Source organism: Clostridioides sp. GD02367, assembly GCF_045900275.1.
Lineage (GTDB): Bacteria > Bacillota > Clostridia > Peptostreptococcales > Peptostreptococcaceae > Clostridioides > Clostridioides difficile_A.
Genome location: NZ_JBJODK010000004.1, coordinates 57,672 through 115,342, shown reverse-complemented (window position 1 = coordinate 115,342; position 57,671 = coordinate 57,672). Strand labels below are relative to the sequence as shown.

Here is a 57,671-nt window from a genome sequence, read left to right as displayed (position 1 = left end):
AACTTGTGGTCTCTTTGAAAGCTTTTCATTGTACAGTCTAAGTTCGTCATTTATCTTGTCAAAGTCTTCAATAGCATCTCTACCCTCTAGTCCAGATATATCTACAATATGTATCAATACCTTGGTTCTCTCTACATGTCTTAAAAACTCATGACCTAATCCTATACCTTCAGAAGCACCTTCTATAATTCCAGGTATATCTGCAAGTACAAAACTATCTCCAAACTTAGTTTGGACAACACCTAAATTTGGTGTCAATGTTGTGAAATGATAGTTTGCAATTTTTGGTTTGGCCTTAGTTACTACAGATAGAAATGTTGATTTACCTACATTAGGAAATCCTAAAAGACCTACATCTGCTATCATTTTAAGTTCAAGAGTTACCCATCTTTCATCTCCATCTGTACCAGACTTTGCAAAAGCTGGAGCTTGTCTTACTGCATTGGCAAAGTGTTGATTTCCCTTACCACCTATACCACCTTTTGCAACTATAGCTGTATCTCCTTCTTTCTTTAAATCTGCTAATATAAGACCTGTAGCCTCATCTCTTATTACTGTACCTGCTGGTACTTTTAATACTAAATTTTCTCCATTTTTACCAGCTCTTTTACCTTTGCTTCCGTCCCCACCATTTTGAGCTTGATATTTTTTTTGATACTTAAAGTCCATTAGCGTTCTAAGACCCAAATCAACTTCAAATATGATGCTTGCTCCACGACCACCATCTCCGCCATCTGGTCCACCAGCTGGAACGTATTTTTCTCTTCTAAATGCTACCGAACCATTTCCACCATTTCCAGCCTTAACAAATATTCTTGCCTTATCTATAAACAAATTCTTCACCTACTTAATTAAAAACTTTTAATTAGCATTACCAAAAACACTATTATAAATTCATCAGTACTATAAGAAAAAGGAGTGCCTCAACACTCCTTTTATGTATATTACTCAGCTATTGCTACTGGATATATACTAACTTTTTTTCTCTTCTTGTCTTTTCTTTCGAATTTAACAGTACCATCAACTAATGCAAATAAAGTATCATCGCTACCTTTTCCAACATTAGTTCCTGGATGTATTTTAGTTCCTCTTTGTCTAACTATTATACTTCCAGCAGTTACTAATTGCCCATCGAATCTCTTAACACCTAATCTTTTAGATATAGAATCTCTACCATTTTTAGAAGAACCTACCCCTTTTTTAGATGCTAATAATTGTAAATTCATGTTTAACATATGGAGTCACCCCCTACTTTTTTAAAATTTTTATATTTTTTGGGTATTCCCGTTTAATTTCTTCAACCGCTAATTGAAAGTGATTTAGTAATAATTGTGCATCTTTTATATGTATATCTTTAACTATACATTCTATATGACCTTCTTCTCCTACTACTTTCTCAAATTCAATCTTTTGTAATTTGTCTAAAGAATTTATAACTGCAATAGCATTAGATGTAACTGCAGCACACACTATATCATAGCCTATTTCAGCAAAATCAGCATGTCCCTTTAAACAAAAACCTTGTATCAAGAAATCATCATTATAATAATATTTTACTTTTATCATAACTTAACCAACTACTAAGCGTTTATTTTTTCTACAACTATCTTAGTATATGATTGACGATGTCCTTGCTTTCTTCTGTAATCTTTTTTTGCTTTATACTTGAAAACTATAACTTTCTTAGCTTTACCTTGTTCAACAACTTTAGCTTGAACAGATGCTCCTTCTACTACTGGAGAACCTAATTTTAATTCTCCATCTTTAGAGCAAGCTAATACTTCGTTTAAAGTAACAACATCACCTGCGTTAGCTTCTAATTTTTCAACGAATAACACATCACCTTCAGAAACTTTATATTGTTTCCCACCAGTCTTTACTATAGCGTACATTAAATACACCTCCTCGGCCTCAAACTCGCCAGTACAAGGTACTTCATTTGAAGATTTAGACCTTTACTGTGCGGCATTACAATTATTAATTATAAAATATTTACATTTTATTGTCAACTATTTTATCGAAAATAACATTGGTTTTATTGTGTTTTAATGTACAATTTGCAGTTAAAGAAATTTTTATATTATATTTTTCACCAATTTTATCAATTATATCCATATAATATTCTTTTATTTGTCTAAAAATAAAATCATTAAACTCTATTATTATATTTTTATAAACTGTATGCTCGCTTATTCTCATAATTTCTTTTTCAATGCCATCTACCATATGATGTATAGATTTTATCGTTTGTGCACCATCACAACATGGGCAGGACATTAGATAATATTTATCAATAGACTCTTTTTCTCTACGTCTTGCAACTTCTACTAAACCAAGCTTCGTCATACCTAACACTTCAGCTTTTCTTTTATCTTTATTAAATTCTTCCTCTAAGAGGTGTAAAACCTCGTTTTGATGCTTCTTTTTGTGCATATCTATAAAATCAATTATTATTATTCCAGCTATATCTCTAATTCTAAGCTGCCTTACAATTTCCTTTGCAGCTTCAATATTAGTTTTATAAACAGTCTCATCAAGTTTGCCAGTTCCAACAAACTTACCTGTATTTACATCTATAACAGTAAGAGCTTCTGTCTTTTCAATTACTAGATAACCTCCACTCTTTAACCATACCTTTTTATTTAATAATTTCTCTATTTGAGATTCTATTCTATATAAATCAAATACATCTCTATTTTCTTCAAGACACAGTTTATCAACATAAGTATTGTCTATTCCCTTTAAAATAGACTTAAGTTCACAATATCTATCATAACTGTTAGTAATTATGGATTCGATATCATCATTCACATTATCCTTTACATATTTGGTTGCAAAGTCTAAAGATTTATATAATACTTTTGGTCCTATACCAAGTTTATATTCTTTTAAAATATTCTCATACTGTAATTTTAATTCTTCTATATCTTTTTTTATTTCATCATGAGTACAACCTTGAGCCTCAGTTCTTATTATTAATCCTAAATTTTCTTTATTCACTGCTTTAGTAATTTTTTTTAATCTAAATCTTTCTTTTTCATCAGTAATTTTATTTGATATTGTAGTTCTATCATTGGAAGGTATATAGACAATATACCTTCCAGAAATACTAATTTCAGTGTTTAATTTTGCACCTTTAGTACCTATCTCTTCTTTATTTACTTGAACTAGAATATCTTGACCAGATTTTATAGTGCTTCCTTTTTTCAATTGTAAATAAGCAAGCTTTTTAAAGCCAATATCTACAAAACAAGCTTCTATTCCTGGTATAACTTTTTTTACAATTCCACGATATATATTGGATACAGTCTTTTTATTTAAACTATCTTCAACAAAAAGTTCTGCTAATCTTTCATCTTCAAGTACTGCTGTTTTTTGAGACCCTACTAAGGACTCGATAACTATCTTTTTCACAACTTCACCTCTCGAGCTACATAGGAGTCACTAATTCCCCATCTTCTAATACATATAAGTCTCTTCTCAATATATCAACATCTAATGGGTCAACATTCAATTCAAACATCTCTAATATTTTTGGAATAAGTATATTAGTATTTAAATTAGTTTTTGAACCTGTAGCTATAGTAGCAGTAAGAGTAATATGTTCATCTTCTAAATTTAAAACATCAAAAGTTCTTATCATAGGTCTTATATCTACTTCGACCATTTTACCTTTTTTATTCTTCTTTGTTATAATTATCTCTTTATTATTCATAAAATCAATTACTTTTCTTTTTACAAACTCTTTAGTAAGAGGTCTTTTCAATTCTATATTAAACAGATATTCTCCATAATCTATAACAGAAGAAAGAGAAGGTGTTTGTCTATCAATTTCTTTTACTTTTATAAATTCTATCCCATCTGGAAGTTGAACTGATACTTTACTTAAAAACTCCTCTACTGATAAATCTTCTTCCTCTATCTCAATATCTACATACTCTCCTTGACTTTCCGTACCTAAAGCCAAAGCATTACCATAACTCATCTTAGGATGAGGATTAAATCCTTGAGAATGTGCTAAGTTTATTTCAGCCCTTCTAAATGCTCTTTGCAATAATCTCTGAAGGTCAAGATGTGATATATATATCATATCGCCTTCTTTTTTAAATTTTACTCTTATTATTTTACTCATATTAGCAAAGCCCCCTTCCTATATCATGTATATTTATTCCACAGCCATTACAATTATGTCTACAATCAGAAGTGATTTTTTCTTTTTTAGCATTCTCATCTTCTCTAATTAAGAATTTTTTATTGACACCTACATCTATATGGTCCCAAGGAAATACCTCTTCATAATTTCTATTTCTATGTGCATAGAAATCTATAGAAAGGTTATTCTTTTCCATAGCTTCCTTCCATATGTCTAAATTAAAGTGTTCTGCCCATCCATCAAACTTTGCACCTAGTTTGAATGCATCATATATAACTTTTCCTATTCTTCTATCTCCTCTAGCCACTACAGCTTCCATCAAGCTAGTTTTTGAATCATGGTAATTGTATTTTATATTGTTGTTTCTTAATTTATTTACTAAATGTCTTTGCTTCTCAACTACTGCTTCTGTAGTATCTTGACCATGCCATTGGAAAGGTGTAAATGGCTTTGGTACAAAAGTAGAAGTACTTACTGTAACACTAAAGCTTCTCTTTAATTTACCTCCATTTACTTTTCTGTAAATATCAATAACCTTATATGCTAATTTAGCTATTCCATCTAAATCATCATAAGTCTCAGTTGGTAAACCAATCATAAAATATAGTTTGACACTATTCCATCCCATTTCAAAAGCTCTTTCTGTTGCATTTTCTAAATCTTCTTCTGTAACACCTTTATTTATAACATCTCTAAGCCTTTGAGTTCCTGCCTCTGGAGCAAAAGTAAGTCCAGACTTTCTTACTTGTTGTATTTTATCAGCAATTTCCATTGAGAAGTTATCTAATCTAAGAGATGGAAGTGAAATCCCTATATTATTAGAAGCATACTCGTCCACCAAATAATCAGTAAGCTCAGATAGCTTACTATAATCACTCGTACTAAGTGATGATAATGATATTTCATCATATCCGGTATTTTTAACTAATTTATCTAATATCTCCTTAAGTCTTTCAACACTTTTTTCTCTTATTGGTCTATATATCATACCTGCTTGACAGAATCTACATCCTCTTGTACATCCTCTGAATAATTCCAACACTATTCTATCATGAACAGTATCTATATAAGGTACTATTAGTTTTTCTGGATAGTCTACAGTTTCAACATCTTTTATTATTCTCTTAGTAGGATTCTTTGGAATACCATCTCTATTAGGAGTTACACTTTGAACTGTACCATCTTCATTGTATTTAACATCGTAAAAACTTGGTATGTAGACTCCTTCTATACTTGATATTTTATATAAAAAATCTTCTCTAGTTGTTTTATTTTTCTTCCATTCTTTATACTCATTTACTACTTCTAAATTGACCTCTTCACCTTCACCTAATATTACTATATCCACAAAATCTGCTAAAGGTTCAGAATTATAGGCACAAGGGCCTCCAACCATTACAAATGGGTCTTCCAGTTTTCTTTCCTTTTTTAATATTGGTATATTTGCTAAATCTAATATATTTAAGATATTAGTATATGAAAGTTCATATTGAAGTGTAAAAGTAACAAAATCAAAGTTCGTTATAGGCTCTCTTGACTCTAATGCAAATAATGGTATGTTTTTTTCTCTCATTATATTTTCCATGTCAACAGCAGGAGAATATACCCTCTCACAAAATACGTCTTCATCTTTGTTTATTACATCGTATAATATATGACTTCCTAAGTGACTCATACCAACTTCATATAAATCTGGAAAGCAGTGTGCGTATCTTATCAATTCACTATTACTAGTATCTTTATGAATTGAATTTATTTCATTTCCAAGATATCTAGCAGGCTTTTCTACTTTTTTTAAGATTTTTTTCAAGTCTACTTTATTCATTTATCCAAATTCCTCCAAACAAGCTCTTTATTTTTATTCTTATTTATAAGTAATATTATACACGATAAAATATTTTCTATCAAAAATATAACTAAAATATTGAATTTAAAACCTATATTATTCACAAAATAGAATAACTAAAAATATTTGAGTATATTTTACATTAAATTTTTATTGAATTACAATTTTTTTACAAAATATGATATATTATAAACATAGAACTATTGTTTTAGATAACTTATAATGACATCTTTTGTTTCATTGACCCCAAAATGGGGTATGTTACTTGTATAATGATAAATTTTAGGAGGGTTAAAAATGAGTAAAGTTTTTGAAGTAAAAAAAGATATCTACTTTACTGGCGTAGTAGATGAAGGTTTAAAAGTATTCGACATAATAATGGAAACTGAGTTTGGGACAACTTACAATTCTTATTTAATCAAGGACGAAAAAACGGTTTTATTTGACACAGTAAAGGCAAATTTTAAAGATGAATTCTTAAGCAATCTATCAGAAGTTACTGATATAGCTAAAATTGACTATGTTGTAATTCATCATACAGAACCAGACCATGCAGGTAGTTTAAAGTACTTATTAGATTTAAATCCTAATATAGAAGTTTATTGTACTAAAGCTGCTAAACTATACTTAGATGGTCAAATAAATAGACCTTTTAATTGTCATGTAATAAAAGATGGTGAAGTTCTAAATATTGGTAAAAGAAATCTTAAATTTATAACTGCTCCATTCTTACATTGGGTTGATACAATGTTTACTTACATTGAAGAGGACAAGACTCTTTTAACTTGTGATGCATTTGGTTGTCACTTTGCAAGTGTTGATGCAGATATAGTAAACAGTGAAGATTATCTAAAATCAGCTAAACACTATTATGACTGCATAGTTAAACCATTTGCTAAGCATGTTTTAAGCGCTGTAGATAAGGTTGTAGGAATGAACATAGAATTTGATACTATATTAACTTCTCATGGTCCAATGCTTACTAAAGACCCAATGGCTGCCGTTAAAAGATATGTTGAATGGTCTACAGAAGCTATTAATACAACAAATCAAAATCAAGTTTCTATATTCTACTTATCAGCTTACAGCAATACTTTAGAGATGGCTAAAAAGATAAAAGAAGGTCTTGATGCAGAAGGTGCAAAAGCTGAATTATATGATTTGGAAGATATGACATTAACAGAAATGCATGATACACTAGTAGTATCAAAGGTAATACTATTAGGTTCTCCAACTATAAACAAAACTATGGTTAAACCTATGTGGGATTTATTCTCTGTTATAGACCCAATGGCTAACCAAGGTAAGATAGCAGGAGTGTTTGGTTCATTCGGTTGGAGTGGTGAAGGTATAACTATGGCTGAGACTTTACTTAAAGCTATGTCATTTAAAATGCCTGTAGAATCTCTTAAGAAAAAATTCTTCCCTAGTGAAGAAACATTAAAAGACTGTATGGCATTTGGTGCAGAATTTGCAAAATTAGTTAAATAGTCATTAATAACAAATAAAATTATTTAATTTAAATAAGGAGATGATTCAAAGTTTTATTTTGAAACATCTCCTTATTTCATATACAATTATACAATTTATTTTTTTAAACACGTTGACTTTTATTTTTTCTAACTTCTCTCCATGATAGTTCTCCTCTATCAAGAGCTTTTATAAATATTTCTGCAGAAGCTAGATTTGTAGCTATTGGAACATGATAAACATCACAAAGTCTTATCAATGCTTGTATATCCGTTTCATGAGCCTGAGATGTCAATGGGTCTCTTAAAAAAATAACTAAATCTATATCTTGTGTTACTATTAAAGAACCTATTTGTTGGTCTCCACCTAAAGGACCAGATGCTAACCTATTTATATTTAAGTCAGTTTCATCCATTATTCTTTTTCCTGTAGTTCCAGTTGCATACAGTCCATACTTTTTTAAAATTGATTCATAACCTATACAGAATCCGACCATAGTATTTTTCATTTGGTCATGCGCTACTAATGCTATATTCATATACTCAATCTCCTCAATTTATGTTTACAAGTATCAAATCTAGAAATTTATTTTCTTTCTTCTCATACACACATTTAGTACTAACCCTAAATTTGCTAAGGATGTTAATAAAGAACTACCTCCATAACTTACAAAAGGTAATGTTACTCCCGTTACTGGAATTAATGCGACGGTCATACCTATATTTTGGATTATCTGATAGCCAAACATCCCCATGACACCAACCACGATGAGGGTTCCATAAAAATCTTTGGCATCTCTTGCAATTACTAAAAGCCTCAATAAGAATATTGCAAATAAGATTATCAACACTGACATTCCTATTACACCAAGTTCTTCACCTACAACAGCGAATATGAAGTCACTATCTTGTACAGGTAAAAAATCCTCTTGGTTTTGACTTCCATTATATAGCCCCTTACCAGTTACACCACCAGAGCCTATCGCAATAAGAGATTGCATAACCTGATAATTTCCTTTCAGCGTTACATCTTCTGGATTTAAGAATGCTTCTATTCTTATCTTCTGATGGTCTGCCATCATTAAATACATCAGTGGCATAGATACCAACAGTATGATTATTCCTCTCTTTATCAATTTTGAACTAAGACCTGCTGTAAATAGCATTGCAAATATCATACAACAAAAGACAATTCCTGTTCCTAAATCTGGCTGTGCAAGTAATAATCCAATAAATGGAATAGCATAAACCACAACAGGTATAACTTCTTTCAATGTATTTAATTTGTCCTTCTTAGTTTCAAGTATCTTTGCATAACTAAGTACAAATGTTAATTTGACTATTTCAGATGTTTGCAAATCAAGTGGACCTAAATTAATCCACGACCTAGCGCCACCTTTTTCTGTCCCAATTCCAGGTAATAAAACGATGGCTAACAAAACAAGACTTATTATATAAAGCACTTTGTAATACCTACCTAGAAGATTATAATCAAAAAATAATATGACTATAATCATCCCTATACCAAGTACAAAAGCTAATCCTTGCTTAATTAATTGATTATATGAACCTGTCGAATTAGCATGTGTTGCACTACTAAGTATAACAAGTCCAAAAATAAAGATAGCTAATACTGTAACTATAAGTTTCCAGTCTAACTGTTTTATCAACTTAATTGTCGACTTATAATTAATATTGATTTTTTTCAAAGAATCACCGTCTTTCTATCTTTAAACACATAATTAAATAAAAGGGGCATATACCAATAAGGATATCCCCCTTTTAAGCACTAATTACATACATCTATCTTTTATATTCTTTAATGGTATATTAGCAACTAATGCAGATACAGGTTTGTCATCATGCTCACCTCTGCATTTAGACATTTTTATTTCAAGGCCATCATCTTCTATCTCTGCATAATTGGCTATTACTTTTAAAATGTCTGTTTTTATCATCTCTAAAAGTTGTGGTGAACAATCTACTCTATCATGAACTAAAACTAATTTTAACCTCTCTTTAGCAACAGATTTACTAGTTTTAGCATCGTTAGAAAAAACTCTAAATAAATCTAACACAGATGTATCCTCCTTTGCTACTTAGCCATGCTAAACATTTTTTTAAGTCTACCAAAGAATCCATCTTCAACTTCTAGTTCAAGTAGAGGAACTTCTTCATTTAGTATCCTTTTTGCGATATTCTTGTATGCTTGACCAGCAAGTGACTTTGAGTCAAGTATAGCTGGTTCACCTTTATTTGTTGATATAATTATACTTTCATCATCAGGGACAAGACCTAACAAATCAATTGCTAATATTTCTATTATATCTTGTTTGTCCATCATGTCTCCACGTTTAACCATATCATTTCTAATTCTATTTATAACTAATCTTATCTCTTTTATTTCATTTGCTTCTAATAGACCTATGATTCTATCAGCATCTCTTACTGCTGATATTTCTGGATTTGTAACTACAATAGCTCTATCTGCTCCAGCTATTGCATTTTTAAATCCTTGCTCAATACCTGCTGGGCAGTCTATTATTATATACTCGAAAGATTCTTTCAGTTTCTCACATAGGTCAACCATTTGTTCAACTGAGACAGCATTTTTATCTCTAGTCTGTGCTGCTGGTAATAAATATAGATTATCAAATCTTTTGTCTTTTATTAGAGCTTGCTTAAGCCTACAAGTTCCTTCAACTACATCTACTATGTCATAAACTATTCGATTTTCAAGACCCATTACTACATCTAAGTTTCTAAGTCCGATATCTGCATCTACAACTACTGTTTTTTTATTTTCTAGGCTTAGCGCAGTTCCTAAGTTTGCTGCGGTAGTAGTTTTTCCAACTCCACCTTTACCAGATGTTATAACTATAACTTCGCTCATAATACTACCCCCTATTTTTCTTTCTATTTGTCTAATTTTGACAAATAGCTTTCGATTACAATTCTTCCATTACTCACAAAGGCTATTTCTGGGCTAATTTCTGATTCAATTTCATAATTTCCTTCATCATCTGGAGCTTCTGCAATATTCTCTGCTATTTGTAATATTTTAGGATTAAGATTTCCAGCAACAACATATGCAAATTCATTACCTTCTGCACCTGCATGTACAAAGCCTTCTATTTTACCCATTACAAAAACATTACCACCTGCTACAACTTTAGCACCAGCATTTATATCTCCCATAACAACTGTATTTGATTTTGAAAGGACTTTTGAACCAGGTTTCATATCATTTAATATTACTACATCACCTTCAAATTCAATATTTTCTCCAGATCTTAGGGTATTGACATATTTTGTTGGAAAATTACTATTTTCTTCAATTTTGTGATCTTCAACAAATTCCACATCAAATCTAGAAGTAATTCCTTCTTTTAATTCTAAAATCTCCATGTCAGTTAAATAATCACTATTAATTTTACTAATTTTAGCCCCATTAAAAAAACCAACATACGCTTCCAATTTGTTTATTATTTTTTCCTGTATTTCCTCAAATGGAGCTTCTTTTTTTATATTTACTATTATCCCTCTTTTATTACCCTTGAACTCTACTAGTTCTTGACTACAAATTTCTCTTAAAGACATAACAACCTCCAGAGTGATATATCATTTATATTCTTCAAATACGCTTTAAATCCTTTTATTTTTTATATATAAAGCTAAAGTTTATACGTGGATTAAGCTATCTGTTAATTTGTGACTCGAAATTTATATTTTCGTCAGAAGAATTGTTAACATCATTCGTATTGTTGTCTTTTTTACTATTAGTTGGTTCTAACCCCATATATGTTCCAATAACTTCTCTAGTTGGTAAAAGTGAGAATACACTTGAATCACCTTGAGGAATTACACATACAACAGCTATTTCTGGGTCATCTGCTGGAGCAAAAGCAACAGTCCATGTAAAAGAACCATAATCTTGTTTAAATTTATCTATCTCGTCATCTGTTATTTTTGGATTTAATTCTTTTATAGCTTTTCTTAAATATGAAGAATTTACTTTATCAGTATCTTCTAATCTAACTTTTATTCCATCCTCTAATTCTTCTTCTAATTTCTTTCTTTCTTCGTCCTTTAAATCTTTATTTTCTAATTTCTTTTTTACTTCCTTTTCTTTAGCTAATGAAAGTTCTTTTTCTTTTTCTGCTTTCATCCTATCTGCTAGTTTAACTGCATCATCTAGATTAACATTATAAGATGACATATGACTTTTTAAATATTCATATTCGTTATCTGTAGGTATTTTCCCACTTTTCTCAGCTGTACCAGTCTTTGCCGCTACATCTATTGGGAAATCAGCAAAAGCACTCTTTGCTGTACCTTGTCTTGCAACCAATTTCATACCTTTTGTTAATTCTTTTAAGTTATCAGGATTTTTAAAAGGTATTTTTTCTACCTTCTTCTGGTCATTGATTTTCACTGATGAATAATCACTTGAAACAGCTCTATCAACTACAGATAATTCTACTAAGTTACCTCCATTTGCTATGGCAGCCACATATCTTGATATCTGAGCTGGTGTATAGGCATTCTCACCTTGTCCTATAGCTAAGTTGAATGTATCTGCAGTACTCCATTTTGCAAAGTTAAAATAACTAAATACTGCTAAATCTGCTACTTCTTCAATTCTATCTTCTTTAACATCCAATTTTTTTAGTCTATTCATTGTTTCTACTCTACCAGGAGTTTTCTTTTCTGCTGCCCAGCTTACAATCTCATTGATTCTTTTTTCATATTCTTTAGGATTTTTATCTCTAGTTATATCAACAAAATCATTTGCCATTTCTCTTTCTAAATTTGACTTTAACAGAGCTTGTGTTGATTTAAGCTTATCCTCTGTGCTAGGTACCTTACCTGCTCTTTCTTCTACTTCATCTTGAAGTCCAGTATTTTGGTCAAGTCCAAATAATTTTGCATATTCAAGAATTTTATTGGCATTCATGTCTATACCAATGCTTTTTCCATCTGGCCATGTTTTACCTGTACCAATAGTTGCCATATATATATTACAAGACTCTTGTATTGCTTTATACAAGTTTGTCATACCATGATTTCCTCTACCATGGTTCCATACATAGTCACCAAAAGATTTTTTACCTAGCATGATAACACCAGGGTCATTTATTGTAAAGTTTGGATTTAAGCCATTTTCTAAAGCTGCCATTGAGGTTACCATCTTAAATGAAGAACCTGGCTGGAATTCCCCTTGTGTAACCAAGTTTAAAAGTGGACTTCCTGCTAGTAAGTCATTTGGATTCTTTGGCTGAAGTGCTTTATAATCTTCTGTAGAAATACCTTTTGCAAATTTATTTGGGTCATAATTAGGATAGCTTGAAGAAGCTAGTACTTCTCCATTTTTTACATCAATAGCTATAAGGGCTGCTGATTGTGCTTTTCCTGCATATGCACTAATTGGTTTATCACCAAATTTACTTTTAAAAGTACCACCTTTAGAAGCAACTTCTATTATCTGTTTTAATGCATTATCTGAGACTTCTTGCAAATCTTTGTCCAAAGTAAGATATACAGTATCTCCTGATTTAGGCTTTTTAGATTCAATTTCTTTACTGATTCTTCCTAATGCATCAACCTTGACCATTTTATAACCATCAGTTCCTCTTAGCCTGCTTTCATTACTTTTCTCTACTCCTGCAAGACCTACCATATCTCCAGTTTTATAACCTTTTTGAAGATATGATTCTATTTGAGTTGATGGCATTTTTCCTACATATCCTAGCATATGTGAACCTAAAGTTCCATTAGGATAATATCTTACTGGTTCGACTGCTATTGAAACACCAACAAGGTCCATAGCACGCTCTTCAATTTGTGCAATTGTAGTTTCTCCTACATCTTTTGCAATGGTTACTGGATTATACTGAGAATATCCTTTTGATTTTATCAAATCTCTTACAACCATTATTTTTCTAGCATCTTCATCGCTTAGGCTTTTATCAATATCTAATGCCTCACTATTTCTTACTTTTTCAAACGCTTCTTTAGCATTTAGCTTGGTCTCTTTTATCTTATAACTAGCCAGCCAATCTCTCTTATCTCTTTCTGCTGTAAACATCCATTTACTAACTAAAATAGGTGGATAATATCCATTTTCATTCAGTTTTGCCTGTAATTTTGTTGCATCCAATCTTTTATCTTCTTGAGACAATATTCCAGCTGATATAAGTTTATCTACTAAGTAATAAAAACTTTCTTTAGCATTATAATCGTTTGGAATACCATTTTCTGATTTATACTCTCTAATATCTCTGTCATATGTATAATAGTATTTTCCATTCTCTACGTATATCGGAAACTCATCTACATATTCTTCACCATTTTTTTCAAGCAAATTTATAAGCTTTAATGATATTTCATTTGCTCTTGAACGCTTATTTGCATCTTTTTTATTAATATCGTTACCTGAAACCTGAACAGTAAATAAGTTTTTATTTCCTGCTAACAATCTTCCATATCTATCTTTTATTTCTCCTCTTGGAGCTTCTATTGCCAACTTCTTATATGTTTTATTTTCAGCTAACTCATTGTAATATTCATATTTGAATGTAGTCATGTAGATTATTTTTACTAAAATAGCTAAAAATACCACACTTATGACTATTTTAATTATTTTTAGTCTATCAACTTGTTTATTTTCTTCCATGAACTCACCAACTAATCTTCTTTAAGTTTTAAAACTGCTCTTTTAGATAAGCGATATATTACTAAACCAATTAAACTATTCACTATTGGTGCTACTAGTAGACCTTTTATAAAAAGTGTTGATATGCTATAGCTTTGATAGATTATACTAGATGTACCTATATTGACAATTGAATCAATTAAACTTCCTATAAAAATCAAAACGAAAGTAATAATATAGCTACCTTTATATAGCTGGTCTCTCATGTGTCCAATTGCATATGCAATAACAAACAAAACTAACGCATTTACACCAAAAATTCCACCAACGGTTATGTCTTTAATAAGCCCTATTATAGCCGCTATAATTCCACCCTCTAGTTCATCTAAATAAAGAGAGATTATAGTCACATATATAAGAACTAGATTAAAGCTTATGCCAAAAATATCTATATAATTTGTTATACTATTTTCTATAGTCATAAGCACAATCCCCAACAGACAAAGTAAAACTTTTTTCATTGTTTTTATCCCCTTTATCCTATATTTCTTGGTTCTATGACTACAACGTCATCTATATTCTTAAAATCAACATAAGGTTTTACAACTACATATTTTAGTGACTTATCTTTATCATCAACTACTTTTTCAACTTCACCGATTGGTATCCCCTCTGGGAAGAATCCAAGACCTGATGTTGTTATTATGTCTCCTTGAATCACATTGTATGATGAGTCAAACATATAACCTTGTAAATATCCTTTACTATTATAACTATCTTTATTATCTAAAGTAGTATTTTGAGTAATTGTTCCTTTGGCATTAGCATCCTTTGCTAGTTTAAAACTTACAGATGCCTTAGAATCCAATAGTGAAATTGCCTTGCTATAATTATTTGAAACTTCATAAACTACACCGACTAATCCACTACCATTCATAACTATACTTTCTTTTTTTACACCTGAATTTTTTCCTGCACCTATGACAAAACTCTCATACCAGTTTCCATCATTTTTACTGACAACACTTGTAGAAATACTTGTTGCTTTATATTTTTCCTCTACAAAGTTAAGTGTCTTTTTTAATTCTTCTAATGATTCTGTTTTATCTAATTTTGCATTTAAAGCTATCATATTCTTTTTAAGTTTTTCATTTTCTGCTTCTAAATTTTTTACCTTTTTAGAATTTTCTTTAAAATTTGATATGTCTTTAAATCCATTTTTGATAAAAGAAAATCCATCATTTATTCCTTTTCCTACACTTGTAATAGCATCTGATGCTACTCCTAAATTTACAGGGCTACCACTAGAAAACTTACCAATTGATATACCCACAATTCCAATTAAAGTGATAGCAACTACGCCCGTTGCTATCACTTTAACATTAATCCTTTTTTTCTCATTTTTATTCTTGTCAAATCTCAAGGCCATCACCAACTTCTAATTTTTAGCATTCATCATTAATACTTTTTCAAAGATTTCTTGGTCTTCAACAGATTTTCCTGTTCCAAGTGCAACACAATCAAGAGGTGTTTCTGCTATTTGCACAGACATTCCAGTTTCTTGTGTGATAAGTTTATCAAGACCTCTAAGCAAAGCTCCTCCTCCTGTTAGCATTATTCCGTTTTCCATTATATCTGATGCTAATTCTGGTGGAGTTTTTTCTAGTGTAGATTTTATAGCATCTACTATTGAACTTACAGGTTCTTTTAAAGCTTCTCTAACTTCTGTAGAACAGATTTCTATTGTCTTAGGTAGCCCTGAAATTAAATCTCTACCTCTTATTTGCATGTTTATTTCTTCATCATCTTTAAATGTAGAACCTATGTTAATCTTAACATTTTCAGCAGTTCTCTCACCTATCATAAGATTGTATTCTTTTTTTACATAGGCAACTATAGACTCATCAAACTCGTCTCCACCAATTCTTATAGATTTAGCAGTAACGATTCCTCCTAAAGATATTACAGCTATTTCTGAAGTACCTCCACCAATATCAACTACCATATTACCTTCTGGTTCTTCAACTTTTAATCCTGCTCCTATAGCTGCTGCCATTGGCTCTTCTATAAGGAATGCATCTTTAGCTCCTGCTTGTCTTGCAGCTTCTTCTATAGCTCTCTTTTCTACTTCTGTAACTCCAAAAGGAACACATATAGCTATTCTTGGACTTACAACACCTTTTTTGTCAGCTGCTTTTTGTATGAAATAACTAATCATTGATTGAGTTATATCAAAATCTGCTATTACACCATCTTTCATTGGTCTTATAGCTACTATATTTCCTGGTGTTCTACCTATCATTTTTTTAGCTTCTTCACCTACTGCTAAAACTTCCTTACTGTCATCTCTTATTGCGACAACTGATGGTTCTCTAACAACAATACCTTGTCCTTTTATGTAAACTAATGTATTTGCAGTCCCTAAATCTATTCCCATATCCTTTGTCATCTTATTAAAACTAAAAAAACCTTTTTTCTCTTTCTTTTTTTCCTTAGCCATGATTTTACTCCTTCCTACTATTAAGAATCATGTTAAAAACATTCTCCTACTATTTTATCACATATAAAGTCAAATTATCATATTTTCTTTAAAGCTAAAGTATAATCCATCTCCAATAATTATATGGTCAATTATTTCTATTCCAATTATTTCTCCACATTTAACAAGTCTTGATGTGATATTCTTATCTTCGCTTGATGGTTCCACACTTCCTGAAGGGTGATTATGCATTACTATTATTTTACTTGCACTTCTCCTTATAGCTTCTTTAAAAACCTCTCTAGGATGGACTAATGACGAACTTAAAGTCCCTACAGATATATCTACATCAGATATTATCTCATTTTTTGTGTTTAAAAGAACCGCTTTAAAAACCTCTTTTTTTAAATACCTCAGGCTGTCCATATAATATTTATGTATATCCCAAGGATTTTTTATTTTATACTTCATAGGTTTAAAACTGGCTATTCTAGAGCCTAGTTCTAAAGCTGCTTTAATTTGAGTTGATTTTGATAACCCAATTCCATCTATATTACACAGCTCCTCTATTGTCATATCTTCTAAATGTCTAATACCCTGAATATCTCTATTTATTATATAGTTGGCTAACTCAATAGCATTTTTGTTTTTATTGCCAGTTCTTAAAAGTATAGCCAACAATTCAGTATTTGATAAGCTCTTTACTCCTTCAGCAAGCATCTTTTCTCTGGGTCTTTCCTCTGGTGCCATTTCTTTTACCTTAATGGTTGAATTAAATGACCTTTTCAGATAAATCACACTCCGTAAAAAAGATTTATATTAAAATGTTTTTTTAATAAGTCACCTAACTTTGAAATCGGAAGACCAACTATATTAAAATAGTCTCCTTTAATTTCTTCAACTAGCAAAGCCCCATAGCCTTGTATGCCATAAGCTCCTGCTTTGTCAAATGACTCTTTAGTTCTCAGATAATCCTCAATATCCTGTTCTGATAACGTTTTAAATTTCACATTGCTGATTACATAATCAATTACTTTCTTATCTTCGCACAAGTTTATTAAGCTAATACCTGTTATGACTTGATGCTCTCTTCCAGATAGTCTTTTTAGCATATCTCTTGCACAAGACTCATCTTTAGGTTTTCCTAAAATAGCATTGTCTAAAACAACAACTGTATCAGCTCCAATAACAACATCTTCATTATGTTCAGATGCTACAGACATGCTTTTTTCAAAAGCCAATCTCATAACTAAATGTTTTGGTGCTTCGCCTTCCAATATAATCTCATCAATTTCACTTTTAATTATATCAAATATTACATTTGTATTCTCTAGAATTTCTTTCCTTCTTGGAGAGGCTGATGCCAAGATTATATTCATTTATTCACCTCGTTTGTACGTAATTTGTACCTATTTAGTCTATCACTATATTGTAAAAAATTCAACAGAAATGTCGAACCTTTTTTGTTACACTATTGTTATATTTATTACCAATAGAATAAATATACATAAAATAGAGGTATGGAAATTATTCCATACCTCTGTTTTATGTACTCATTAGAGATATGGAAATTATTCCATATCCTTATTTTGTCCATATTACAAAATTTTAATAGCTTTCTTTGGACATTTTTCCATACATAAATGGCATCCTACACATTTATCAGCATCTACCTTATGTTTTTCTTTTAATTCTCCTTCTATTGCATCAAACTTACATTGTTTTTTGCATACTGTACATCCAACGCAAAGTTCTTGGTCAATAGTAACTTTCTTTTTCTTAGTTATATCACCTGATATTACTTTTGTAGGGCATTTTGCTACACATTCCATACAGCCTACACACTTGCTAGGGTCTATCTTAGCTATTTTATTTTCAAATACTATAGCATCAAATTTACAAGCTTTCACACACATTCCACAACCAATACATCCAGCAGTACATTTTTCCTTAACAGCTTTACCAAATTCCTTGCTATTACATTCTACAACTACTTCTTGGCTTTCTGGTTTTGTGATTATTATACCCTTAGGGCAAACTTCTTTACATTTTCCACAATTTACACATTTTTCTTCATCTATTACTGCTACTCCATCAACTATAGAGATAGCATCAAATTTACAAGCAGCCTTACATGTTCCAAGACCTAAACATCCAAATTTACACATTTTAGCTCCTGAATTTAAAACATTTGCTGCTCTACAATCTGATATTCCTTCGTACTCATATTTATCTTTTGCACTTGAGCAAGTTCCTTTACAAATAACTTTTGCTACTTGTTTTTCACCTGCTTCAGCACTTACTCCCATTATTTCTCCTACTTTTGCACCAACATCTGCTCCACCTACAGGGCAGCCATTAACTGGTGCTTTTCCTTCAACTATTGCACTTGCAAGACCTCCACAACCTGGAAATCCACAACCACCACAGTTAGCTCCTGGAAGTACTCCTAGTATAGCTTCCACTCTCTCGTCTACTTCTACAGCAAACTTTTTAGATGCGAAATCTAGCACTATCCCGAAGATTAAGCCCATAACTCCTAAAACTAATACAGCTGTAAGTATCACTATTTTCACCCCTCTTTTTTATAGCTTTATAAGTCCTGTAAATCCTAAGAAAGCTATTGACATTAAACTTGCTGATATAAGTGTTATAGGGAAACCTTTAAACGCTTCTGGTATATCAGCTAATTCTAGTCTTTCTCTTATACCTGCGAATATTACTATTGCTAAAGTAAATCCAGCTCCAGCTCCAAATCCGTTTATTATTGTTTCTACTAAGTTATAACTTTTTTGAACATTAACTAGAGCTATACCAAGAACTGCACAGTTTGTAGTTATAAGAGGTAAATAAACTCCTAATGCTTGATATAAAGATGGACTCATCTTTTGAATTACCATTTCAACGAACTGAACTATAGAAGCTATAACTAATATGAAAGCTATTGTTTGTAAAAATTCAGTTCCAGTTTTCACTAATAAAATCTGTATAAAATAAGTTATAATTGAAGCTAAAGTTAAAACGAATGTAACTGCAACTCCCATCCCAACTGCTGTATCAACTTTCTTAGAAACTCCTAAGAAAGGACATATACCTAAGAACTGAGATGTTATAACGTTATTAACAAGAACGATACTTAAAAATAAAAGTATTAAATTCATTTATTACACCTCCACTACGCTTTTTTACTTCTTAATTTATTAAATCCTGCAAATAAGAATCCTAATGTTAAGAATGCACCTGGTGGTAATATAAATATTAATACTGGTTGGAAAGATGCTCCAAATAGAGTCAATCCAAATAAACTACCATTTCCAAGTAATTCTCTTACTGCACCTATTATTGTAAGAGCAACAGTAAATCCTAGACCTTGACCCACACCATCAACAATTGAAGCTAGTGGACCAGTTTTAAAAGCAAAACTTTCTGCACGAGCTAGTATTAAACAGTTAACAACTATTAATGGTATATATATACCAAGAGCCTTATCAAGAGCAGGAACATATGCTTTTAAAACCATTCCTACTATTGTAACAAATGTAGCTATAATTACTACAAATATAGGTATTCTTATCTTATCTGGTGTGATTTTTCTTAGTAATGATATAACTAAATTTGCACATATTAAAACTGCTGCTGTTGAAAGACCCATACCGATTCCATTTATTGCTGAAGTTGTAACGGCTAGTGTTGGACACATACCTATAACTTGCACAAATGTTGGGTTCTCATCTATTAGCCCATTTTTAAATACTTTAGCTAAATTCATAATTAACCCTCCTTATTTATTAAGAGCACTATTGAAAACATCTATAGCCGCATTTACTCCTGTAGTAACTGCTGTAGACGTAATAGTTGCACCTGATATTGCTAGTATTTGATTGTCTGCTGTTGTACTACCTTTTGCTACTTCAAGAGGTTCAGCAGTTTTTCCTTTGTATTGACCTTTAAACGCATCATCTTTAGCTTTTGCTCCAAGTCCTGCTGTCTCTGTCATATTCCCAATATCAACACCTGTAACTTGACCTTCAGATGATATACCTACCATAACTTCAATTTCTCCACCATAACCACTTGGTTTAGCTTTTAAAGTATATCCCACTACTTCAGAACCATCAAGACCTTCATATACCTCAGCTATAAGTCCATCTCCAAGGTTTTTATAAGTACTTTCTTTCATTTCTTTGAACTCTTTTGCTTCTGGAAGTACTGCCTTTCTAAGTTCATTATTTGCTTGTATATTTCTTTGTTCTATTACTGGAGCTGTAACTTGATTTGTAGCTCCAAGTGCTAATGCGGCTATAGCACTTATAGCAAGTAAAGTTCCACCTAGTCTTACAATACTATTCATTATTTAGCCACCTCCCCAAACACTCTATTTCTAACAAACTTATCTATAAGTGGAGCAAGACAGTTTACTAGTAGTATTGAGTAAGATACACCTTCTGGATATCCACCATACATTCTTATAACAGTTGTTATAAGACCAGCTAATACAGCGTATATTATTTGACCTTTCTTAGTCATAGGCGAAGTTGTATAATCCGTAAGCATGAAGAATCCACCTAACATAAGACCTCCAGCAAACAATTGATATATTGCGAAATTTATATTAAATCCACCTAAAAGGAATGTTAATATAAATACAGTTGCTATGTAAAATACTGGTATAACATAATTTATTATGCCTTTATACATTAGGTATACTCCACCTAATAATAATAATATTGCTGATGTTTCACCTATACATCCACCAATATTACCAATCATCATATCAGCGAGACTAATTCCATTGCTAGAAAGGTCTGCTAATCCTGCTGCTCCATTTTTCAAAAAGCTCAATGGAGTTGCTGTACTAACTGCATCTAAGTTTTTACCTATCCAGTTAACACCTGGTTGAGTCCAAGCAGTCATTGCAACTGGGAATGATGCTAATAAAAATGCTCTTGCAGCAAGTGCTGGATTGACAAAGTTACATCCAATTCCACCAAATACCATTTTAACTACTAATATTGCAAATATTCCTCCTACTAGACACATCCACCAAGGAAGTGATGCAGGTACGTTAAATGCCAATAATAATCCTGTTACAACAGCTGAAAAATCTCCTATAGTACTTTTTTGCTTCATAAATTTTTGATATAAAAATTCAGTACCTACTGTACCAAGTATACAAAAAAACATAGCACTCAAAGCATTAAGTCTAAAGAAGTATACTCCTGCTACTGCTGCTGGAAGGAGTGCTATAATAACTTGTTTCATTATATATGAAGTATCTTCATTACTTCTCACATGAGGAGAAGATGATACTATCAACTTATTTTCCATCGTTTTTCCCCCTTAACTTTCTTTATTTCTGAGCAGCTTGCTTTCTTCTCTTTGCTCCTATTTCTCTCTTTGCTGATCTTATAGATTGAAGTAATGGTCTTCTTGCTGGACAAATAAATGAACAAGACCCACATTCTATACAATCCATTGCTCTATGATATTCAGCTGTGTCATAATCATCTTTTAAAGAATATGCACTTATATAAAGTGGTTGTAAGAATGATGGACATACATCTGTACATCTTCCACATCTTAAACAGTTTTGAATATCTGGAGTACGTGATTCTTCCTCATCCAAACATAAAATTCCTGAAGAACCTTTATTAGTTGCTATTTCAGTAGTATATTGAGCTATCCCCATCATAGGTCCACCCATTATAACTTTACCAACCTTCTTATCGTCTTTAAATCCACCACATTGTTCTATTATTTCTGAAACCAATGTCCCAACTTTTGTTATTAGGTTTTTAGGTTCTTTGATACAACTACCTGTTATTGTAGTAATTCTTTCTACCAAAGGCATACCTGTTTTAATAGATTTAGCTATTTGAGCTGCTGTGGCAACGTTGTCAACAACTGCCCCTGCTGCTATTGGTAATCCACCAGATGGAACTTCTTTACCTGTACACGCATAAATAAGTTGTTTTTCTGCTCCTTGTGGATATTTCACTTGAAGACCAACAACTTCGATTTCACTATAATCTTTAGCTACATTTTGAATTGCTTCTATAGCGTCTGGTTTATTTGTTTCAATTCCTATAAATCCTTTTTTAACATCTAATACCTTCATTAAAGCTCTTAAACCAAACACAACATCTTCTGGATTTTCAAGCATTAATCTGTGGTCTGCAGTTAAATATGGTTCACACTCTGCTCCATTTAATATAACTACTTCTGCTTTACTATCTGGTGGAGGAGATACTTTTACATGGTTAGGGAATGTAGCTCCACCCATACCTACTATTCCTGCCTCTTTTATAATACCTACTATATCTTCTTTACTCAAATCCTCTAACTGACCTTTTGGTTGAACACTTTCATGTAATTCTTCCTTAAAGTCGTTTTCGATAACTACACATTGAGCTGAACCACCTGGTACTTCATGTTGTTCAATAGCAATAACTTTTCCTGATACTGAAGAGTGAACGTTACATGAAACGAAACCTTGTTGCTCACCTATTTTTTGCCCAAACTTTACTTCATCACCAACTTCAACGATAGGTTTAGCTGGTGCCCCTATATGTTGCTGAAGAGGAATGTAAACTATCTTTGGAGCTTGAGCTTTTTCAAGTGCCTTTGTGTTAGAGTACTCTTTTCTATATGGAGGATGTATCCCTCCCTTAAAAGTTAAGAGTTTCATTGTTTTACCCCCTTATCTATAAAAAAACATTTTTTCTGCCTTCTATAAGTATACTATATATATTAAAAAATCTTAACAATTGTTAAAAAAATATCCCTATTTTTATAATTTATTTTATAAATCAATACCTTTATATTAAGTCAAAATGAGGAAAAGGATTGCTTAATTAAACAATCCTTTTCATATAGCTTTCTAAAATCTAAATTTTCTGTATTTTATTTTATAGAATTTATAAACAGAGAGTACTCTTGCATAGATGATAAAAGTAGACTTTTACTCACACTATATTTTTCTTCATTTGCAGCTTTTGAAGCTGTATCAATTTTTTCGTTTACATTCTTTACATAATCAATCAAATTTTCTTTAAATAAACGCATTTCAGAATAGTCAATCTTTTCAGCTTCTTTTGATATATTTTGTGATATTGCCTTTCTATTTGTCAAAATAGTATTATATTTTTTCATATCCACATTATTTTCATCATTTGACCAAAAACTTGATTCTTCTTTAAAGTTTGTTATTAATTTATTTAATTCATTAGATATACTCTCTATATAAGCGTAATTACTTGTGTATTCTAGAGATAACATAGGTGCATCTAGGTGTGACAAAAATGCATCTGGAAATACCTTTCTTACATTGTTTATGTGCTTTCTAACCTCATTTTCATCAAATGAAGAATATGTCTGTATTTTTTTTACACCATCCTTCTCCATAACTGAAAAAGGTATATCACTGCTGACTAATGATGTCTGTATTTTTTTCAAGTCATCATTATTATCTATTGCTGCAACTTGAATAGTATACATGTCCCAGCCCTCTATAGTAGCTAATTTTACTTCTTCTGCTTCTTTAGTATTATTTACTGTTTTTTCTGGATTAGTTTCTTCTTTACCTTCTGAATTGGTTTGTGATTTAGATTTCTTTCCGTTTTTTATTGAATTTAATTCATCAGATATATCTTTATAAGTTATATCTGATGAATGATTTAGAAATGGTATTTTAGCTGATACATATTCAAGTACCTTGCTATCTTTTATTTTTGTATAAGAATAATAGCCAATCAGACACAAGCAAGCAATAGTTATAACATACTTACGTAAATCAATTTTATGTCTATTATTATTAAATCCTCTGTATATCGTTTTTCTTCTATTCATTAGTTTGTCCCCCCCAAAATTATATTATTAATAAAGTATATTTTTAAGAGTCACAATTTATGAATAGAAATAATTATTTATTCTAATTTTTTAATAAGACATTATATTCGTTAAGCTAGTCTTCTTGCTCCAAGTAATACTTTGGACCAATATGAACTAGTTAAATTATCCACTTTTACCTTATTAGGATTGGTCTGAGTACCACTACAATGGATAAACTTACTATTACCTACATATATACCTACATGATTAGTTGCTCCATCTCCATCAGTATCAAAGTAAACTAAATCTCCTGGAGCATAATTGCCCATAGAAACTGCGCTTCCAGACTTAGCTTGCTCTCTAGAAACCCTTGGAATAGAAACACCTACAGAATTTTTGAAAACATACTGTGTAAATCCAGAGCAGTCAAATTTATCAGGGCCTGATGCTCCCCATTGATATGGAATTCCAATAAGAGTATATGCAAAGTCTACTATTGTTGAACCTTTTGCTGTAGATTTATCTGAATTTCCATTAAATGACGAATTAGAATTACTGTTAGACTGAGAATTCTGATTAGATGATGAACTAGGATTTTCTTTTGCACCTTCACTAGTCTCAGAAATATAACTAGCACTTACCCATCCAGTTGTCCCATTTGATAACTTTACTTTATACCATCCACTACTCTTAGCTTTTAATTCAACAATATCTCCAGCATTTAATTTTCCTATTATAGAATAGCTTGTCCCAGGTCCACTTCTTACATTTAAACTTACAGTAGATGTAACTTTACCATTTTTACCTTCTATTGATTCTTCACTAGATGGCTTTTTATCAGAATTATTAGTACTATTTGAATTAGAACTGTTTGAATTAGAATTGTTTGTTCCAACATCTTCTGACGTTTTTAAGATATATTGGCTACTAGCCCATCCAGTAACTCCATTTGATAATTTTATTTTATACCATCCATTACTTTGTTCTAATAATTTTACTACATCTCCATTATTTGCCTTACCAACTAATGAATAGTTAGTGCCTGCGCCACTTCTTATATTCAATCTCGAACTTACATTAACCTTACCATTGCCACTTATAGTTGTACCACTTGAAGTTGAATTGCTTTGGTTTGATGTACTTTCAGATGAACCACTAGTCGATATGTATTTTGCACTTCCCCATCCAACAACAGAATTTGATATCCTTACCTTATACCATCCATTAGATTTTTCTAAAATCTCTACAGCCTTTCCTTTGTATAATTTTGCTACTTTGTCACAGTCAGCACTTGGCCCACTTCTTATATTCAAAGCGCTTGCCGTTACTACTCCTTTTTCAAGAGCACTTGCATTTATGGAACTAACTGATACTGCTACTGCTCCAATTCCTAAAGCTGCTATAGCTTTCTTCACTACTATCACTCCCCCCAACAAATTTTTATAAACATAAAGTCATAACATTATTATCCATTTTTAGTACCTATAATTTAATGATAACTTATAATATAATTAATTGTAAAGAAATTATAAATATTTCCTTAAAATTAATAATTTTTAGGAAGTATTTCAATCCAATAATTATCTGGGTCTGCTATAAAATAAATTCCCATATTTTCATTTTCGAAACATATACAGTCCAAATCTTTATGAAGTTTTTTTGCCTTATCAAATTCATCAACTTCTAAAGCCAAATGGAATTCATTATCTCCTAAATTATATACTCCATCCCAATCTCTAAGCCAAGTTAATTCTAATGTATGGCTAGTAATACCATCCCCTAAATAAACTAATATAAAACTACCATCTTCTGCCTCTTTACGCTTTACTTCTTTCAACCCTAAAGCTTTATTATAAAAATTCAGACTTTTTTCTAAGTCAGTAACATTGAAATTGTTATGGCAAAAATTAAACTTCATTTTGAAATCACCCTCCAATTTTTATTTTTTTTATATTATATCATTATTATAAATTTATTTAAATCACATTAAGTTAAAAATTTGAATAATGCTGTGTAATTCATAAATAGTAGTAAATTATTTAAGATAATATGTCAAAAAAAGAATAAGTTCTATCGAATCCACAGAAGAATTATAATCAAGTTATACTTAATCATGTAAATTGATAGAACTTACTATTTAAAATTTTTATAATAATTACCTTACCTCATTCAATTCTAACTAAACAGATTAAAATCTTAATTCTTAATCTTTTCTTTAATAATATAGTTTATCACTTTTTTTCTAATGTCTTCAGCATTATAATCATCTTCTACTTGTATATCCAAAAGTTTTGCTATAGACTTCATATCTTCCCTAGTTTTTGACCTATAACTTGCTATTAATTCATCTTTTATCTTTTCAGGTTCTAAAAGATATTCTTCATCTCCTCTTTTAAAAGCAACATACTTTTGAGCATATGAACTTCTATTATAGTATATATATCTTGATATTTTTCTTAAAATCTGATTATATGAAAGTCTCTTGTTAATATCAAGCTTTAAGTACTCTGAAAAAGCAAATAGCTCTTTTTTTGATTTAAATAAAGTTTCCTTCTTTATAGTTCTTGATATCGAATTTACACTTTCTTGATATGCACACTTTTTCAACATTTTTAAATATACTCTATTAAGACCAATACTTTGATTAAATTTTTTTATGTTATTATTGATAATCTTATCTAAATTGCCCTCAAAGTATTTTTTTGCTCCTTTTTGTGATACATAACTCTCAAGTTCTTTGTGGGCCATATCAAGTATCATTTTTTTTAAATCCTCTTTATATCCCCTAGATTCCATGATACTCCCTCCCTTAACTATTTATAGTATATTCAAAATAATTAAGAAATGTGAGTAATCACGAAAATTTTTTATTTTTTATGTATATATTAATTTAAAAGGGGAGATAATAGTAATGTAAAATCAAACATACTCAATCTCCCCCATTTTTAGACCTCTATTACTCCCCCAATAGAGGTCTTTTTTTAGTTTATTATTTTCTATTCAATTCCTTTTAGTTCAAATCCTAATTCTGCAATTACTTCTTTTAATTTTTCAGTTGATACATCATCTTTCATATCTACAGATGCACATTTGTTTTCTAAATCTACATCTAAAACTTCAACACCATCTATATCTTCTGTTAATGCAGTTTTAAGATGATTTACACAATGACCACAACTCATACCTTCTACTAATAGTTTCTTTTTCATTTAATTACCTCCTTATACCCTATAAGGGTATTTTATCATATAGTTTTGACTTTTTAAATACTAATTAATCATTTAATTTGATTCACTAGATTTTATATCTAGATTAGATATTCCCTCATATACATCAAAATCATTTGGAGTAATTTTACCTTTTAATCTACTATTACTTACAATATAGTTATTTCTGATAGCCAAACTTATAAATGTTGCGTTATCTTTTACATATGTCTGTACATCTTTGTATGCTTTCTTTGTTTCAATTTCAGATGTAGAACTTGTAAGTGTAGACATATATCCATTTAACCTATCATCAGTATATCCACTACTTGCTATAATGCTACTTGCATCTGGTATACTTGATAGTTTCCATCCAACCAATGCTAAATCGTAGTTTTTAGAATTAAGAGCATTTTCCATGTCTTTATCTGATAACTGATTTATTGTATTGTTTATTCCTATAGCCTTTAAGTTCTCACTTATTATGTTTGCAGTTTTTAATCTTTCACTATTATCTCTATTTACTATAATTTTTAAATTCATTTCAGAAAGTCTTTTCTTTACTTCTTCTTTTTCTCTATTTTTTTTATCTTCAGCTTCCTTTTTAACTCTTTCTTCTTCCTCTTTTTTAGCTTTTGCTTCTTCTTCAGGAGTAAGTTTCTTTGTATTCTTTTTAGTTACTTTTTTTTGTTTTTTATCTACTTTATTATCATTTTGATTTACTGAATTTATATTTGCATATTCTACTTTATTAAGATACTCTATTGCTTTATCTTTATTAAATTCTAAAGCTTTCATTTCACTATCATAGTATTTTGATTTTGAATTAAGTGGAAAATTAACTGGAGTAGCATCATCCATATATCCTTCACTAATAATTCTATCTTTATTTATAGAATGTGCAATTGCTTTTCTGAAATTAACATCTTTGAAAAAAGGATTATTATAATTAAATACTATACATTCATAATCTCTACCTTGATATTTTGTTATATTAAATTCTTTCTCTTGAAACTTACTCAAATCATTCAATGTAACATTAGTTATATCACTATCAAGAGCCATAACCATAGATGTTCTTGCATCTTCATTAGGAACCATACCTACTTTTATATTCTTCATTGTCTTTGGAACTTCTTCATAATACTCTTTATTTACAGATAAAATCATTCCTTCTCTTTCTGTATATGATTCTATTTTATATTTCCCATTTCCTATCATATTATTATTTTTGTCATTTGCATCCTTTGAATCTAAATGATTTTGAGATACTATTGGAAAAATTAAACTATCAATAGAGAAAGCATATCTAGCTTTAAATTTTATCGTAAAATCTTTGTCGGATTTAATATTCACTGAAGCTATGTTTTTAGTAAATTCATTGTATGGACTATCTGCACTTTTTTGAATTAAACCAATAGTATAATTTACATCATTTGAAGTAACAGCTTTTCCATCATGCCACTTTGCATCTTTTAACTTTATATCTATACTCATTCCATCTTGAGCTATATTATACTCTTTAACTAGTTGAGGAGTTACATTATAGTTCTCATCTATAGTAAATAAACCATCATAAACTAAATTCATTATATAACCAACAGACTTATCAGTATTCGTTATAGGATTTATAGTTTTGGGAGTTACCATTGTTAAGTTTATATACTTAGCATCTATAGAACTTTGACTTTTTAAACTTGAATCACTACTACTTTGTTTTGTTTTAGTATTACTACACCCAACTACCATAAGAGTTATAGCTAAAACAACTGTTAAGACTTTTATTCTCTTCATTAGTTTTTTCCTTTCTTGCCATATATCTTATTATAATGTTTATAATTATTTTTCACTTTTTCTACATACTTTGAAGTTTGTTCAAAAGGTATGTCATGTAGATTTTCTCCATCTTTACTATATTCATTATTTTCTAACCACTTTTTCACATTACCTGAACCACCATTATATGCAGCTATTACTAAGTCTAATTTACCAAATTCCTTGTATAATTTATTTAAGTACCAACAACCAAGTCTTATATTAGTCTCCGGGTCAAAGATATCAACATTTTTTAACTTTAGTTCATCTGCTCCCCAATCCCTAGTTATATCTAATAGTTGCATTAAACCCTTTGCTTCTTTTTTTGAAACAGCAGAACTATTAAACTTACTTTCAGCTTTTATAACACTGTAAACTATATTTTCATCTAAATTAAATTCCTTAGAATATTTTTCTACATATTCTGAATATTTTTTTGGATATAAAAATTTATGTATTACTTTACTTTCCATTAATAGTGTTCCAAATAAGATTATAAAAATAGATAGAATCAATACTTTCTTACTATTCACGCCAATTCTCCTTCATGTACTCAATAAATTTGTGTGCTTTACTTTCTAATTCAGTTATTGTTCCCGAATTATCTATTATATAATCACCATATTTGGATTTTTCTTCCTGACTCATTTGTGAATTTATCCTACTAATTGCTTCTTGTTCACTACAATTATCTCTATTCTTTATTCTGCTAATTTGCACTTCTTGTTTACAAGTAACTACTAATAGCTTGTCAACCATCTCTAGAAATCCACTTTCTACCAATATAGCTGCATCCAAAATCACTATACTTTCGCCTTTTTTTCTTACTTCATCTATTTCACTCATTATTTTTTCTCTTATTCGTGGATGAGTCAAATTATTTAGCTCTCTAAGTTTTTCTTCATCATTAAAAACGATTCTTCCAAGAGCTTTTCTATTTAATGTTCCATCATCATTTTTTACATTTTGCCCAAAACAATCAAATACTTTTTTTAATAGTATCTTATCTTCAAATATTTTTCTAGATATAATATCTGCATCCACTATAGAAATATTAAGGTTTCTGAATATATTTGATAGGCTGCTTTTTCCACAGCCTATTCCTCCTGTAAGTCCTAATATCAACATAAAATCACCTACTTTGTCTCATACCAAGAACTACCGACATTTAAATCTACATCTAAGTGAACATCCATACTTACAGCATTTTCCATTTCCTCTTTTACTATCTTCTTAACTATCTCTATTTCATCATCAATTGCTTCAACTATCAATTCATCGTGAACTTGTAGTATAAGTTTTGATTTTAAATTATTATCTTCCAACTTTTTATGAACATTTATCATTGCAATTTTTATTATATCTGCTGCACTTCCTTGTATTGGTGCATTCATCGCAAATCTTTTTCCTCTGTTTCTCTCCATAAAATTACTTGATTTTATTTCTGGTATATATCTTCTTCTGTTTAAAATTGTTACAGCATATCCATCTTCACTAGCCTTTTCTATTGTCATATCCATAAATTCTTTTATTTTATGGTATTTAGCAAAATAACTTTCAATGTACTCTTTTGCTTTTGGCACAGGTATATTTAAATCATCAGCCAATCCAAAATCACTTTTGCCATATATAATCCCAAAGTTTACTGCTTTAGCTGCACCTCTCAGTTCACTAGTGACACTTTCCATAGGAACATTGAAAACTTGTGAAGCTGTCTTAGTATGAATGTCTTCATTGTGTTTAAATGCTTCTATCATATTTTCATCTTGGCTCATATGTGCAAGAACTCTAAGTTCTACCTGTGAGTAATCGGCATCAACCAACTTACAATTATCATCCGCAATGAACACTTTTCTTATTTTTCTACCCATTTCCATTTTTATAGGTATATTTTGAAGATTTGGTTCTGTAGATGAAATTCTTCCTGTAGTTGTTATTGTTTGATTAAATGATGAATGAATCCTATTACTCTCTGGATTTATTATATTTAAAAGTCCTTCAACATAAGTAGAGTTTAGCTTTACTATTTGTCTATACTCAGTTATCTTATCTATTATTGGATGTTTATCCCTTAATTTTTCTAAAACATCTGCATTAGTAGAGTATCCAGTCTTAGTTTTTTTGATTACTGGAAGCTCTAATTTTTCAAATAATATGACACCTAGTTGTTTTGGTGAATTTATATTGAATGGCTCTCCAGATAATTCATAAATTTCCTTTTCTAATGTAGCTATTATTTCTTTAAACTCAACACTCAATTCATCTAGGATACTTTTATCTACTTTTATGCCTTCATACTCCATATGCCCTAAAACTTCTACTAAAGGCATCTCTACATGATAAAAAAGACCATCCATACTCATATCTATTAGACTTCTTTCCATCATAGGAACTGTTTCTTTTACTGTGCATATTATTTGACCCATGTACTCAGCTAAATCCTCAAATTCTAAATCCTCATAGTTTTTAGATTTAACTCCTTTTCCTAATAACTCTTCTTTTGATTTAACCTTTTTTGATAAGTACTTCATAGCTATTGCACCACAATCATATGAAGTAGATGAAGTTGAATCTATTAAATACTCAGCTATTGTTATATCAAAATACATATTTCCCAAGTTTATATTATATGGTTTTAGAGATATATAATCATCTTTTAAATTATATCCATATTTTTTAATTTCGTTATTTGAAAGTATACTATCTAATTTTGTTATTTCATCTGAATCTATATAATATATTTTTTCTCCATCTATACTTATAAAAATATATATTATATTTTTTTCAAGTATATTACCTTGTCCTCTAACAGTTTTTAAAATAACTTGTCCTTTTTCCTTCACTTCATCTATAAATTTGTCTATCTCTTTCAATTTTAATATTTCTATTTTTTCTTCTACTTGCTCTGTATCATTTGAATCAACCAAATCAACCAATCTTGATAAGAGACTTGTAAATCCAAAATATCTAAATTTATCTAAAAGCTCATCTTTATCGTAATCACCAAAAATCATACTGTCTAAATTTACTTCTATTGGTACATCTCTTATAATAGTTGCTAGTCTTTTACTTTGAATAGCAAGTTCTTTATTTTCTTCTATTTTCTTTTTTACACTACCTTTAAGCTTCTCTGTATTATCTATTAAGTTCTCTATACTAGAGAACTCCTTTATAAGTTTTATACCTGTTTTTTCACCTATTCCAGGTACTCCAGGTATATTATCTGACTTATCTCCCATAAGACCTTTTAAATCTATAAACTGTGTTGGAGTCATCTCGTACTTTTCAATCACAGAATTAAAGTTGTATTCTTCTACTTCTCCAACTCCTTTTTTTGTTATAAGAGTAGTTGTATTATCTGAAGCAAGCTGAATAGCATCTTTATCTCCAGTTACTATGTATACCTTATATCCATTTTCTTCTGCCTTTTTAGAAACAGTACCTATAATATCATCTGCTTCATAACCATCTATTTCTAATCTGTTTATTTTAAATTTATCTAAAAGATCTTTTAATGGCTGTAATTGCTCTGCCAATTCATCTGGCATTCCCTTTCTTCCAGCCTTATATTCTTTATATTCTAGATGTCTAAATGTAGGTGCTTTCCTGTCAAAAGCTACACTTATATGTGTTGGTTTATATATATCAATCATTTTAAATAGCATTGTTGTAAAACCATATATAGCATTGGTCTTTAGACCTTCTTTATTATTCATTTCTGGAAGAGCATAAAAAGCCCTATTTATTATTGAATTTCCATCTATTATAATTAATTTTTTTTCCAAATTATATCACTCCTAAAAATTATCTATTTTTCTAACATATATATTATATACCAATATATTTTTCTAACATATATATTATATACCAATATACTGTTATTTAATATTCCCATAATAATAATAGTATATTAAAATTAAATATGTTGCAAACAATATATTTTTTTGCTATAATAATATACATGACATGCCCGAGTGGTGGAATTGGTAGACGCAGTGGACTCAAAATCCACCGGACTAATACTCCGTGCCGGTTCGAGTCCGGCCTCGGGCACCATTAAGAACTCCTAAAGCTATTTATTCAATAGATTAGGGGCTTTTTTATTTTTTGACATCATAATTTTATATTGATACTTATTGAATTTTAAATTACTTTATTAACCAAAATACATTAATATATTAAATAGTTTTAAAATAATCTAGTATGTTTCTTTAACTATAGAAATAAAATCACAAAGATTCTTAGAAAGCCACTTATCTTTATGGTAGATTAATTGTGAATAAATATTATAGTTGGTATTAAATGGAATCTTAATCAACTCATGTTTTTCTAATTCCTTCTCCACTGCAAGCTCTGGAAGAAGACACAATCCAAGTCCACTAAGTACTGTTTGTTTAATTACCTGAATACTTCCAGTTTCAAGAACTATTTTAGGTGCTATAGATGATTCAGACAGCTCTTTTTCAAACAGATTTCTATAACAACAACTCTTTCCTGTCAAAATGAATGGAACATTTTGAAAGTCCTGAATATACACCTTTTCTTTTAAGGCTACATCACTTTCTGGAACTGATAATACACAGATAGGCTCCTCATTTTTTAATTCAGAAATAGCAGATTTATCATTTATAGGTAAATCAAGTATAAATGCTATATCAATAGTATTATCTGCAAGTAAAGGAACAAAATCAGAAGAATCTAGAGTTTTTATAAAAAGGTCAACATCTGGATATTTCTCTTTATATATTTTTATAATCTCAGGTAACTTAAAAATACAAATAGATTCTGATGCTCCAATAACAATACGCCCATAATTATCTTTCTCTTTATACATTTTTTCTATATCTGATGACAATAAAAGCATCTTTTCAGCATATGGAAGCAACTTCTCACCTTCTCTAGTCAATGCTACACTTTTTCCTATACGTTCAAAGAGACGTACATCCAATTCTTTTTCTAATTGTTGTATATGAGCTGTAATATTTGATTGTGCATAGTTCAAATATTCAGCAGTTTTAGTAAAATTTTTAATTTTACTAAGTATTAAAAATGTATTCAAATGTTTTAATTCCATATCTATTCCTCCATATTATCTAAATATCAGATTGATACAATCAAATCAATCTATTTCACAAATAATAAATTTGATGTTAACATACAGGTATAGTAAAAGTCAAACAAAATAAAATTTAAAGGAGACTCTAATGTTATCAAAAACTAATATAATTGAAGAAGTAAATAATATTGAGCAACTGTATGTATACAAAAAATTAGGAAAGATAAATAATAACATACTAAGTGTTGTACAAGTAGCAAACAGAAGTCTAGATTTTCATGTTCATGAAAAATCAGACGAATTGTTTTATGTAATAGAAGGAAAATTTAATTTAGAAACTTTAGAGGGGTTGACAGAAGTTAAAGAAGGAGAATTTATCATTGTTCCTCAAAATACAATACATAGACCAGTAGTTAAAAAACTTACAAAATTTCTAATGATTGAATTAGAAGGAACTCTGAATAAAGAAAATAGTGGTGATTTATACGAAGATTAATCTATTTTATAATATCTAAAAGTCATTCATAAGTAAGTATACTATAGTAATTATCTTTAAAACATATAGAGTTCCATATAAAAAAGCCACAATACATAATACTTGTGGCTTTAAGAATTTATACAATTATATAAATTCATCTCCTAATATAAACTTTAAAGCTAATTTACTTTTATATAATTTTATACTTAGTATTATAACTTTTTATCTAATTTATTATATACAACAACCCCACAAATAAATTGAAATAAAATAAGCAATCCAAGAACAATTAAAACCCACTTACTTATTATCATTACAGAGAATACTCTCAATACAGAAACAATAACTATAAGAATTACGAAAATATAAGACATGATTTGGTTAGTAATTCGTCCAGATTTATCACGTAACATAATTCTTCTTTCATCATTCATCTCTATTCTTTGATTCTCTAGCTTTTCTTCATATTCTACAGATTTTTCTGGCTTACTCCAATATATATATTGAAAAATCATACATACCCCAGGCCCTAAAGCAGCTCCAGATAATCCCCAAATTAAAGCCTCAAATGAAAACTCTGTAAATATAGCCAATAAAACAAGTAGAATTCCACAAACAAAATATCCAACTCCAATGTATAATCTGCTCTTTTTCATTTTTACTCCTCCTCATAAATAAATATTTCTTCAATATTCATATCAAAATATCTTGCTATCTTAAAAGCTAATATGATAGAAGGATTATATCTACCATTTTCTAATGAACCTATAGTTTGTCTTGATACTTGCAAAGCAGATGCTAGTTCTTCTTGCCTTATACCTCTCTTTTTTCTTATTTCTTCTAATCTATTTTTCACCTTTTTCTCCTTTAATATCTCATTAATGTAAAGTCTACTTTCCATAATTATACAACTATTTTTCTCTTATGTAAAGTCTACTTTCCATTTATTCAAAAAAAATAACAGACCTTTTTAAGTCTGCAATTTTAAAATATTATGTTATTAATTAACTTTAATGTTGTTTCCTAATTGGAATCCAAACTTCTGTAGTATAATTAGGAGCATTGACATTACCATTAGGATAAAGTTCAATATCTGGCAAATTAGCATATGCATATCCAGAGCTTGGTAACCATTCCGTAATAATTCTTTTTTGTAATTCTTGTATTGCCAAAGCATTTGGCATTGGAGATACACATTCAAATACTGCCCATGTACCTGATGGTATATAGTATTCATATGTATTTTCTAATACAGACTTATCTGTTGGAGCAGCAATATAGTAATCTAAATCTTTACCATTAGTGCATACACTAACTCCTAGTAATCCTTGAGGCTCGTTATTTATCAATTCTGAAAGTTTATCAATTGTTCCATTTTTTATGGATTTAGCCCACAACTTAGGAACTTTATCAAAACACTCTTCTACAATCATATTCATACTTTCTTTTACACCAACAATACGGAATCCTTTCTTTTCTACAATACGATATTGCATTTCTACATTCCCTTTTACATAAATACTCAGTGTCATCTTAGGATATGCTTTTAAAACAACTCCCTTTGCCCTAGCTGCCGACGGAGAAATGCCATGTATATTTTGAAAAGCTCTATTAAAAGATGTTGGTGAATCATAACCATATTTCTCTGATAGTTCTAAAATTTTAATGTTACTATTCTGTAGTTCAAATGCCGCTTTAGTCATACGTCTTCGTCTAATATATTCAGATAATGGTACATCTGCAATATATGAAAACATTCGTTGAAAATGAAAGGTTGAACAACATGCGATTTTTGCTGCTTCTGCATAATCTACTCCACTTTCAAGATTATCTTCAATATAAGTAATAGCTTGATTTAATTTATTTATCCATTCCATTTGATATTACCTCCAAGCAAATTATACAATCTAATAAAATAATATACCTCTCTATTCATGCACAAAATTGTAAGCATTTAAATTCATAGGTATTTTTTTATTCATAGCTGTAATGAATAAAAAAGTTGTATTACACAATAAAAAAGTTCAATAACATTATATTATAGAATGTTATTGAACTTTTTATAAAAATTAATTTAAGTGTAGTTAAATTAAGTATTAAATTATCTTATATATTACAGTATCCAACTATTTTATAATCTTCTGGTACTTTGTAATCTTTGTCTGGAGTACCTAAATTCCACTTCAATTCAAACATAGTTGCACTTATTATTGTTGCAAAGTAAAGCATAACAATACCCACATCTATTTTTTCTTCATATAGACTAGTATGCCCATCTTTTCTAACAGCTAAAACTACAACTCCTCCATCAACTATAAATCTCCATGGCTGTCTGTTTAGTGTAGATGGTGCTAATCTTGCATAGTGGAATGCCTCAAGAAGTGCTCTTTCTTCTAATACTTCTATACTTGCATCATTTCCCCATTCATCCATGTAAACTACATCTTCTACACCAAGTCTAGAAGAACCATTGTCTAATACAACTTGCATATCAGATTTTGAATAATTTTCGCCAGTCTTTGTAGCGTTTAGTACTTTAGTATTACTTACATTTTCGCCATATCCAATTGCTATAATTCCTGTTACTTCTTTATCTGAATCAATTCCAAGTTTCTCTCTTACTTTTTTGCCATCTTCAAAAGTAACCCAACAAGAGCCTATTCCAAGTTCTGTCACCTTAAAAATTATACTTTCTCCTATGTATCCTGAATTTTCAATATAGTTATCTTTTACATCAGATAATATGATAATATAACTTGGAGCATCTATCATATTTCCCTTATATCCTGCCACTTTATCTAAATTGTCAAAAACTTCATTTCTATTCATAATTCTTATGTCAACATCTATTTCTGGAACTAGTTTCTTGCAAGATTCTGAGTATTTCTTAATGTCACTAAGATATTCCTCTTTAATATCTGTGTTCTTGTACTCTCTAACAGACTTTCTATTTAATATGATTGTTTTATAATTCATAATTTTATCCTCCCCAAACTAGTATATTATTAATTATATACCCATTAATATGATATTTTACTCATTTACTTAACAAATAATAATTACAATTTTGTAATCATTATTTATTAATAATATTCCACTTTTACATTAATAATGACCAGTTGCGCAAAATCCATTGCCAACCTTCAAATAAACACATATTATAAAGGTAATATAAAATAAACAAACAAATCTTAACAAAAAATTAAACTTTTTTTACACGAAAGAAGGCTTCCCGTTGCCTTCTTTATTTTTGCAAAAAATAAGCTGTTCCTAAAATGATTTCACATTTTGAAACAGCCAAGTTATTTTATAATGACAACTATAATTTGAGGATGTGAGGGAGAGTTGTCATTATAAATTTAGGGTAATTATATTATGTTTTAAGCTAGTTCTTTCTATATTTATATAATACATTTTATATGTGAATTTTATATGAGATTTGTATAAATGATATATGAAATTACGTATATTTATTATATTAAATCTTATTATTGCATTTTCCACAACAATACTCATATGTCTCCACATTATTTGGAATATTTACAAATACAAATTCTTTACAGTTTTCACAATACTTCAATATAGATATAGTTCCACAAGTGTAACATTCAAATGTCACACAATCCTCATTTTCCTCTACTATCTCAAACTTTTTACTGTGTTCACCACACTCTGGGCACTTGTGATTATTTACATTCATAAATACTCCTCCTTATTAATATAGTTAAAAACATGTCAGAAACTTAATTATTGTATTCTATATTACTTAGTATATATTCTATAATAAATCATATTCTAATATAATAAAACAAATTAAATAAAAAAAAACCATAAATTTAAAATTTATGGATTAATTCTTGTAATGATAACTCTATTTGAGGATGTGAGGGAGGGTTATCATTACAATAGGGTATTATATTATGGTTTTTAAGCTAGTCTTTCTATACTCTATATAATACATATGCTATATGAATTTTATATGATTTTTACATAAATATTTTATGAAATTTAAATTTTTTAGTCATTTTAAAATTTGTAAAAAGTTCTCTAAAAATCCATAACATCATAAATAACCAGCATTTAAGTAAAAAATCATAAAAAAATTTATCCAATAATTTTAACAAGTTATATCACCTCATTATAATTATTGACATAAAATTAAATAAACAGTCTATAAAACTCTTATAAAATATACTTTTAGTATTTATTGATATACAATCTCTAATTTATCAATCTTATCTTGCATCTCTAAGAAAATCTCTTCAACCGAATTGTTAAATATATTACCTAAATAGATTCTTTTATCTTTTTGAAGTGAATAAGATTTTACACTACCATCAGAAGAAATGTACAAATGACTCCATTCTGCACCATATTTTGAAAATCTTTCTTTTGTATCTTTAAATCTCATATCTTCTATCTTTATTGCTTTTCCCCTATCTTCTCTTACTACTGTATGCCCTCTTTTTATCAGACTAGTTATTTTTATATCTTCTTTTAATCTAACATGTGCATTATCATTCTTTGAATATACTTTCCAGATTACTTTATGACGATAATCATCTAATTCTTTTATCAATCCTCTATCAATAGTAAAGCTCTCCTTAGTTACCACAATCAAATCAAAATAGTCTAGCATATATTGAAATATTTCTCTCATATTTTTATTTTTTAAAATATCTTCACCAATAACTTCTATAAATCTACAACCCTTTTCATGCATACACTTTAATAAACTTATGATTTCAGAAAAATATTTACTTGTACTATTGTCACCATCCATCTCTATCGTAAAATATAAAGGAGTAAGATATACTTTATTTCCTGTTATCTCAAAAACACTTGACAATGGTTGTACTTCATCTTCAAAAGTTAAATATACGTTCTCATAAAACCTAAAGAATTCTATAACATTTTCTTTCATATTAAGTATATTTCTATATCTGTTGGATAATATATTTATTACATCTTCAGTGGTGTTTTTCCCATCACATTCTGCCAATACGACAATTTGATTCCAAGTTAAGCTATCCACATTTCCTATGCTTTTTTCATATCCATTTGCTTCATCATAAATTGGTCCAATTATAAGGTTCTCCTTTGGCCACATATGAACCCTGGTTCCATCTTTTAGTTTTGGATATTTATTTCTTACAGATTCATAAAATCTACTTATATCACACATGATTCTTCTATCCCCCCATATTTTAAACATTCTATGCTAAAAATAGCACTTTATTTTTATTAATTCAACATTTATTCAAAATTGGTCATTGTACATGTTTAACTGGATTTAACATCAACTTTATCTATATGTTATTGATGCTTATATACAAATTATTATTCATTAGATTTCAATATAATTTTGACTATTTCTGGTTTACAATTAAGTCTAATTAGAACTTTTGAGCCTCCCAAGCCTTTATTTAAAATCATAGTACTATTATCTTTTTCATATTTGCCCCAGTCATACTTAGGAAAAAATTCTCTATTTGGAGATAATACACCTCCAATAAAAGGTATCCTTATTATACCACCATGAACATGTCCAGCTAAAATTAAATCTGCTCCCCATTTTGCATATTTTTCAAAGAAAAATGGTGTATGAGCTAAAAGTATATTATACTCATTTTCATTTATCTTCCCTAAATTATCCTCTATAAAATTGTCACTTAATTCTAACTTTTTATTATTGCCAAAAAAATATGGATAGCACTCTAATGGTATAATTAAACCATATAAATTAAGATGACTATCTCCTCTATCTATTCTTACAGACTCATTTTCCATGTTTATTATTTTTTTTGAATATAACTTTTTAAAATAGTCTTTATATAAATGCTTGTACTTTTTTATCAAAGATTTTTGTTCATGATTTCCAATTATATGATATACTTCATATTTTTCTACTAGATTGTCTATTAAATCTAGTGCAACTTGAAAATTTTTATTTTCTCCATCAACTAAATCTCCTGTTATAAATACAGCATCTGGATTTAAGGAATCAATTTTATCTATCAATACCTTATTATTTTTTTTATCAAACACCTTATTATGTAAATCACTTACTTGAACTATTTTAAAATCATCAAACTCTTTTGGAATTTTTTCATTAAAAATAGTATATTCTGTCGTTTCTATATGCTGAGTTTCATATTTATACAGAATATACAATACCACTAATACTAATACTGTCAATAAAACCTTTATAATCATATTATCTTCCTCTTTATTCTATTTTGTTAATATTATTATAATGCTTTTATGTTTTTTTTTAAACAGTAACATTAATACATATATATTTTTTCCAATATTATAAAAACAAGTTATCCTTTTCTAAAATTATAATTTATTTTAGAAAAGGATAACTATAAAATTATCTATAAACTTCTATATTATGAAATATAGTTTTTCCTTTATTTAAATTTTTATATATATGCTCTAAGGTTCCATCAAATCTAATAGAATGTCCAGACTCCAAAATATAAGTTTTTCCATCAACATTAAGGTCAAGTTTTCCTTCTATTACAAGTACATACTCTTCTAAAACATGACTGTGTGTAGATGAAACATGAGTACAATTCTCTTCAAGTTCAATTATGAAGAGTTCAAACCTCCTCTGAGGGCTGAAAGGATATATTGGATATAACTTCATATTCCCTTTCTGTTCAATAATAGGTTCTACCTCTTCTTTTTTTATGACTTCATAAGTATTTGTGTTTTCACTTAATAGTGTTGTAAAATTTATTTTAAATCCAGATGAAATTTTCCATAAGGTAGATACTGTTGGGCTAGATTCCCCTCTCTCAATTTGACCAAGCATTGCTTTACTGACACCTGTCATCTTTGAAGCTTTATCTAAACTTATGCCCATTTCTTGTCTTAATAACCTTAAATTTTCTCCCACATTAGGAAATTTATTATCCATGTTAAAATCCTCCTGATAGCTTATTTGTATTCTATGATTTTTACTCCTGTAAGTTCTACTATCTCTTTTAATTTTAACATATGATTATTACAAATTTCATCAAATTCATATATATAATCCTCAAGCCCTAATGCCTTATATTTATCAATTCCAAATTTATGATATGGAAGCAATTCCATCTTTCCCTCTGGAACATTTTGTTTTACAAATAATGCAGTATTTCTTATATTTTCTTCACTATCATTAACTCCACAAATAATTGGAACTCTTATAACCATAGATTTATTTAGCTTTGAAAGCTTACATATATTCTCCAATATAATTTTATTACTTACTCCTGTGTATTCCTTGTGAACATTGTCATCCATCGATTTTATATCTACAAAAATATGGTCTATTTTCTCAAATACATCATTCACTTTATTCCAATCAAAGTATCCACAAGTTTCAATTGCTATGTTTATACCTTTATTATAAAATACATCCACTAATTCTCTTAAAAAATCAATTTGAAGTGTTGGCTCTCCTCCAGAAAAAGTTACTCCTCCATTAGACTCAAAGAAAAATATAAAATCTTTTTCAACTTCCTTTATAATTTCTTCAACTGTCATTTCTTCAGTCATTATACAGATAGCATCTTTAAGGCATACCTTGACACATTCTCCACATAAATTACACTTACTATTTATTTGAGCTCTATCAAATAGTGAGCTTATATTTTGAGGACAAACATCTATACATCTATTACAAGATATACATTTATCTTTCATGACGCCTAACTTGACTATATTACTCCAAGAGTCTGGATTAGAACACCACTTACACTTTAATTTACATCCTTCTAAAAATATAGTGGTTCTTATACCATCTCCATCATTTACTGAAAAATGTTGCACTTTTACAACTCTGCCTTTTTTACTCATAATATACCTCGTAATTAAAATTTACTATGTGCATTTCTAGCTATTATAGCATCTTGCATTTCTCTTGATAAATTAACAAATTGAGTGCTATATCCAGCAACTCTCACTAGTAAATCTTTATATTCTTCTGGATTTTCTTGAGCCTTTAATAGAATATCGTTTGATATTGTATTAAATTGTACATGGAATCCTCCTAGAGCAAAGTATGATTTTACCATAGATGATAGATTTCTAAGTCCTCTTTCTGTTTCCACTAAATCTTGATTCAGTCTTAAGTTTAAAAGAGTTCCACCAGTATGAACATCATGATTTATTTTTGATGCAGATTTCATAGCTGCTAGTGGACTTGTTGTGTCAGTCCCAACGAATGGAGAAACACCTTCTGTCAAAGGTTTTGTTGCTTTTCTTCCACATGGAGTTGCACCTACAATTTTTCCAGTTGGCACATAGTTTGATATTCCCATAAATGCACTATTAAATTTTGAACCAAATATATCTTTATATTTTCTAGTTTCTGTATAATAAAAATCAGAAACTTCAATTGCTAATGAATCTACATAATCATTATCATTTCCATACTTAGGAACATCAAGTGCAAGTTTTCTTAAATCTTCATAACCTTCCCAATCATTGTTTAGTGCTTTTGTTAACTCTTCTAGTGTAGTAACTTTATCTTCAAATACTAATTTTTTTATGGCTGCTAGTGAGTTTGAAACCACTCCTAGCCCTATACCAGTTAATACAGGCCCTATATTATATTTTGCTCCACCTTTACTTAAATCAGTACCTTTATCTAAACATCCATCTACACAAGTAGACAAAAATGGTCTTGGTACCATTTCTTTATGAATTTGTTGTGCAACAGTAGTTCCTATAACAGAATTTTTGATAAGGTATGCTAATTGCTTTAAAAACTCATCTTTAAGTTCTTCAAAAGAAGTAAATTCTGTGATACTCTTTGCATCTAACCCCATTGTTTCTCCAGTTAATCTACTTTTACCTTCATTCATGGCATATTCTAAAGCTGCTGCAAAGTTTATATTTACTGCTGAAGTCCATTGCCCTGTTTTTCTAAAATGAGGAACTACACAACCACAATTACTCCAGTCTCTTGCATCTTCTGCATCATATCCATCTTGTAATAACATTTGTGCCCCTGCACTATCACTGTGTATAGCAGGGAAACCAGTACCTTGTTTTACTAGTTTTGCAACTGCCATAACGAAATCATCTGGTGCTCCTTGGCTTATTCTAACACTTAAACCTGGCTGATGAGTTTTTACACTTTCTGTAGCCTTTAAACACATATATGAAATAGCATTTGTTCCATCAGTACCATTTCTCTTTTTGCCACCAACAGTAAGATTTTGGAATTGATTATATCCTGCAAAATAATTGGCTGTATTTGCTGATATAGTCCATACCCATTCTGACAACTTAATCCAAAGAGCTTCTATTAGTTCCTGAGCTTCTGATTCAGTTATCTTACCTTCTTTAGCATCATTTTCATAATATGGATACATATATTGGTCAAATCTACCTAAATTTAATGCTAGAGGATTTTCTGATAAAACACCACCTAGTTGTACAAACCATACAAATTGTATTGCTTCATAAAAACTAGTTGGAGGATTTGCTGGTACATTCATACATATTTCTGCTATTTTTAAAAGTTCTGCTTTTCTTTTTTCATCTGTTTCAGATTCACTCATTTCTTTTGCAAGATTTGAATATCTATTTGCCAGTGTCATAATAGCCTCTGCTACTATAGAAACAGATTTGTAGAAATCTATTTTTTCAATATTTTCTGAAATTGATATATCTAATTCTGCTATTTTTTTATCTGCATCTTCTTTAATTCCTTTGTATCCTTTTACAAATAGTATATCTTGATAATCTGGTGTTACCTCACCAACTGCCTGTCTCCACTTAGAGTCATTGTCTATTATACCTGTATCTACCAATATCTTAGCTGTATCTTCTGGGATTCTTGCTAAAAAAACTTCTTCCAAAGATTTTCCCTTCCAATATGGGAATATTTCTTTTCTTATAAATTCTATTTGTTCTTTTGATATTACATATGGGTCTTGAGTTCTTTCGTCAAAGGTATCCATTTCTTTATCTACCCATTGCCAAGAAAATTCTGGTGTCAATATACCTGTTCTTCTAAACTTACCTGCTGTCCCAACAATTAATTCATTTTCAAATATTTTTATAGGAAGTCCTTTACATGTCTCTAAAAAAGCTTTAGCTCTTCTTATACATATAGCTTCTCCCTCAGTTTTTTTATGCGATTCTGTAAAAATTCTAGCCCTTTCACAACATATCATAGGCTTAGAATTAATGTATTCTTGTCTAAATTCTTCTATTCTATTAGTTTGACTCATTTAAAATCCCCCTTTAGATAAATATCTATTATCTTTTTGTATGTTATAACATACTTTAATTATATTATACTGTCCTTTTACATAAAATGGAAGCACAAATAATTTATATATAATCTATTTCTATCTTGTTATGAATTTTTATAGTAAACTAATATACTAATGATTTGAAATATAAAATTTGTATAGTCCAACTAGTAACTTAATCATCCCAACTGTCAGTATCTTGATTCAATGGTATGTATATATTCAGCATGAACTTATCCTTATTATTTTCAAATAATAGTTCTCCATTATATTTTTGCAAAGACGATTTAATACTCTGAATTCCTATTCCATGCATAAATTTATCCATTTTATCTGTCAATAATATACTTCTATTTATAGTAATAGAATTTATCTTACTATTTTCACATTTAAGTACAAAAAATGACTTCGTTATAGTTCCTTTAATTTTGATATATTTATTACTATTTTCATCCATGATTTTATCACATGCTTCTATAGCATTATCTAAAATATTAGAAAAAATGCTTGAGACATCTATAGGCTTCATAAAATTTATTTTTGAAAAATTTATGCAGCAATTAAATTTAATTCCCTTTTTTGCACATATTTCGCTCTTTTCGTTAATTATAATGTCTAGTATCATATTTCCTGTATTATAAATATATTTAAATGATTTAATTTCATCTTTTAAATTACTCACATATTCATCTATTTCTTCACTATTATTTTTGAGATTCTCTACACAATAAATATGATTATTTATATCATGGTAAAGCTTCCTAACCTTCATATGGGATTCTTGAATGGCTAAATAATGTGCATATTGCATCTCTAACTTATTTTTTATTAATTCATTTTGAGATTTTAATCTATTTTCTTTTATTATTTCTTTAAATACTAGTATAAGAAGTATACTACTAGCTCCTATTAACTTTGGATTCACAAAATTATCAAAATAATATCCTTCCGAATATAATGACCCAAACCGTTCTAATTTCTTTAATATATAATTTGTGAATACATTAGTTGTATTAGCTAATAAAGCAAATAATAAATATACATAATTTCTCTTATCCTGAGTAATTGATTTTATATACTTTCTAAAAAAATAAAATACCATGTATATAAGAATCATTATTAAGTTACTATATATATGAATTTTTATATAATCTAGTTGAGATGCTAATAAATATTCCTTAGACGATATGACATTACCTGTAATCACAAAAAATAGTACCCTATATACAACATCGTTTAAACATTCATAATATACACTGAATAAATAAAAGAAAACAGTATACTTAATAATACTTATCTTGTAAAAATAATTATAATATACTCCCCATACAATAAATGCTACAATAGGAAATAAATAGTTTATATTATTAGAATATTTTCCTTCATTCAATAATCTAGTTACTTGAAGCATAGTATAAATTAAGAACAACAGAATACAGAATATTATTTTTTCATTTTTTTTATGCTCTTCTTTGTAAGTTAATACATCTTTCATTATAGTAAATCTTATAAATATAGATAAAATTAATAATAGCTCAGTCATGAAATTTAACATATTGTATCACCAAGAAATCTCAAAAACTTCTCCTTAACCTCTTTATACCTATATCTACTAATAGGTACTTCCTCACCACTTTCCAATATTGCAATATTATACTTTATATTTTCAACATGGCTTAAATTTACTATAAAACTTTTATGGCATCTTATAAATCTAGATAGATTTAATTCTTTTTCTATTTTGTTTAAGCTATATCTTATATAAAAATTTTTATTTATAGTGTGTATTAGCATCTCTTTTTTTTGAACTTCTATATATTTAATTTCATTTAAATAAATCTTATATGTGTTTGACTTATCTTTTATTATGATATAACTATCCTTGTTTGTTTCTATATCCTTAATACAAGTCAGCATATGTTTTTTTAATTCTTCAAATTCTATCGGCTTTAGCAAATATCTATAAGCTCTTACCTCATATCCTTCTTGTACATAGTCTATCAAGGAGGTTATAAATATTATTTCCATTTCACTACCCATTTTTCTAATCTTTCTTGCAGTATCCATTCCATTTAGTTTTTCCATCTTTATATCAAGAAATAGTATATCTATGTCTTTTAAGTTGTTTTCAAGTAACTCTTCTCCAGATAAATATTTTTTTATTTCATATTCTATACTTATATTTTTTAATATATTCTCAATATAATCTACTATTAAAAGTTGAGTTTCTTTTTCATCTTCACAAACTGCTATATTAATCATAAAATTCCTCCTTGCACGATTTTTAATTAATACAGTTAAAATATTTGAATTAATTTACTCAGATGTGATTTTACACATCTGATACTTTAGAATAACATTTTCAAATTATTTATATCAATACTCAATTTTATGCAATTGTTATTTTGATATATCAATTTCACAATAAAAATCAACAGTATTAAAAAACAGTATTCATGAACAAAAGAAAGTACCTTAAAAGTTTTTTTAAAATCATTTCAAGGTACCCTCTTCTATTTATTTAAACTTTTTAAGCCTTAGATAATACATTAGTCTCTTATATAACTGTACTATATATAAAACTAATAACATAATCTGTAGTACAATAGCAGTTATTGATACACCATAACCACTAGATAGATTACTTACTTCAACATATAATAAATATATAAAGATTACCACTAACAAAAATAATGTAAATACGTTCATAAACAAAATTGATTTTACTTTATTTAGTTTATCAAAATCGCTATATAATTTAGGAGGTACATCTTCATATTCTTTAGACCATACATACCATGAAGATGTCCCCATAAAACTGCCAATACTCCTAAAAACAAGATTCCAACCTTTTGATTTATGTTCATTAAAATAATTATTCTCTGCATCATAGTAGTAATCAACAGTGTATTTTATTTTTCTTGGACTTCCTTTATAAAAGTAAAATATTCCACCAAGTCTATTTATCTTATATAAATTATATCCTTTAATTTCCATATCCTCTAACCATTTCTCTATCTTATCAGGTGAGCCATACCAGTCAAATTTAAACCTTGTTTTCTTTTTCATAATACTCACTCTCCAAAATGATATTTTTAAATATCTTAAAAAATCTATTTAAATAATTATATCATTTTGATATTAATTTTAGGTTACAATCAGATATCTATAAGCTTATTTAAATAGCAGTAAACTAATAGCCATAACACCCATGCCTGCAATTAGACCATAAATGGATAAATGATGTTCACCATACTCTCTAGCTGATGGCAATAGTTCATCAAGCGATATAAATACCATGATTCCCCCTACAATTGCAAATATAATTCCAAGAGTTATATCATTTAAGAAATTTCTAAGAAGTGCATATCCAATAATTGCTCCTAATGGTTCAGACATACCAGATAAAAAAGAATAATAAAAAGCTTTCTTCTTATCTCCTGTAGCATAATAAACTGGTACAGATACGGATATACCTTCTGGTATATTGTGTATAGCAATTGCAATAGCTATTGGTATAGCTATCGTAACATCGTCAAGAGCTGATATAAATGTAGCTAAACCTTCTGGAAAATTATGAATTGCTATAGCCATTGCTGTAAATATACCTGTTCTCAAAAGAGATTTATTTCTTTTGATATTTTGTTCCTCTATATTTTCCATCTTCTTTATCTCATGTGGATTTTCTTCTTGAGGGATTAACTTATCAATAATTGCAATGATAGCCATCCCTGCAAAAAAAGCTATTACAGTTGACCAGCTTCCCATTTTCTCTCCCATAGACTTTGTCAAAGCATCTTGTGCTTTAGGAAAAATTTCTATCATAGACACATAAATCATAACACCAGCAGAAAATCCTAAACTTATAGAAAGAAACTTCGTGTTAGTTTTTTTAGCAAAAAAGGCTATACAACTACCTATACCTGTAGACAAACCTGCCAATAATGTTATCAAAAATGCAAACACTACATTATTCAAATAAATCACCTTCTTTTTATTTGATATTGATTATCATTTTCTTTTATCCTATCATATATATTTTATATAGTCAATCCTTATAAAAATTATAGACAATAAAAAAGCAGAGATATAAACTTAGTCTCTGCTTTTTCCTTATAGTATATTAAATTTATTTATTTAAAAAATCCACTGCATATTGAACATATAAAGCAGTTCCAATCTCTAACGCATCCTCATCTATATTAAAACATCCATGATGGTGAGGGTAACAAGCACCTTTTGACTCATTTCTAGCTCCTACAAAGGCTAGCGCACCAGGTGCAATATTCATAAATTCAGCCAAATCTTCTGCTCCTGTTACTTTTTCAAACATTGTTATACATTCTTCTCCAAATAGCTTAATTGCTGCATCAGTTGCTATCTTTGAGCATTCTTTGTCATTTATAACTGCTGGAGTTAGATATCCATATTCTAATTCAGCTTCTGCTCTATATGCTCCTGCTGTAGATTTTGCTATACGTTCTAGAATTGAAGGAATTTGTTTTCTAAGTTCTGGATTAAATAGTCTTATTGTACCTTCTAAGATAGCTTCACTTGCTATTACATTAAATCTAGTTCCAGAATTTAAAACTCCAACACTTACAACTAATGGCTCTAAAGGACTTACTTCTCTACTAACCATAGATTGTAAATTCATAACTATTGCTGAACTTGCAAGTACTGCATCAACACCTTGATGAGGAAGTGAGCCATGACCACCCTTACCTTTTACAGTGATTTTAAAGAAGTCAGCAGAAGCCATTCTTGGTCCTTCTTCTACTGATATAGTTCCAGATTCCACATCAGTCCAAAGATGTATCCCAAATACGCTATCTACACCTTCCATCGCACCATCTTTAATCATAGCTCTTGCACCTTTACCAACTTCTTCTCCTGGTTGAAAAAATAATTTTACAGTTCCATTAATACTATCTTTAATATCATTTAGTACTTTCGCTGCTCCTAAAAGCATTGATGTATGACCATCATGACCACAAGCATGCATAAGCCCTTCATTTTTCGATTTATATTCTACATCAGTACATTCGACAACTTGTAGAGCATCCATATCACCTCTAAGTGCTACAGTCTTTCCTGGCTTAGCTCCTTTTATAGTTGCAATTACACCTGTGCCTCCAGCTGATACATATGGCACTCCAATTTTATCAAGTTCTTCTTTGATTCTCTTTGATGTTCTAACTTCTTCCATACTCTTCTCAGGATTTTCATGAAATTCCCTTCTAAGCTTAATCACATAGTCTTTATAACTCTTTGTTATTTCTTTAATATCCATTCCAGACCTCCAGGTAGTACATATTCTTCTTCTTTAAAATATTTTTTATCATTATCAGTTAAATATTAGATTAGATTTACAAATATACCTGCTATTACTACAGAAGCTATTGTAACTGTAGTGAATCCTCCAACAAGCATCTTTGGAAGCATCTTATCCATTAAAAATTCTTTTTCTTCTGGTGTTTCAGCTAAAGCTTTTACTGCTTCTTCAGTTAATATATAGTTAGGTGGGAAACCATAAAGTGCTGTAAGTGAAACTGAAAAAGCCATTTCTTTACTTTCGCCTAAAAGCTTACCTGCTATAATAGAGAATATCCCCATACCTATTACACCAAATATTATAATTCCTACAAGAGGAACTGCCATTTCAGCAAGCATTGCTGGTGTAGCCTTTGCTAAACCTGCAAATATAAAAGCCATCAATGATGTCATTAACCATCCAAATGAACCAGATTTGTTAAGAGGTTTTCTATCAACTATTCCAAGTTCTGATGCTATTACACCAAATATTAAACATATAACATATCTAGATACAACTTCATGTGTAAGATTTGTAAATTGTACTGCTAACCATGCTACCAATCCTAATCTAAGTATTATCATATATGTTGTATCATACTTTTCAGGTAAATCTGGAATTATCTTAAATCTACTTTTTTGTTCAGGTACATTCTCAGTTTTTTCTTCAACTTTACTTGCAGTTACTTTTCCACTTCTAAAATCTGATAAAAGTCTTTTTCCTTCTTTTTTAAGCATCAATGCTGTAATCGGATAACCTGCAAATCCTTGTGCAACATACATTAAAATTGCAAGTACTGCCAAACTTGCAAGACCTTTTGCTGTAGCAGCATCTGCCATCATTATAGATGCAACTAGTCCTCCAGTAAGAGGAGGTGTAGCTATTACTGCTGTATCCCATCCAAATACTACTGTACCTAATGCTAAAGCACCTACACATATACCTACTATTCCTGCTAAAGCTATTACGATTGTTTTCCATTGACCTGCTAATTCCTTAATACTCATCATAGTTCCCATATGTGTTATTAATAAAAGCATTCCCAATTGGGCTAATGGTGTTCCTAAAGCGGCTAAATCTACTATATTTTCTGGGAAAAAAGTCCAAAATCCTACTATAAATATAATTGCTGATACAAAAACTGATGGAACAAAAGCTTTAGTTTTTGCTGAAACTACATCTCCTATCGTCAGTGACACTAAAACCAGACAAAAAGCTGTTATTGCCTCCATACAAAATCCCCCCTCATAATAAATATATTTGTATACAATGTATGTATAGTTATCCATTATTTTACTACTTTTGAAAAACATTTCAAGTCAAAATCCGATTTTTTTCATAAAATTCTATAAATTCTATAAATTAAAGTTAGCTTTCTAAATTATTCTTTTTAGAAAAACGTTATCCTAACTAATGGCTATTTATCACCATTCTTATAAATAGAATTAATTGTAATTTGCAAAAAATAAAACATAGAATACATTTTTTCATAAAACAAGTCATTAATATAAGATGAATTTGATTTATGAACCTTAATATATTCTATGTTTATAAATTTAGTGTATATGTTAGTTATGGTATAAAATTTATACACTAGTTATTGTGTAATCTACTATATACTCCATTTTTGTTTACTAACTCTTCATGAGTACCTCTTTCTTCAATTCCTTTATCTGTCAATACTATGATTTCATCAGCATTTTTTATAGTAGTTAATCTATGTGCGACAACTAAATTTGTTCTATCTTTGCTTAATTCTTCTAAAGACTCTTGAATTTCCCTTTCTGTCACATTATCTAACGCAGATGTAGCCTCATCCAATATTATTATTGGAGGATTCTTTAAAAAGATTCTCGAGATTGATATTCTTTGTTTTTGTCCACCTGATAATTTTACTCCTCTTTCACCTATATAAGTATCATATCCATCTGGTAAAGTCTCTACAAAGTCATGTATTCTCGCCTTTTTAGCTGCTGCTATCATTTCTTCATCTGTAGCATTAGGATTCCCGCAAAGAATATTATCTCTTATAGTTCCTGTAAATAAAAATACATCTTGTTGAACTATGCCTATATTTTTTCTCAATGATTTTAAACTAACATCTTTTATACTCTTTCCATCAATTTTTATATCACCCTCATCAAATTCATAAAATCTTGGTAATAGATTGCATAATGTAGTCTTTCCTCCTCCAGAAGGTCCAACTAATGCTATCGTCTTGCCAGCTTTTATAGATAAACTCAAATTATTTAATACTTGAGTCTTATCTTCGTATGTGAAAGATATATTTTCTATCTCAATATTACCTTTTACATTTTCAAGCTCAACAGGATTTTTAGCTTCTTTTTGATGGTCTTGTTCCATTATTTCTATGAATCGTTTAAAACCTGTCATACCATTTTGATATTGCTCTGTAAAGTTTATCAATTTTTTCATAGGTTGTATAAACATTTTTACATATAGTATATAAGCAGCAAAATCACCCAATGTAATTTTTCCAAGATAAGTAAAGTAACCACCAGCTATGACAACTACCCACTCTAAAATATCCATGTATAAGTTCATCCCAGAATAATATTCTGCCATTACTTTATAAGAATCTTGTCTTGCTCTTCTAAATAACTTATTACTTCTTACAAACTTATTTAATTCTTCTTTTTCAGTACAAAAAGACTTAGTTACTTTCATACCTGCTATACTATTTTCTAAGGTAGCATTCACATCACCTATAGTAACTCTACTCTTCATAAAAGCAACATTCATCTTATCTTTTTTAGCTATTGCAAACCAAATTATAAATGGTAATATAGCAAATATTATGAGAGTAAGAGGAATATTTATATCTATAAGTATAAAGAATGAACCCACTAACATTACTATAGAAATGAATAAATCTTCAGGCCCATGATGCGCAAGTTCTGTTATATCCATTAGGTCATTTACTATTCTAGACATAGTTACCCCAGATTTGTTATTATCAAAATACGTATTTGGAAGTCTCTGCAAATGTGTAAATACTTCATTTCTCATATCAGCTTGCATATCTACACCTATAACATGCCCCCAATACTGCATAAAATAGTTAAGCCCTGCTTTTGCTATAAATATAAGTATAAGTACTACTGCAAAAACTACTAACATTCTTAAATTTTTATTTGGAACAATATCATCCATTATATTTCTAGTTATCATAGGATAAACTAAATCACATAAGGAAAATAAAAAAGCTGCTATAAGGTCTAGTGTGAAAATTTTCTTATACGGCTTATAATATTTTATAAATTGTTTTATCATAAGTATTAAATCCCTCCTCCATTGATACTTCTAAAAAATACCCATAAATTAGTATAACATAACAACAATTTTAAATCTTTTATAAATTTACAATATAAATCAATATTTTTCATAAAATTGAATACTTATATTATTAACTCTACCTTTAAAACAATATAAAAGAGCTATATCTCTATAAATAAATTCTTACAAAGACACAACTCTATATTTAATACTAAATATTTTTTTATAAATACAAAACTATTTCAGAGCATCCAATATTTTCTTATCTAAGGCAGCTGTATTTATACCTGTTATGTATGCTGTTGCTTTTATCGCAGGTATATCATAAGTTGTTGGCAATATAGTAGTAGATACTATTAAGTCAGCTCCTTCTTGTTTTGTTGCACATTCAGCAATTTTACATTGTATAACTTCTGCTTGTATGTTATTTTCTTTAATTAATCTTTCTACCCTATCACAAACTACTGTTGATGTCGCAATTCCTGCCCCACATGCTACTAATATCTTTTTCATATTTTTTCCTCCTACGATTTCTTTGATATTTTATAATTCAAAATACGATTGATAAATTTCTCATATCTTTATTTATATAAATAATTATACCATTTTATATCAAAAGAGTATCTTAAAATTATTCTTTTAATATGTTTTTTATTTCAGTATCATTTATACTTAAAATCTCATTTTTTATACAATACTCTATGTAATTTGATATATTTTTATAGTCATTTAAATCAAATTGTTTAATATTTAAATCATATTCTATATCACTAACAATTCCTATTAAATCAGACCTATTTGATAAAATATCCTTATATTTATTCTCTCTAGTTATCTCCAATCTTCTAAACCTATAATTTTTATATCCTTCTATAATAATTAAGTCCATATCTCTATACAACTGAATCATTTCATATAATGGATTATTATCTTTTAGTTCTTCAATATATGCCACTCGTTTATCTGATATTATACATACCTTTTTAGCACCAGATTTTCTATGTTTGTAAGTATCTTTACCCTCTTCATCAATATCAAAATCATGACATGTATGCTTAATAACCCCAACATTATACCCTTCTTTATTTAATTCTTTTATTATACCTTCAATTAATGTAGTTTTGCCTACTCCAGAATAGGATACAACTGACAATATATTATACATAAAATTTACTTCCTTTCATAAAACTATCTAATAACAACATCTACTAACTGATTTTCTTTTATAGTTTCTTCCTTTTTTATTTTTATCATACAATTACTTCTCAATGTTGCTGACAATCTAGCTTTAGCATCCTTCTTATCATTTAACCTTACATATAATTTACCTTCACTTGTATATAATTTACCACTTACAAATCTATCCTTATTTGAAAGTTTATTAAATTCCCCCTTAAATATAGCTTTTATATAATGCTCCCTTTTCTTATATGTCAAATACTCAATCACAGGAACTACCACATTATCAAATACCACAATTGCTGCATGTGGATTTCCAGAAAGTCCAAATAGTAGTTTTTCTCCCAATGTAGCTACATAACAAGCTCCTCCAGGTTTAATGTTTATTTTCCAAAATAACTCTTGTGCACCTATTTTTCTAAATACATCTGGAATTAAATCCTTATCTCCAACAGACACACCACCTGTTGTAATTAAAAAATCTACCTTTTTCAACATATTCTTTACTATTTTTTCTAACTCTAATATATCATCAGAACAATTACATATTGTATCTGCCTGTATACCAAGCTTTATGAGTTTCGAATATAATGTATATCTATTACTATCGTATATCTTACCATCCTCTAAAGGCTCGTTTATATCTTGTAATTCTGTTCCTGTATTCAAGATTCCGACTTTTAAATCATCATACACTGTTACTGTAGATATTCCAAGACTTGCTAGCACTCCTAAGCCATCATACCCTATATTCTGATTTTTATTAATAATCAATTGCCCCTTTTTTATATCCTCACCCTTGAATATGTAATTATCATATTCCTTTAACTTTACATTTAAAATTATCATATCATCTACAACAGTTACATCTTCTTTTTTTACTACACAGTTTGCACCCCTTGGTATTTTACCACCAGTCATTATCTTCACTGCTTCATTTTTATTTAATACACTATCAAATACTTCTCCTGCATATAAAGTCCCTATAACCTTTAAGTTTCTATTTTCAGAATTTGCATTATATGCATAACCATCGTATGGTGACCTATCAAATGGAGGGCTATCAATTGTTGAATATATATCTTCTGCAACTACCTTATTTACTGCATCTATAAGATTTACTCTCTTCACCCTACTTATTGGTACAACATTTTCTTCAATAATTTTTATGGCATCTGCTAATTCTATCATTTTAAATACTCCCCAATATATTTTTTATTTAAAACATTTCAATGTAGTATGTTATAGATTGAAAAATTTAGAAATAATTTTATCTTATATTTAATTATAACCAATTGTTATCTATAAGTGCAGTTCAAATTTAATAAAGCTTATAAAATAATTTCTAACTAATATTCAATAAATTTTATAAATCTTATAAAAAAACTGTTTCCAGCTAGAAATTTACTTCTATCTTGAAACAGCCTTGTATGCTTTAGAATCCATTATTCTATTAAAGCTCCTTTTATTATTTTTACAATTTTATCACTTTCAATAGTTTTTATAGATTTTATTTTGTTATCCACAATACTTATTGTAAGCACTTCATTTTTTAATAATTTATTGTCTTCTTTTAATCTATAACTTTTAACTACTTTGTTACCTTCATGATTATATGCTGTTAGCTCATAATTTGCCTCTCCAACAACTTCATTTATTCTAGACTCATCAACTCCAATATACTCTCCTAAGTCAATCTTTCTAAAATTTTCTAATGACACAGCTGATTTTTCATGGTCGCTTTTTTCAATCATAATACTGGCATTAGCATCAATATCAATAGTACTTTGTGATGAAAACGAGTTTGTTTCAACATTGACAACTTTATTTTTATTAATATCAATGTATAAAGCACTTCCATCTAATTCATTATTTCCAGTATATTTAGGGTAAACTAATGTCATATAACTTGATGTATTTATATCTTGCATTGTATCTGATTCTTTTAAATCTTTAGGTTTTATATAATAAATTGTGTTATAAGGTATTCCCATATTTTTTATAACAAACTTATAATCCTTACTCATAATTTCATTAACATCATTTTGAACTTTTGTCATAGTTTTTTGTTGTGTTGCTTTATTTGCTACTTGGTTTTTCTCTTTAGTGGTTTCTTTATGACATCCAACAAGTACAATACCTAAAATAGTTACACAAACTAATGACTTTTTTAACTTCATAAATCAATCCTCCTTTCTCAAATTTTATAATATTTATCTATATCTCGATGTACGATTATCTCTTTTTTCAATAATTATATTTATTGTATTATAAAATAATTATATAATATTTATTTGAATTTAATAAGATTAAGAAGCTCTTTGTAATTTTTCTGTAATAAAATATATTTTAAAGTTGAATTTTGAAAATTCAATTTACGATATTTTAAAGGTAAATATCCTTATAACATTATACCAAATTATTCCTAAACAATCAAAAACTCCATGAATATTTTAAGGTTTTCTATTTTAAAAATCACCTTTGACTATTAATTTATCAAATATGTTATAATAGTTTTAGATAATTTAAGGAGGATTAAATAATGGATTTTAAACAACTTGAAGTATTTGTTGCTGTTGCAAAACATCAAAGTTTTTCAAAAGCTGCAAGAGAACTTTTTTTAACTCAACCT

Annotated in this window: 58 protein-coding genes and 1 tRNA gene (2 of these 59 cut by a window edge); 4 read left to right on the top strand and 55 right to left on the bottom strand. The window is 29.1% G+C overall.

Features of this window, described 5'->3' with window-relative positions:
- From obgE to Q3223_RS06800, 7 genes are all read right to left on the bottom strand, one after another.
- Positions 1–834 carry the 5' portion of a GTPase ObgE gene (obgE, locus tag Q3223_RS06830; protein WP_054269676.1) on the bottom strand. Its footprint begins 444 nt before the window's first position, so 834 of the gene's 1,278 nt are visible here — the first part of the coding sequence; it begins with the start codon at positions 832–834; its stop codon lies off the left edge, out of view.
- A 110-nt stretch (positions 835–944) separates the two neighbouring features.
- Entirely contained in the window at positions 945–1,235 is a 291-nt protein-coding gene (gene rpmA, locus Q3223_RS06825; protein ID WP_003419086.1) for a 50S ribosomal protein L27, read from the bottom strand.
- 13 nt (positions 1,236–1,248) lie between these two features.
- Positions 1,249–1,566 carry a ribosomal-processing cysteine protease Prp gene (locus tag Q3223_RS06820; protein ID WP_021383819.1) on the bottom strand — a complete coding sequence of 106 codons (318 nt, stop codon included), beginning with the start codon at positions 1,564–1,566 and terminating at the stop codon, positions 1,249–1,251.
- Between the two features lie 14 nt (positions 1,567–1,580).
- The gene (gene rplU, locus Q3223_RS06815; protein WP_003419082.1) at positions 1,581–1,892 is read right to left on the bottom strand and encodes a 50S ribosomal protein L21; all 312 of its coding nucleotides are present in this window, start codon (positions 1,890–1,892) and stop codon (positions 1,581–1,583) included.
- Positions 1,893–1,992: 100 nt separating this feature from the next.
- Entirely contained in the window at positions 1,993–3,414 is a 1,422-nt protein-coding gene (locus Q3223_RS06810; protein WP_054276232.1) for an Rne/Rng family ribonuclease, read from the bottom strand.
- Between the two features lie 16 nt (positions 3,415–3,430).
- Positions 3,431–4,132: a TIGR03936 family radical SAM-associated protein gene (locus tag Q3223_RS06805; protein WP_231300534.1), complete on the bottom strand. Its 702-nt coding sequence runs from the start codon at positions 4,130–4,132 to the stop codon at positions 3,431–3,433.
- A gap of 1 nt (position 4,133) precedes the next feature.
- Positions 4,134–5,978 carry a TIGR03960 family B12-binding radical SAM protein gene (locus Q3223_RS06800; RefSeq protein WP_219673571.1) on the bottom strand — a complete coding sequence of 615 codons (1,845 nt, stop codon included), beginning with the start codon at positions 5,976–5,978 and terminating at the stop codon, positions 4,134–4,136.
- A 318-nt stretch (positions 5,979–6,296) separates the two neighbouring features.
- Here Q3223_RS06800 and Q3223_RS06795 point away from each other — a divergent pair, with 318 nt between their 5' ends.
- Entirely contained in the window at positions 6,297–7,490 is a 1,194-nt protein-coding gene (locus Q3223_RS06795) for an FprA family A-type flavoprotein (protein ID WP_054269672.1), read from the top strand.
- Between the two features lie 103 nt (positions 7,491–7,593).
- Here Q3223_RS06795 and mgsA read toward each other — a convergent pair whose 3' ends face one another.
- From mgsA to polA, 26 genes are all read right to left on the bottom strand, one after another.
- Positions 7,594–8,007: a methylglyoxal synthase gene (gene mgsA, locus Q3223_RS06790; RefSeq protein ID WP_054269671.1), complete on the bottom strand. Its 414-nt coding sequence runs from the start codon at positions 8,005–8,007 to the stop codon at positions 7,594–7,596.
- A gap of 39 nt (positions 8,008–8,046) precedes the next feature.
- Positions 8,047–9,177, bottom strand: coding sequence for a rod shape-determining protein RodA (gene rodA, locus Q3223_RS06785; protein WP_054269670.1), 1,131 nt, complete (start codon positions 9,175–9,177; stop codon positions 8,047–8,049).
- Between the two features lie 84 nt (positions 9,178–9,261).
- The gene (gene minE / locus Q3223_RS06780) at positions 9,262–9,546 is read right to left on the bottom strand and encodes a cell division topological specificity factor MinE (protein WP_021383822.1); all 285 of its coding nucleotides are present in this window, start codon (positions 9,544–9,546) and stop codon (positions 9,262–9,264) included.
- A gap of 17 nt (positions 9,547–9,563) precedes the next feature.
- Positions 9,564–10,361 (bottom strand): septum site-determining protein MinD, encoded by a 798-nt coding sequence (minD, locus tag Q3223_RS06775; RefSeq protein WP_021383865.1) that lies wholly within the window; start codon positions 10,359–10,361, stop codon positions 9,564–9,566.
- 23 nt (positions 10,362–10,384) lie between these two features.
- Positions 10,385–11,068: a septum site-determining protein MinC gene (gene minC, locus Q3223_RS06770; RefSeq protein ID WP_054269669.1), complete on the bottom strand. Its 684-nt coding sequence runs from the start codon at positions 11,066–11,068 to the stop codon at positions 10,385–10,387.
- A gap of 97 nt (positions 11,069–11,165) precedes the next feature.
- Complete coding sequence (locus Q3223_RS06765) at positions 11,166–14,144, bottom strand: penicillin-binding transpeptidase domain-containing protein (protein ID WP_231300533.1); 2,979 nt, start codon at positions 14,142–14,144, stop codon at positions 11,166–11,168.
- A gap of 11 nt (positions 14,145–14,155) precedes the next feature.
- Positions 14,156–14,644 carry a rod shape-determining protein MreD gene (mreD, locus tag Q3223_RS06760; protein WP_054269667.1) on the bottom strand — a complete coding sequence of 163 codons (489 nt, stop codon included), beginning with the start codon at positions 14,642–14,644 and terminating at the stop codon, positions 14,156–14,158.
- Positions 14,645–14,658: 14 nt separating this feature from the next.
- Positions 14,659–15,552 (bottom strand): rod shape-determining protein MreC, encoded by an 894-nt coding sequence (gene mreC / locus Q3223_RS06755; RefSeq protein WP_054269666.1) that lies wholly within the window; start codon positions 15,550–15,552, stop codon positions 14,659–14,661.
- Between the two features lie 9 nt (positions 15,553–15,561).
- On the bottom strand, positions 15,562–16,623 hold the full coding sequence (locus tag Q3223_RS06750; RefSeq protein WP_054269665.1) for a rod shape-determining protein: 1,062 nt from the start codon (positions 16,621–16,623) through the stop codon (positions 15,562–15,564).
- A 69-nt stretch (positions 16,624–16,692) separates the two neighbouring features.
- Positions 16,693–17,352, bottom strand: coding sequence for a DNA repair protein RadC (gene radC / locus Q3223_RS06745; protein WP_021383866.1), 660 nt, complete (start codon positions 17,350–17,352; stop codon positions 16,693–16,695).
- Between the two features lie 44 nt (positions 17,353–17,396).
- A complete protein-coding gene (locus tag Q3223_RS06740) occupies positions 17,397–17,981 on the bottom strand; it encodes a nucleoside triphosphate pyrophosphatase (RefSeq protein ID WP_054269664.1) in 585 nt (194 codons plus the stop codon).
- A gap of 219 nt (positions 17,982–18,200) precedes the next feature.
- A complete protein-coding gene (locus Q3223_RS06735; RefSeq protein ID WP_054269959.1) occupies positions 18,201–19,172 on the bottom strand; it encodes an RnfABCDGE type electron transport complex subunit B in 972 nt (323 codons plus the stop codon).
- A 15-nt stretch (positions 19,173–19,187) separates the two neighbouring features.
- On the bottom strand, positions 19,188–19,763 hold the full coding sequence (rsxA, locus tag Q3223_RS06730; protein ID WP_054269663.1) for an electron transport complex subunit RsxA: 576 nt from the start codon (positions 19,761–19,763) through the stop codon (positions 19,188–19,190).
- Positions 19,764–19,777: 14 nt separating this feature from the next.
- A complete protein-coding gene (gene rsxE / locus Q3223_RS06725; protein WP_021383804.1) occupies positions 19,778–20,371 on the bottom strand; it encodes an electron transport complex subunit RsxE in 594 nt (197 codons plus the stop codon).
- A gap of 12 nt (positions 20,372–20,383) precedes the next feature.
- The gene (locus tag Q3223_RS06720; RefSeq protein ID WP_054269662.1) at positions 20,384–20,953 is read right to left on the bottom strand and encodes an RnfABCDGE type electron transport complex subunit G; all 570 of its coding nucleotides are present in this window, start codon (positions 20,951–20,953) and stop codon (positions 20,384–20,386) included.
- Positions 20,953–21,930, bottom strand: a complete 978-nt coding sequence (locus tag Q3223_RS06715; RefSeq protein ID WP_054269661.1) for an RnfABCDGE type electron transport complex subunit D — start codon at positions 21,928–21,930, stop codon at positions 20,953–20,955. The genes Q3223_RS06720 and Q3223_RS06715 overlap by 1 nt, the downstream gene beginning before the upstream one ends.
- Before the next feature lie 22 nt (positions 21,931–21,952).
- On the bottom strand, positions 21,953–23,290 hold the full coding sequence (rsxC, locus tag Q3223_RS06710) for an electron transport complex subunit RsxC (RefSeq protein WP_054269660.1): 1,338 nt from the start codon (positions 23,288–23,290) through the stop codon (positions 21,953–21,955).
- A gap of 215 nt (positions 23,291–23,505) precedes the next feature.
- Positions 23,506–24,450 carry a hypothetical protein gene (locus Q3223_RS06705; RefSeq protein WP_231300532.1) on the bottom strand — a complete coding sequence of 315 codons (945 nt, stop codon included), beginning with the start codon at positions 24,448–24,450 and terminating at the stop codon, positions 23,506–23,508.
- Positions 24,451–24,560: 110 nt separating this feature from the next.
- Positions 24,561–25,847 (bottom strand): C40 family peptidase, encoded by a 1,287-nt coding sequence (locus Q3223_RS06700; protein ID WP_054269658.1) that lies wholly within the window; start codon positions 25,845–25,847, stop codon positions 24,561–24,563.
- Positions 25,848–25,978: 131 nt separating this feature from the next.
- Positions 25,979–26,350 carry a VOC family protein gene (locus Q3223_RS06695; protein WP_054269657.1) on the bottom strand — a complete coding sequence of 124 codons (372 nt, stop codon included), beginning with the start codon at positions 26,348–26,350 and terminating at the stop codon, positions 25,979–25,981.
- 278 nt (positions 26,351–26,628) lie between these two features.
- The gene (locus Q3223_RS06690) at positions 26,629–27,228 is read right to left on the bottom strand and encodes a hypothetical protein (RefSeq protein ID WP_054269656.1); all 600 of its coding nucleotides are present in this window, start codon (positions 27,226–27,228) and stop codon (positions 26,629–26,631) included.
- Positions 27,229–27,428: 200 nt separating this feature from the next.
- Positions 27,429–27,641, bottom strand: coding sequence for a heavy-metal-associated domain-containing protein (locus Q3223_RS06685; RefSeq protein WP_054269655.1), 213 nt, complete (start codon positions 27,639–27,641; stop codon positions 27,429–27,431).
- A 72-nt stretch (positions 27,642–27,713) separates the two neighbouring features.
- Positions 27,714–29,432, bottom strand: a complete 1,719-nt coding sequence (locus Q3223_RS06680; protein ID WP_054269654.1) for an ABC transporter substrate-binding protein — start codon at positions 29,430–29,432, stop codon at positions 27,714–27,716.
- A complete protein-coding gene (locus tag Q3223_RS06675) occupies positions 29,432–29,986 on the bottom strand; it encodes a lytic transglycosylase domain-containing protein (protein WP_054269653.1) in 555 nt (184 codons plus the stop codon). Before Q3223_RS06675 ends, Q3223_RS06680 begins: the two co-directional genes overlap by 1 nt.
- The gene (gene coaE / locus Q3223_RS06670) at positions 29,979–30,581 is read right to left on the bottom strand and encodes a dephospho-CoA kinase (RefSeq protein ID WP_054269652.1); all 603 of its coding nucleotides are present in this window, start codon (positions 30,579–30,581) and stop codon (positions 29,979–29,981) included. The genes Q3223_RS06675 and coaE overlap by 8 nt, the downstream gene beginning before the upstream one ends.
- Before the next feature lie 8 nt (positions 30,582–30,589).
- On the bottom strand, positions 30,590–33,238 hold the full coding sequence (gene polA, locus Q3223_RS06665) for a DNA polymerase I (protein WP_231300531.1): 2,649 nt from the start codon (positions 33,236–33,238) through the stop codon (positions 30,590–30,592).
- A gap of 183 nt (positions 33,239–33,421) precedes the next feature.
- On the opposite strand from polA, the gene Q3223_RS06660 reads away from it, so the two are divergent.
- Positions 33,422–33,509 (top strand) — tRNA-Leu (locus Q3223_RS06660).
- Positions 33,510–33,651: 142 nt separating this feature from the next.
- On the opposite strand, the gene Q3223_RS06655 is transcribed toward Q3223_RS06660, so the two are convergent.
- Positions 33,652–34,527: a LysR family transcriptional regulator gene (locus tag Q3223_RS06655; protein WP_231300530.1), complete on the bottom strand. Its 876-nt coding sequence runs from the start codon at positions 34,525–34,527 to the stop codon at positions 33,652–33,654.
- A gap of 130 nt (positions 34,528–34,657) precedes the next feature.
- On the opposite strand from Q3223_RS06655, the gene Q3223_RS06650 reads away from it, so the two are divergent.
- Positions 34,658–35,005: a cupin domain-containing protein gene (locus Q3223_RS06650; protein ID WP_054269649.1), complete on the top strand. Its 348-nt coding sequence runs from the start codon at positions 34,658–34,660 to the stop codon at positions 35,003–35,005.
- 194 nt (positions 35,006–35,199) lie between these two features.
- On the opposite strand, the gene Q3223_RS06645 is transcribed toward Q3223_RS06650, so the two are convergent.
- The 21 genes from Q3223_RS06645 to Q3223_RS06545 form a co-directional block, all read right to left on the bottom strand.
- Positions 35,200–35,643, bottom strand: a complete 444-nt coding sequence (locus Q3223_RS06645; RefSeq protein ID WP_167639681.1) for a hypothetical protein — start codon at positions 35,641–35,643, stop codon at positions 35,200–35,202.
- A 2-nt stretch (positions 35,644–35,645) separates the two neighbouring features.
- Entirely contained in the window at positions 35,646–35,843 is a 198-nt protein-coding gene (locus tag Q3223_RS06640) for a helix-turn-helix transcriptional regulator (protein ID WP_054269647.1), read from the bottom strand.
- 154 nt (positions 35,844–35,997) lie between these two features.
- Positions 35,998–36,864 carry an AraC family transcriptional regulator gene (locus Q3223_RS06635; protein ID WP_167639680.1) on the bottom strand — a complete coding sequence of 289 codons (867 nt, stop codon included), beginning with the start codon at positions 36,862–36,864 and terminating at the stop codon, positions 35,998–36,000.
- A 229-nt stretch (positions 36,865–37,093) separates the two neighbouring features.
- A complete protein-coding gene (locus tag Q3223_RS06630) occupies positions 37,094–37,963 on the bottom strand; it encodes a nitroreductase family protein (protein ID WP_054269645.1) in 870 nt (289 codons plus the stop codon).
- A gap of 502 nt (positions 37,964–38,465) precedes the next feature.
- Positions 38,466–38,687, bottom strand: coding sequence for a hypothetical protein (locus Q3223_RS06625; RefSeq protein WP_054269644.1), 222 nt, complete (start codon positions 38,685–38,687; stop codon positions 38,466–38,468).
- Between the two features lie 504 nt (positions 38,688–39,191).
- Positions 39,192–40,172: an SPASM domain-containing protein gene (locus Q3223_RS06620; protein WP_054269643.1), complete on the bottom strand. Its 981-nt coding sequence runs from the start codon at positions 40,170–40,172 to the stop codon at positions 39,192–39,194.
- Positions 40,173–40,327: 155 nt separating this feature from the next.
- On the bottom strand, positions 40,328–41,203 hold the full coding sequence (locus Q3223_RS06615; RefSeq protein ID WP_284181764.1) for a metallophosphoesterase: 876 nt from the start codon (positions 41,201–41,203) through the stop codon (positions 40,328–40,330).
- A gap of 160 nt (positions 41,204–41,363) precedes the next feature.
- Positions 41,364–41,915, bottom strand: coding sequence for a helix-turn-helix domain-containing protein (locus Q3223_RS06610; protein ID WP_054269641.1), 552 nt, complete (start codon positions 41,913–41,915; stop codon positions 41,364–41,366).
- 20 nt (positions 41,916–41,935) lie between these two features.
- Complete coding sequence (locus Q3223_RS06605) at positions 41,936–42,838, bottom strand: glycyl-radical enzyme activating protein (protein WP_074178840.1); 903 nt, start codon at positions 42,836–42,838, stop codon at positions 41,936–41,938.
- A 14-nt stretch (positions 42,839–42,852) separates the two neighbouring features.
- Positions 42,853–45,225: a formate C-acetyltransferase/glycerol dehydratase family glycyl radical enzyme gene (locus tag Q3223_RS06600; protein WP_054269639.1), complete on the bottom strand. Its 2,373-nt coding sequence runs from the start codon at positions 45,223–45,225 to the stop codon at positions 42,853–42,855.
- Positions 45,226–45,424: 199 nt separating this feature from the next.
- Positions 45,425–46,804, bottom strand: coding sequence for a sensor histidine kinase (locus Q3223_RS06595; RefSeq protein WP_223152866.1), 1,380 nt, complete (start codon positions 46,802–46,804; stop codon positions 45,425–45,427).
- Positions 46,798–47,511, bottom strand: a complete 714-nt coding sequence (locus tag Q3223_RS06590; protein ID WP_223152867.1) for a LytTR family DNA-binding domain-containing protein — start codon at positions 47,509–47,511, stop codon at positions 46,798–46,800. Before Q3223_RS06590 ends, Q3223_RS06595 begins: the two co-directional genes overlap by 7 nt.
- Before the next feature lie 255 nt (positions 47,512–47,766).
- Positions 47,767–48,318 (bottom strand): DUF2812 domain-containing protein, encoded by a 552-nt coding sequence (locus Q3223_RS06585; protein WP_223152868.1) that lies wholly within the window; start codon positions 48,316–48,318, stop codon positions 47,767–47,769.
- A gap of 105 nt (positions 48,319–48,423) precedes the next feature.
- Positions 48,424–49,227 carry a zinc transporter ZupT gene (zupT, locus tag Q3223_RS06580; RefSeq protein ID WP_054269635.1) on the bottom strand — a complete coding sequence of 268 codons (804 nt, stop codon included), beginning with the start codon at positions 49,225–49,227 and terminating at the stop codon, positions 48,424–48,426.
- 151 nt (positions 49,228–49,378) lie between these two features.
- Entirely contained in the window at positions 49,379–50,542 is a 1,164-nt protein-coding gene (locus Q3223_RS06575) for a M20 family metallopeptidase (RefSeq protein WP_054269634.1), read from the bottom strand.
- A gap of 65 nt (positions 50,543–50,607) precedes the next feature.
- Positions 50,608–51,795: a hypothetical protein gene (locus tag Q3223_RS06570; protein WP_054269633.1), complete on the bottom strand. Its 1,188-nt coding sequence runs from the start codon at positions 51,793–51,795 to the stop codon at positions 50,608–50,610.
- A gap of 361 nt (positions 51,796–52,156) precedes the next feature.
- Positions 52,157–53,857, bottom strand: a complete 1,701-nt coding sequence (locus Q3223_RS06565) for an ABC transporter ATP-binding protein (protein WP_054269632.1) — start codon at positions 53,855–53,857, stop codon at positions 52,157–52,159.
- Between the two features lie 240 nt (positions 53,858–54,097).
- Positions 54,098–54,373, bottom strand: coding sequence for a PTS sugar transporter subunit IIB (locus Q3223_RS06560; protein WP_021383888.1), 276 nt, complete (start codon positions 54,371–54,373; stop codon positions 54,098–54,100).
- A 118-nt stretch (positions 54,374–54,491) separates the two neighbouring features.
- Complete coding sequence (gene mobB, locus Q3223_RS06555) at positions 54,492–55,025, bottom strand: molybdopterin-guanine dinucleotide biosynthesis protein B (RefSeq protein WP_054269631.1); 534 nt, start codon at positions 55,023–55,025, stop codon at positions 54,492–54,494.
- A gap of 23 nt (positions 55,026–55,048) precedes the next feature.
- The gene (locus Q3223_RS06550) at positions 55,049–56,230 is read right to left on the bottom strand and encodes a molybdopterin molybdotransferase MoeA (RefSeq protein ID WP_219673559.1); all 1,182 of its coding nucleotides are present in this window, start codon (positions 56,228–56,230) and stop codon (positions 55,049–55,051) included.
- A 254-nt stretch (positions 56,231–56,484) separates the two neighbouring features.
- Complete coding sequence (locus Q3223_RS06545; RefSeq protein WP_054269629.1) at positions 56,485–57,219, bottom strand: hypothetical protein; 735 nt, start codon at positions 57,217–57,219, stop codon at positions 56,485–56,487.
- Between the two features lie 362 nt (positions 57,220–57,581).
- Here Q3223_RS06545 and Q3223_RS06540 point away from each other — a divergent pair, with 362 nt between their 5' ends.
- Positions 57,582–57,671 carry the start of a selenium metabolism-associated LysR family transcriptional regulator gene (locus Q3223_RS06540; RefSeq protein WP_054269628.1) on the top strand. The gene runs 816 nt beyond the window's last position, so only the first 90 of its 906 coding nucleotides appear in the window; it begins with the start codon at positions 57,582–57,584; its stop codon lies beyond the right edge, outside the window.

Coding starts and splice junctions, on each gene's coding strand:
- rpmA (WP_003419086.1), bottom strand. CDS start 1,235: ATGTTAAACATGAATTTACAATTATTAGCATCTAAAAAAGGGGTAGGT.
- Q3223_RS06820 (WP_021383819.1), bottom strand. CDS start 1,566: ATGATAAAAGTAAAATATTATTATAATGATGATTTCTTGATACAAGGT.
- rplU (WP_003419082.1), bottom strand. CDS start 1,892: ATGTACGCTATAGTAAAGACTGGTGGGAAACAATATAAAGTTTCTGAA.
- Q3223_RS06805 (WP_231300534.1), bottom strand. CDS start 4,132: ATGAGTAAAATAATAAGAGTAAAATTTAAAAAAGAAGGCGATATGATA.
- Q3223_RS06800 (WP_219673571.1), bottom strand. CDS start 5,978: ATGAATAAAGTAGACTTGAAAAAAATCTTAAAAAAAGTAGAAAAGCCT.
- Q3223_RS06795 (WP_054269672.1), top strand. CDS start 6,297: ATGAGTAAAGTTTTTGAAGTAAAAAAAGATATCTACTTTACTGGCGTA.
- mgsA (WP_054269671.1), bottom strand. CDS start 8,007: ATGAATATAGCATTAGTAGCGCATGACCAAATGAAAAATACTATGGTC.
- minD (WP_021383865.1), bottom strand. CDS start 10,361: ATGAGCGAAGTTATAGTTATAACATCTGGTAAAGGTGGAGTTGGAAAA.
- minC (WP_054269669.1), bottom strand. CDS start 11,068: ATGTCTTTAAGAGAAATTTGTAGTCAAGAACTAGTAGAGTTCAAGGGT.
- Q3223_RS06765 (WP_231300533.1), bottom strand. CDS start 14,144: ATGGAAGAAAATAAACAAGTTGATAGACTAAAAATAATTAAAATAGTC.
- mreD (WP_054269667.1), bottom strand. CDS start 14,644: ATGAAAAAAGTTTTACTTTGTCTGTTGGGGATTGTGCTTATGACTATA.
- mreC (WP_054269666.1), bottom strand. CDS start 15,552: ATGGCCTTGAGATTTGACAAGAATAAAAATGAGAAAAAAAGGATTAAT.
- Q3223_RS06750 (WP_054269665.1), bottom strand. CDS start 16,623: ATGGCTAAGGAAAAAAAGAAAGAGAAAAAAGGTTTTTTTAGTTTTAAT.
- radC (WP_021383866.1), bottom strand. CDS start 17,352: ATGGCACCAGAGGAAAGACCCAGAGAAAAGATGCTTGCTGAAGGAGTA.
- Q3223_RS06740 (WP_054269664.1), bottom strand. CDS start 17,981: ATGAATATAATCTTGGCATCAGCCTCTCCAAGAAGGAAAGAAATTCTA.
- rsxA (WP_054269663.1), bottom strand. CDS start 19,763: ATGAATTTAATACTTTTATTTTTAAGTATCGTTCTTGTTAATAACGTT.
- rsxE (WP_021383804.1), bottom strand. CDS start 20,371: ATGAATTTAGCTAAAGTATTTAAAAATGGGCTAATAGATGAGAACCCA.
- Q3223_RS06720 (WP_054269662.1), bottom strand. CDS start 20,953: ATGAATAGTATTGTAAGACTAGGTGGAACTTTACTTGCTATAAGTGCT.
- Q3223_RS06715 (WP_054269661.1), bottom strand. CDS start 21,930: ATGGAAAATAAGTTGATAGTATCATCTTCTCCTCATGTGAGAAGTAAT.
- rsxC (WP_054269660.1), bottom strand. CDS start 23,290: ATGAAACTCTTAACTTTTAAGGGAGGGATACATCCTCCATATAGAAAA.
- Q3223_RS06705 (WP_231300532.1), bottom strand. CDS start 24,450: ATGAATAGAAGAAAAACGATATACAGAGGATTTAATAATAATAGACAT.
- Q3223_RS06695 (WP_054269657.1), bottom strand. CDS start 26,350: ATGAAGTTTAATTTTTGCCATAACAATTTCAATGTTACTGACTTAGAA.
- Q3223_RS06690 (WP_054269656.1), bottom strand. CDS start 27,228: ATGGAATCTAGGGGATATAAAGAGGATTTAAAAAAAATGATACTTGAT.
- Q3223_RS06685 (WP_054269655.1), bottom strand. CDS start 27,641: ATGAAAAAGAAACTATTAGTAGAAGGTATGAGTTGTGGTCATTGTGTA.
- Q3223_RS06680 (WP_054269654.1), bottom strand. CDS start 29,432: ATGAAGAGAATAAAAGTCTTAACAGTTGTTTTAGCTATAACTCTTATG.
- coaE (WP_054269652.1), bottom strand. CDS start 30,581: ATGTTGATATTAGGACTTACAGGAGGAATAGGCTGTGGAAAAAGCAGC.
- Q3223_RS06655 (WP_231300530.1), bottom strand. CDS start 34,527: ATGGAATTAAAACATTTGAATACATTTTTAATACTTAGTAAAATTAAA.
- Q3223_RS06650 (WP_054269649.1), top strand. CDS start 34,658: ATGTTATCAAAAACTAATATAATTGAAGAAGTAAATAATATTGAGCAA.
- Q3223_RS06645 (WP_167639681.1), bottom strand. CDS start 35,643: ATGAAAAAGAGCAGATTATACATTGGAGTTGGATATTTTGTTTGTGGA.
- Q3223_RS06635 (WP_167639680.1), bottom strand. CDS start 36,864: ATGGAATGGATAAATAAATTAAATCAAGCTATTACTTATATTGAAGAT.
- Q3223_RS06630 (WP_054269645.1), bottom strand. CDS start 37,963: ATGAATTATAAAACAATCATATTAAATAGAAAGTCTGTTAGAGAGTAC.
- Q3223_RS06625 (WP_054269644.1), bottom strand. CDS start 38,687: ATGAATGTAAATAATCACAAGTGCCCAGAGTGTGGTGAACACAGTAAA.
- Q3223_RS06620 (WP_054269643.1), bottom strand. CDS start 40,172: ATGTGTGATATAAGTAGATTTTATGAATCTGTAAGAAATAAATATCCA.
- Q3223_RS06615 (WP_284181764.1), bottom strand. CDS start 41,203: ATGATTATAAAGGTTTTATTGACAGTATTAGTATTAGTGGTATTGTAT.
- Q3223_RS06610 (WP_054269641.1), bottom strand. CDS start 41,915: ATGGATAATAAATTTCCTAATGTGGGAGAAAATTTAAGGTTATTAAGA.
- Q3223_RS06605 (WP_074178840.1), bottom strand. CDS start 42,838: ATGAGTAAAAAAGGCAGAGTTGTAAAAGTGCAACATTTTTCAGTAAAT.
- Q3223_RS06600 (WP_054269639.1), bottom strand. CDS start 45,225: ATGAGTCAAACTAATAGAATAGAAGAATTTAGACAAGAATACATTAAT.
- Q3223_RS06595 (WP_223152866.1), bottom strand. CDS start 46,804: ATGTTAAATTTCATGACTGAGCTATTATTAATTTTATCTATATTTATA.
- Q3223_RS06590 (WP_223152867.1), bottom strand. CDS start 47,511: ATGATTAATATAGCAGTTTGTGAAGATGAAAAAGAAACTCAACTTTTA.
- Q3223_RS06585 (WP_223152868.1), bottom strand. CDS start 48,318: ATGAAAAAGAAAACAAGGTTTAAATTTGACTGGTATGGCTCACCTGAT.
- Q3223_RS06575 (WP_054269634.1), bottom strand. CDS start 50,542: ATGGATATTAAAGAAATAACAAAGAGTTATAAAGACTATGTGATTAAG.
- Q3223_RS06570 (WP_054269633.1), bottom strand. CDS start 51,795: ATGGAGGCAATAACAGCTTTTTGTCTGGTTTTAGTGTCACTGACGATA.
- Q3223_RS06565 (WP_054269632.1), bottom strand. CDS start 53,857: ATGATAAAACAATTTATAAAATATTATAAGCCGTATAAGAAAATTTTC.
- Q3223_RS06560 (WP_021383888.1), bottom strand. CDS start 54,373: ATGAAAAAGATATTAGTAGCATGTGGGGCAGGAATTGCGACATCAACA.
- mobB (WP_054269631.1), bottom strand. CDS start 55,025: ATGTATAATATATTGTCAGTTGTATCCTATTCTGGAGTAGGCAAAACT.
- Q3223_RS06550 (WP_219673559.1), bottom strand. CDS start 56,230: ATGATAGAATTAGCAGATGCCATAAAAATTATTGAAGAAAATGTTGTA.
- Q3223_RS06545 (WP_054269629.1), bottom strand. CDS start 57,219: ATGAAGTTAAAAAAGTCATTAGTTTGTGTAACTATTTTAGGTATTGTA.